The 56,820-nt window shown below is 44.2% G+C and carries 63 protein-coding genes and 3 tRNA genes (2 of these 66 cut by a window edge); 20 read left to right on the forward strand and 46 right to left on the reverse strand.

Translation table 11 applies throughout. From position 1 onward, the window contains the following. The 4 genes from L4D05_RS05115 to L4D05_RS05130 all read left to right on the forward strand — a co-directional run. Positions 1–671 carry the final stretch of a flagellar biosynthesis protein FlhA gene (locus L4D05_RS05115; RefSeq protein ID WP_428793231.1) on the forward strand. The gene continues 1,408 nt to the left of window position 1, outside the view, so the window shows 671 of its 2,079 coding nt (coding positions 1,409–2,079); its start codon lies beyond the left edge, outside the window; its stop codon occupies positions 669–671. A 192-nt stretch (positions 672–863) separates the two neighbouring features. Further along, a complete protein-coding gene (locus L4D05_RS05120) occupies positions 864–1,535 on the forward strand; it encodes a glutathione S-transferase family protein (protein WP_428793232.1) in 672 nt (223 codons plus the stop codon). Between the two features lie 6 nt (positions 1,536–1,541). Beyond that, entirely contained in the window at positions 1,542–2,108 is a 567-nt protein-coding gene (locus tag L4D05_RS05125) for a nucleotidyltransferase family protein (RefSeq protein WP_428793233.1), read from the forward strand. Positions 2,109–2,204: 96 nt separating this feature from the next. Continuing rightward, positions 2,205–2,663 (forward strand): GNAT family N-acetyltransferase, encoded by a 459-nt coding sequence (locus L4D05_RS05130; protein ID WP_428793553.1) that lies wholly within the window; start codon positions 2,205–2,207, stop codon positions 2,661–2,663. Between the two features lie 91 nt (positions 2,664–2,754). Here L4D05_RS05130 and L4D05_RS05135 read toward each other — a convergent pair whose 3' ends face one another. The 4 genes from L4D05_RS05135 to L4D05_RS05150 all read right to left on the reverse strand — a co-directional run bounded on the left by L4D05_RS05135 (position 2,755) and on the right by L4D05_RS05150 (position 5,546). Further along, positions 2,755–3,753, reverse strand: a complete 999-nt coding sequence (locus L4D05_RS05135; protein WP_428793234.1) for a succinylglutamate desuccinylase/aspartoacylase family protein — start codon at positions 3,751–3,753, stop codon at positions 2,755–2,757. A 185-nt stretch (positions 3,754–3,938) separates the two neighbouring features. Then, entirely contained in the window at positions 3,939–4,373 is a 435-nt protein-coding gene (locus tag L4D05_RS05140; protein WP_428793235.1) for a GNAT family N-acetyltransferase, read from the reverse strand. 191 nt (positions 4,374–4,564) lie between these two features. Then, positions 4,565–5,089: an OsmC family protein gene (locus L4D05_RS05145; protein WP_428793236.1), complete on the reverse strand. Its 525-nt coding sequence runs from the start codon at positions 5,087–5,089 to the stop codon at positions 4,565–4,567. 313 nt (positions 5,090–5,402) lie between these two features. After that, positions 5,403–5,546 carry a hypothetical protein gene (locus L4D05_RS05150; protein ID WP_428793237.1) on the reverse strand — a complete coding sequence of 48 codons (144 nt, stop codon included), beginning with the start codon at positions 5,544–5,546 and terminating at the stop codon, positions 5,403–5,405. A 447-nt stretch (positions 5,547–5,993) separates the two neighbouring features. Here L4D05_RS05150 and L4D05_RS05155 point away from each other — a divergent pair, with 447 nt between their 5' ends. Continuing rightward, the gene (locus L4D05_RS05155) at positions 5,994–6,866 is read left to right on the forward strand and encodes a hypothetical protein (RefSeq protein WP_428793238.1); all 873 of its coding nucleotides are present in this window, start codon (positions 5,994–5,996) and stop codon (positions 6,864–6,866) included. Positions 6,867–7,026: 160 nt separating this feature from the next. Here the strand turns inward: L4D05_RS05155 and flgA are convergent, their stop codons facing one another. The 19 genes from flgA to L4D05_RS05250 form a co-directional block, all read right to left on the reverse strand. After that, entirely contained in the window at positions 7,027–7,749 is a 723-nt protein-coding gene (gene flgA, locus L4D05_RS05160; protein ID WP_428793239.1) for a flagellar basal body P-ring formation chaperone FlgA, read from the reverse strand. Further along, positions 7,742–8,113 (reverse strand): hypothetical protein, encoded by a 372-nt coding sequence (locus tag L4D05_RS05165; RefSeq protein WP_428793240.1) that lies wholly within the window; start codon positions 8,111–8,113, stop codon positions 7,742–7,744. The genes flgA and L4D05_RS05165 overlap by 8 nt, the downstream gene beginning before the upstream one ends. A 37-nt stretch (positions 8,114–8,150) precedes the next feature. Further along, positions 8,151–8,438 (reverse strand): flagellar biosynthesis anti-sigma factor FlgM, encoded by a 288-nt coding sequence (locus L4D05_RS05170; protein WP_428793241.1) that lies wholly within the window; start codon positions 8,436–8,438, stop codon positions 8,151–8,153. A 58-nt stretch (positions 8,439–8,496) separates the two neighbouring features. After that, positions 8,497–9,504, reverse strand: a complete 1,008-nt coding sequence (locus L4D05_RS05175) for a hypothetical protein (protein ID WP_428793554.1) — start codon at positions 9,502–9,504, stop codon at positions 8,497–8,499. A gap of 12 nt (positions 9,505–9,516) precedes the next feature. Then, entirely contained in the window at positions 9,517–10,521 is a 1,005-nt protein-coding gene (locus L4D05_RS05180) for a FliG C-terminal domain-containing protein (protein ID WP_428793242.1), read from the reverse strand. Positions 10,522–10,532: 11 nt separating this feature from the next. After that, the gene (gene fliF / locus L4D05_RS05185; RefSeq protein WP_428793243.1) at positions 10,533–12,209 is read right to left on the reverse strand and encodes a flagellar basal-body MS-ring/collar protein FliF; all 1,677 of its coding nucleotides are present in this window, start codon (positions 12,207–12,209) and stop codon (positions 10,533–10,535) included. Positions 12,210–12,225: 16 nt separating this feature from the next. Continuing rightward, positions 12,226–12,612: a flagellar hook-basal body complex protein FliE gene (gene fliE / locus L4D05_RS05190; protein WP_428793244.1), complete on the reverse strand. Its 387-nt coding sequence runs from the start codon at positions 12,610–12,612 to the stop codon at positions 12,226–12,228. A 75-nt stretch (positions 12,613–12,687) separates the two neighbouring features. Then, positions 12,688–13,566 (reverse strand): OmpA family protein, encoded by an 879-nt coding sequence (locus L4D05_RS05195; protein WP_428793245.1) that lies wholly within the window; start codon positions 13,564–13,566, stop codon positions 12,688–12,690. A 28-nt stretch (positions 13,567–13,594) separates the two neighbouring features. Further along, complete coding sequence (gene flgL, locus L4D05_RS05200) at positions 13,595–14,482, reverse strand: flagellar hook-associated protein FlgL (protein WP_428793246.1); 888 nt, start codon at positions 14,480–14,482, stop codon at positions 13,595–13,597. Positions 14,483–14,488: 6 nt separating this feature from the next. After that, the gene (flgK, locus tag L4D05_RS05205; RefSeq protein WP_428750921.1) at positions 14,489–15,871 is read right to left on the reverse strand and encodes a flagellar hook-associated protein FlgK; all 1,383 of its coding nucleotides are present in this window, start codon (positions 15,869–15,871) and stop codon (positions 14,489–14,491) included. Then, positions 15,871–16,563 carry a rod-binding protein gene (locus tag L4D05_RS05210; RefSeq protein WP_428793247.1) on the reverse strand — a complete coding sequence of 231 codons (693 nt, stop codon included), beginning with the start codon at positions 16,561–16,563 and terminating at the stop codon, positions 15,871–15,873. The genes flgK and L4D05_RS05210 overlap by 1 nt, the downstream gene beginning before the upstream one ends. Next, entirely contained in the window at positions 16,563–17,744 is a 1,182-nt protein-coding gene (locus tag L4D05_RS05215) for a flagellar basal body P-ring protein FlgI (RefSeq protein ID WP_428793248.1), read from the reverse strand. The genes L4D05_RS05210 and L4D05_RS05215 overlap by 1 nt, the downstream gene beginning before the upstream one ends. Next, positions 17,744–18,406, reverse strand: coding sequence for a flagellar basal body L-ring protein FlgH (gene flgH, locus L4D05_RS05220; protein ID WP_428751169.1), 663 nt, complete (start codon positions 18,404–18,406; stop codon positions 17,744–17,746). Before flgH ends, L4D05_RS05215 begins: the two co-directional genes overlap by 1 nt. 139 nt (positions 18,407–18,545) lie before the next feature. Next, the gene (flgG, locus tag L4D05_RS05225) at positions 18,546–19,331 is read right to left on the reverse strand and encodes a flagellar basal-body rod protein FlgG (RefSeq protein WP_428793249.1); all 786 of its coding nucleotides are present in this window, start codon (positions 19,329–19,331) and stop codon (positions 18,546–18,548) included. Between the two features lie 11 nt (positions 19,332–19,342). Beyond that, on the reverse strand, positions 19,343–20,077 hold the full coding sequence (locus tag L4D05_RS05230; protein ID WP_428750925.1) for a flagellar basal body rod protein FlgF: 735 nt from the start codon (positions 20,075–20,077) through the stop codon (positions 19,343–19,345). A gap of 3 nt (positions 20,078–20,080) precedes the next feature. Further along, positions 20,081–21,313 carry a flagellar hook protein FlgE gene (gene flgE, locus L4D05_RS05235; RefSeq protein ID WP_428750926.1) on the reverse strand — a complete coding sequence of 411 codons (1,233 nt, stop codon included), beginning with the start codon at positions 21,311–21,313 and terminating at the stop codon, positions 20,081–20,083. Positions 21,314–21,497: 184 nt separating this feature from the next. Next, a complete protein-coding gene (locus tag L4D05_RS05240; protein WP_428793250.1) occupies positions 21,498–22,163 on the reverse strand; it encodes a flagellar hook capping FlgD N-terminal domain-containing protein in 666 nt (221 codons plus the stop codon). 49 nt (positions 22,164–22,212) lie between these two features. After that, the gene (gene flgC / locus L4D05_RS05245; RefSeq protein ID WP_428793251.1) at positions 22,213–22,641 is read right to left on the reverse strand and encodes a flagellar basal body rod protein FlgC; all 429 of its coding nucleotides are present in this window, start codon (positions 22,639–22,641) and stop codon (positions 22,213–22,215) included. 86 nt (positions 22,642–22,727) lie between these two features. Beyond that, a complete protein-coding gene (locus tag L4D05_RS05250) occupies positions 22,728–23,075 on the reverse strand; it encodes a flagellar basal body protein (protein WP_428750929.1) in 348 nt (115 codons plus the stop codon). A gap of 178 nt (positions 23,076–23,253) precedes the next feature. Between L4D05_RS05250 and L4D05_RS05255 the strand changes: the two genes are divergently transcribed. From L4D05_RS05255 to flhB, 6 genes are read left to right on the forward strand one after another with little or no spacing between them, the layout of a single operon-like run. Next, positions 23,254–24,021 (forward strand): FliM/FliN family flagellar motor switch protein, encoded by a 768-nt coding sequence (locus tag L4D05_RS05255; protein WP_428793252.1) that lies wholly within the window; start codon positions 23,254–23,256, stop codon positions 24,019–24,021. A gap of 46 nt (positions 24,022–24,067) precedes the next feature. Further along, the gene (locus tag L4D05_RS05260; RefSeq protein WP_428750931.1) at positions 24,068–24,418 is read left to right on the forward strand and encodes a FliM/FliN family flagellar motor switch protein; all 351 of its coding nucleotides are present in this window, start codon (positions 24,068–24,070) and stop codon (positions 24,416–24,418) included. A gap of 18 nt (positions 24,419–24,436) precedes the next feature. After that, positions 24,437–25,183 carry a flagellar type III secretion system pore protein FliP gene (gene fliP, locus L4D05_RS05265; protein WP_428750932.1) on the forward strand — a complete coding sequence of 249 codons (747 nt, stop codon included), beginning with the start codon at positions 24,437–24,439 and terminating at the stop codon, positions 25,181–25,183. Further along, positions 25,180–25,449, forward strand: a complete 270-nt coding sequence (gene fliQ, locus L4D05_RS05270; RefSeq protein ID WP_428750933.1) for a flagellar biosynthesis protein FliQ — start codon at positions 25,180–25,182, stop codon at positions 25,447–25,449. The genes fliP and fliQ overlap by 4 nt, the downstream gene beginning before the upstream one ends. A gap of 4 nt (positions 25,450–25,453) precedes the next feature. Beyond that, positions 25,454–26,233 carry a flagellar biosynthetic protein FliR gene (fliR, locus tag L4D05_RS05275; protein WP_428793253.1) on the forward strand — a complete coding sequence of 260 codons (780 nt, stop codon included), beginning with the start codon at positions 25,454–25,456 and terminating at the stop codon, positions 26,231–26,233. Beyond that, the gene (flhB, locus tag L4D05_RS05280) at positions 26,226–27,389 is read left to right on the forward strand and encodes a flagellar biosynthesis protein FlhB (protein WP_428750935.1); all 1,164 of its coding nucleotides are present in this window, start codon (positions 26,226–26,228) and stop codon (positions 27,387–27,389) included. Before fliR ends, flhB begins: the two co-directional genes overlap by 8 nt. A 23-nt stretch (positions 27,390–27,412) precedes the next feature. Here flhB and L4D05_RS05285 read toward each other — a convergent pair. The 4 genes from L4D05_RS05285 to L4D05_RS05300 all read right to left on the reverse strand — a co-directional run bounded on the left by L4D05_RS05285 (position 27,413) and on the right by L4D05_RS05300 (position 28,568). Then, positions 27,413–27,489: transfer RNA gene (locus L4D05_RS05285), tRNA-Val, on the reverse strand. A gap of 49 nt (positions 27,490–27,538) precedes the next feature. Further along, positions 27,539–27,615, reverse strand: a tRNA-Val gene (locus L4D05_RS05290). A 49-nt stretch (positions 27,616–27,664) separates the two neighbouring features. Further along, positions 27,665–27,741, reverse strand: a tRNA-Val gene (locus L4D05_RS05295). A 158-nt stretch (positions 27,742–27,899) separates the two neighbouring features. Next, a complete protein-coding gene (locus tag L4D05_RS05300) occupies positions 27,900–28,568 on the reverse strand; it encodes a DUF2726 domain-containing protein (RefSeq protein ID WP_428750936.1) in 669 nt (222 codons plus the stop codon). 153 nt (positions 28,569–28,721) lie between these two features. On the opposite strand from L4D05_RS05300, the gene L4D05_RS05305 reads away from it, so the two are divergent. Beyond that, on the forward strand, positions 28,722–29,276 hold the full coding sequence (locus L4D05_RS05305; protein WP_428793254.1) for a lipocalin family protein: 555 nt from the start codon (positions 28,722–28,724) through the stop codon (positions 29,274–29,276). On the opposite strand, the gene L4D05_RS05310 is transcribed toward L4D05_RS05305, so the two are convergent. Further along, complete coding sequence (locus L4D05_RS05310; RefSeq protein ID WP_428750938.1) at positions 29,254–30,024, reverse strand: MBL fold metallo-hydrolase; 771 nt, start codon at positions 30,022–30,024, stop codon at positions 29,254–29,256. The genes L4D05_RS05305 and L4D05_RS05310 overlap by 23 nt on opposite strands. A gap of 193 nt (positions 30,025–30,217) precedes the next feature. Here L4D05_RS05310 and L4D05_RS05315 point away from each other — a divergent pair, with 193 nt between their 5' ends. Next, positions 30,218–30,925, forward strand: a complete 708-nt coding sequence (locus L4D05_RS05315) for a glycerophosphodiester phosphodiesterase family protein (protein ID WP_428793255.1) — start codon at positions 30,218–30,220, stop codon at positions 30,923–30,925. Positions 30,926–31,073: 148 nt separating this feature from the next. On the opposite strand, the gene L4D05_RS05320 is transcribed toward L4D05_RS05315, so the two are convergent. Continuing rightward, positions 31,074–31,994, reverse strand: coding sequence for a LysR family transcriptional regulator (locus L4D05_RS05320; protein WP_428750940.1), 921 nt, complete (start codon positions 31,992–31,994; stop codon positions 31,074–31,076). A gap of 95 nt (positions 31,995–32,089) precedes the next feature. Here L4D05_RS05320 and L4D05_RS05325 point away from each other — a divergent pair, with 95 nt between their 5' ends. Beyond that, positions 32,090–33,034: a DMT family transporter gene (locus L4D05_RS05325; protein WP_428793256.1), complete on the forward strand. Its 945-nt coding sequence runs from the start codon at positions 32,090–32,092 to the stop codon at positions 33,032–33,034. 103 nt (positions 33,035–33,137) lie between these two features. Beyond that, a complete protein-coding gene (locus L4D05_RS05330; protein ID WP_428793257.1) occupies positions 33,138–34,244 on the forward strand; it encodes a M20/M25/M40 family metallo-hydrolase in 1,107 nt (368 codons plus the stop codon). Between the two features lie 112 nt (positions 34,245–34,356). On the opposite strand, the gene L4D05_RS05335 is transcribed toward L4D05_RS05330, so the two are convergent. The 3 genes from L4D05_RS05335 to L4D05_RS05345 all read right to left on the reverse strand — a co-directional run bounded on the left by L4D05_RS05335 (position 34,357) and on the right by L4D05_RS05345 (position 35,643). Next, positions 34,357–34,710, reverse strand: coding sequence for a ribosome recycling factor family protein (locus L4D05_RS05335; RefSeq protein WP_428750944.1), 354 nt, complete (start codon positions 34,708–34,710; stop codon positions 34,357–34,359). Further along, positions 34,689–35,126 (reverse strand): DUF3859 domain-containing protein, encoded by a 438-nt coding sequence (locus L4D05_RS05340; protein WP_428750946.1) that lies wholly within the window; start codon positions 35,124–35,126, stop codon positions 34,689–34,691. Before L4D05_RS05340 ends, L4D05_RS05335 begins: the two co-directional genes overlap by 22 nt. A gap of 145 nt (positions 35,127–35,271) precedes the next feature. Further along, positions 35,272–35,643: an ATP-binding protein gene (locus tag L4D05_RS05345; RefSeq protein WP_428793258.1), complete on the reverse strand. Its 372-nt coding sequence runs from the start codon at positions 35,641–35,643 to the stop codon at positions 35,272–35,274. Between the two features lie 192 nt (positions 35,644–35,835). Here L4D05_RS05345 and metA point away from each other — a divergent pair, with 192 nt between their 5' ends. After that, positions 35,836–36,777, forward strand: coding sequence for a homoserine O-succinyltransferase MetA (metA, locus tag L4D05_RS05350; protein ID WP_428750948.1), 942 nt, complete (start codon positions 35,836–35,838; stop codon positions 36,775–36,777). A 121-nt stretch (positions 36,778–36,898) separates the two neighbouring features. Here metA and L4D05_RS05355 read toward each other — a convergent pair whose 3' ends face one another. After that, entirely contained in the window at positions 36,899–38,560 is a 1,662-nt protein-coding gene (locus tag L4D05_RS05355; protein ID WP_428750949.1) for an AMP-binding protein, read from the reverse strand. A 239-nt stretch (positions 38,561–38,799) separates the two neighbouring features. On the opposite strand from L4D05_RS05355, the gene pilW reads away from it, so the two are divergent. Then, positions 38,800–39,510 (forward strand): type IV pilus biogenesis/stability protein PilW, encoded by a 711-nt coding sequence (gene pilW, locus L4D05_RS05360; RefSeq protein WP_428793259.1) that lies wholly within the window; start codon positions 38,800–38,802, stop codon positions 39,508–39,510. 3 nt (positions 39,511–39,513) lie between these two features. On the opposite strand, the gene rlmF is transcribed toward pilW, so the two are convergent. The 6 genes from rlmF to L4D05_RS05390 form a co-directional block, all read right to left on the reverse strand. After that, the gene (gene rlmF / locus L4D05_RS05365) at positions 39,514–40,542 is read right to left on the reverse strand and encodes a 23S rRNA (adenine(1618)-N(6))-methyltransferase RlmF (protein ID WP_428750951.1); all 1,029 of its coding nucleotides are present in this window, start codon (positions 40,540–40,542) and stop codon (positions 39,514–39,516) included. Continuing rightward, positions 40,520–41,035: a YgjP-like metallopeptidase domain-containing protein gene (locus L4D05_RS05370; RefSeq protein ID WP_428750952.1), complete on the reverse strand. Its 516-nt coding sequence runs from the start codon at positions 41,033–41,035 to the stop codon at positions 40,520–40,522. Before L4D05_RS05370 ends, rlmF begins: the two co-directional genes overlap by 23 nt. Before the next feature lie 232 nt (positions 41,036–41,267). Next, on the reverse strand, positions 41,268–42,437 hold the full coding sequence (nhaA, locus tag L4D05_RS05375) for a Na+/H+ antiporter NhaA (RefSeq protein ID WP_428750953.1): 1,170 nt from the start codon (positions 42,435–42,437) through the stop codon (positions 41,268–41,270). 335 nt (positions 42,438–42,772) lie between these two features. Beyond that, complete coding sequence (locus tag L4D05_RS05380; protein WP_428793260.1) at positions 42,773–43,888, reverse strand: lipocalin-like domain-containing protein; 1,116 nt, start codon at positions 43,886–43,888, stop codon at positions 42,773–42,775. Further along, on the reverse strand, positions 43,889–46,342 hold the full coding sequence (locus L4D05_RS05385; RefSeq protein ID WP_428793261.1) for an ABC transporter permease: 2,454 nt from the start codon (positions 46,340–46,342) through the stop codon (positions 43,889–43,891). Beyond that, a complete protein-coding gene (locus tag L4D05_RS05390) occupies positions 46,323–46,994 on the reverse strand; it encodes an ABC transporter ATP-binding protein (RefSeq protein WP_428750956.1) in 672 nt (223 codons plus the stop codon). Before L4D05_RS05390 ends, L4D05_RS05385 begins: the two co-directional genes overlap by 20 nt. A 265-nt stretch (positions 46,995–47,259) precedes the next feature. On the opposite strand from L4D05_RS05390, the gene L4D05_RS05395 reads away from it, so the two are divergent. Continuing rightward, complete coding sequence (locus L4D05_RS05395) at positions 47,260–48,687, forward strand: DUF2867 domain-containing protein (protein WP_428750957.1); 1,428 nt, start codon at positions 47,260–47,262, stop codon at positions 48,685–48,687. Positions 48,688–48,839: 152 nt separating this feature from the next. Here L4D05_RS05395 and L4D05_RS05400 read toward each other — a convergent pair whose 3' ends face one another. The 7 genes from L4D05_RS05400 to L4D05_RS05430 form a co-directional block, all read right to left on the reverse strand. Beyond that, a complete protein-coding gene (locus L4D05_RS05400) occupies positions 48,840–49,898 on the reverse strand; it encodes a hypothetical protein (protein ID WP_428793262.1) in 1,059 nt (352 codons plus the stop codon). 56 nt (positions 49,899–49,954) lie between these two features. Continuing rightward, positions 49,955–50,767, reverse strand: a complete 813-nt coding sequence (locus L4D05_RS05405; protein WP_428793263.1) for a PhzF family phenazine biosynthesis protein — start codon at positions 50,765–50,767, stop codon at positions 49,955–49,957. An 11-nt stretch (positions 50,768–50,778) separates the two neighbouring features. Continuing rightward, on the reverse strand, positions 50,779–51,453 hold the full coding sequence (locus tag L4D05_RS05410) for a YoaK family protein (protein WP_428793264.1): 675 nt from the start codon (positions 51,451–51,453) through the stop codon (positions 50,779–50,781). A gap of 164 nt (positions 51,454–51,617) precedes the next feature. Then, positions 51,618–52,106: a GNAT family N-acetyltransferase gene (locus tag L4D05_RS05415; RefSeq protein WP_428750961.1), complete on the reverse strand. Its 489-nt coding sequence runs from the start codon at positions 52,104–52,106 to the stop codon at positions 51,618–51,620. A 53-nt stretch (positions 52,107–52,159) separates the two neighbouring features. Continuing rightward, the gene (locus tag L4D05_RS05420; protein ID WP_428793265.1) at positions 52,160–52,705 is read right to left on the reverse strand and encodes a GNAT family N-acetyltransferase; all 546 of its coding nucleotides are present in this window, start codon (positions 52,703–52,705) and stop codon (positions 52,160–52,162) included. A 28-nt stretch (positions 52,706–52,733) separates the two neighbouring features. Beyond that, positions 52,734–53,423, reverse strand: a complete 690-nt coding sequence (locus tag L4D05_RS05425) for a response regulator (RefSeq protein WP_428750963.1) — start codon at positions 53,421–53,423, stop codon at positions 52,734–52,736. Then, positions 53,420–55,039, reverse strand: a complete 1,620-nt coding sequence (locus tag L4D05_RS05430) for an ATP-binding protein (protein WP_428793266.1) — start codon at positions 55,037–55,039, stop codon at positions 53,420–53,422. Before L4D05_RS05430 ends, L4D05_RS05425 begins: the two co-directional genes overlap by 4 nt. 528 nt (positions 55,040–55,567) lie before the next feature. On the opposite strand from L4D05_RS05430, the gene L4D05_RS05435 reads away from it, so the two are divergent. Together L4D05_RS05435 and L4D05_RS05440 are read left to right on the forward strand one after the other, a co-directional pair. Next, positions 55,568–55,804 (forward strand): cation transporter, encoded by a 237-nt coding sequence (locus tag L4D05_RS05435; RefSeq protein WP_428750965.1) that lies wholly within the window; start codon positions 55,568–55,570, stop codon positions 55,802–55,804. Between the two features lie 177 nt (positions 55,805–55,981). Beyond that, a protein-coding gene (locus L4D05_RS05440; protein WP_428793267.1) for a TolC family protein crosses the window boundary here: on the forward strand, positions 55,982–56,820 show its 5' portion. 586 nt of this gene lie beyond the right edge of the window; only the first 839 of its 1,425 coding nucleotides appear in the window; the start codon lies at positions 55,982–55,984; its stop codon lies beyond the right edge, outside the window.

Raw genomic sequence — 56,820 nt, forward strand, 5'->3', positions numbered from 1 at the left:
GCTTTCAAGTTATTGATATCTATGACGTCATTGCCACCCATGTCAGCAAGGTTTGCAGTGAACACTTAAACGATATTTTCAATTACGATGATGTTAAAGCCCTAAACCATCGGCTTGCTACTCATCATCCCGAACTGGCAGAAAACCTAGCCAGTGTCATTTCGCCCAACTTGCAAATGCAGGTCATACGTCAACTTCTTGCCCAACAAGTCCCTATCATCAATGTGCGCACCATCGCCAATACCATCATCGAAAGTATTGATACGGTAAAAGACCCTATCTTACTGTCTTCCAATATTCGAGTTGCGCTAAAGCGCACCATTGTTAACCTCATCTCTCCCAACAGCAAAACCATTAACGCCTTTATTATTGGCGCCTCCTTAGAGGGCGAACTTAAAAGTGCCATTTCTCTTTCACAACAAAACGACCCCAATATTCCGTTGGATGCCATTCCCATTGAAGCGACGATACTGCAAAAATGTCAAAACCGCATGCCAACTATTGTTCAAACGATGCAAAGCCAAAATTTACCTGCCGTACTTGTAGTGCCACCAACGACAAGACCTATGATAGCAAAGCTGGCAAAAGCCTTTGCCAAGGAGCTTATCGTGCTGAGCTATAATGAGATACCCAATGAGTACGGGCTCAATGTCCTTGGCGAAGTTGAGTAATCAAACAAGATGACAAGCCAGGTATGAGGCACCTCACTCATTCTCACTACGTATGGTGATAACATTGGTGCAGGCGGATATACTGGATTCCTGTTATTTCTGATGATGTTATTTCCGATGATGTTGCGTCTGTTCCGATAGCATCTAACGAAACACCGCCAAGGGAAGCCCCAATCGAACAAGGACTGTAAATTGTATCAACTCTATTATTACCCCAATAACGCAAGCTTAGCCCCACACTTTTTACTGCATCATATGGGCCTCGACTATCAACTTATCCTTGTTGATAAACATTCCAACTCACAAAAATCCAGCGACTACCTTGCACTAAACCCAGCAGGCAGAATTCCAACACTTATCGATGATGGCACCGTTATTTTTGAAAGCCCAGCCATCTGTATTCACCTTTGCGAACAACACCCTCAGCACGGTCTTATTCCTTTGCTCGGCAGTCATACACGTGCGCATTTTTTCCAGTGGTTAACCTATTTAAATAATACGCTGCAAGCTGAACTCATGGTTCGCTATTATCCTCATAGGCACACCAACGATGAACGCACGATTCCTAATGTCATCGCGGCTCAAGATGAGCGGATTGCAGAATCACTGTCTGTTATTGATGATCAACTGAAAGGCAATCAATACCTACTCGGTGAGCAACTTACCGCCTGTGACTTTTTTCTGTTCATGTTATCGGAATGGAGCCTACCCGCTCAAACATCGCCACTGCAATTTAAACATTTGTCCGCGTATCTCACGCGATTATCCTCACACCCAACGATCAAAGCGGTATGCGACCTGGAAGGTATTGATCTTCGCCCTTTTCAACCAACGCTTTTAACTAATAACGTCGCAGAGCGATAGTTAAGTATGGAAAGGATCACTACATTAATGCACCAAGACGCGCTCAGGTCAAAAATCTTAAGCTGTGTTGCGAGTGTTGGTTTTCAACGCTGCTACTTAGCCGCAGGGTTTGTTCGTAATTTAATTTGGGACGATTTACACAACAGAACCACCCCGACGCCACTGAACGATGTTGACGTTATTTACTTTGACCCATCAGAAATGGATTCAAGTGGTCAACAGCGCATAGAAGCCTATCTAAATAACACAATGCCTAGTATTGGCTGGCAAGTACGTAATCAAGCCTTGATGCACAGCAGAAACGGTCACCAACCCTATACTGACATCATCCATGCAATGAGTTACTGGCCAGAAAAAGAAACCGCCATTGCCGTACGCAAGAACGGCGAACAAATAGAATGCATTTCAGCGTTTGGTGCCGACACCTTGCTGGCGGGGAAGTTGACTCATAACCCCAGTGCGCCTATCGCACTATTTTGGCAACGAGTACACTCGAAAAACTGGCTAAATCAATGGCCTAAGCTAGTCACAGTTCCCAATTACTGCGACCCTGACACGCTTTTTACAAAGTGAACACCTTAATATTTGGTACACTTAACCCTCTTGCTCACTTACCGCGAACGCGCTGTATTTAATCTAAGTATTGAGGTAGAAATGAACGTCCGATTGATGAACACGTCCGATTTAAAAGCAGCAGCAGAGATACACAAACTCACTTTCGTCAGACAAAAACAATCTTATGAATGGCTGCAATGTAACTTTAATGCGTTTCCTCGTGTGCTGTGCTTTGTGGCGGAGAATAACAACAAACAAATTACTGGCTTTATTATTTGGACTCAAAAGAGTGGCTTTCGCCCGGAAGTCATCCTCGAAATAGAGCAGCTAGCGGTCTCTCCCGATCACCAAGGAAAAGGAATAGGACGTGGGCTTATTACCCAAACCCTACCTTTAGTAAAAGAAAGATTGGCGCAAAATGACTCGGTACTCAAACATATATACGTCACGACGCGCGCGGACAACTTTGCCCAAAACTTATACAAATCGACGTTAGGCGCCGAAGTCGAAGCGACCATTTCTAATCTGTACTCCGCTGATGAAGTGCTTATGGTGGCGCGTAATGTAGGTTAAGGCGGCTCCGTATTGATGAGGCTTCGATTTTCCATTCAAACGCATGTCAGTCAACGTGCCTCATCATCATAATTTATCGCCCTGCAGCGCATTACTTAATCAAACGCACCACTAACGACCCTGGCGCCCTCACCGACTCAACGTTGTGGCTAATCACCACCCCATCTGAAGGCGCGACGTAATGCGCTATCTCATCGCCGAAGCTATTATATTGTGTGGCGAGCTGCTGCCCTGTCACGACTTTATCAAGCAACGCCACTTGGCAAATAACAAATCCACCTTGCTCGGCTCGGATACTAATAATCTCTTCCCCTTCTGTACAAGGCACTATTTGCGACACCACCTCACCCGCAATCAGTTCATACGAACGTAATACGTTAAGCACACCATTGACGGCTCGTTCGACCATAGGTAAGTCCGTGTAACGTCCAATGCCCACTTCAATGGTGATAGAAGGAATATCCGCGCGATTATAAGCCGTTTCAAGAATGCCCGGATCGCCAGGGTCATTAAGAATCACATCGGGGTTAAGTAATCTTGCCATACGAATAGAGTCATCTAAGCGATAGTCCGCAAAGACATATAGCGGATAGGCTGATCCAGAAGTCTGCGAATGCAAGTCAATCGCTAAATCGGCGTTCGGTTTCAATAAGTTTTGCCATAAATTGGCAGCAAAGCGGTTCGCTTCATCACCATCAAGGTTACCAGGAAAAACCCGATTTAAGTTAGAAGACGAACTATCAGGCGCAGCGGAATGAAAGTCACGGCTATGGCGCGCAATACCAGACAAATTCACAGTGGGTACAATGGTGACCACACCAGCATGCATTTTTCCAATTAACTCTCTCGCCAATTGCTGCGCGGTCAAAATGCCATTTTGTTCATCACCATGAATACCTGCGGTAATCATAATCCGCTTACCGGGACGCTCACCTTTAAACACGCGAACAGGAAGCGTTTGTGGATGACCAATCGCATCGGTGGCAACGGCAAACCAGAACTTATGCTCTCCGGGCTCTAAACCATCCACATCTAACGCTTGAATCGTTGGATACATAGGAACAATACAATCATTGAGGGGCGTAGACATAACTTCTCCGAAGAAAGAACCAATAACGGTTGCAGATTTGAAGGTCGCTTGAGGATATATTCAAACTACCTTATTACAGCCTAAGATGACAGTCTGAAAGGGCTCAGTATAACCAAATAGCCTCGAGTCACGTTGATTAAAGTGGCTAGAATACTGAATTACTGGGTTCCCCATCATAGTTATTGCTATGTACGTCCTATTTGGTAGCGCATTTCTATTAATTGATGCTCGCCAACAACCTCTACTTCTTGGATAAATTCAAAACCAAATCCTTCATAAAAGCCCTGCAAATAGCCATGTGCATGAATTTCTATTGAGTTTACATCTTGGTTTTCGGCATAACTCATTAATGCCTGAACAACGACTGAAGCGACACCATGACCGCGATACTTCTCAATAACGGCGACCCTCGCCATAACGGATGAACCGTCGGCATTTATGCATAAGCGCGCCGTGGCTATTGCTTGTTCCTGTTCAACAACCAGAACATGAACAGAGACACCGTCTAAACCATCAAAATCCAATTCATTCGGGATTTGTTGCTCGACGGTAAAAACTTGATAGCGAATAGCCTGAGCCTTTTCTATAAGATCAGAACCCTGACCAATAGTGACTTCCATGTTTAATCTCCTCTCAAGAATCCTTCACCAAATAAACTATTCACAATGAATTGATGATTCATCTTTAAATATTCAATGTCTGATAAATAAGCAAGATGATGTCCATTCCTGATATTTTCATTGTTAGTCTTCAGCACAATAAAACTTAATGTACTTTCCCAACAGAAAAACGCCGTACTAGATGATCACCATCAAGAGATAAAAATCGTTTCTACGGGAGGAGGTGACTTAAGTGTTTGCTGTACAACGCAGCATGCCATAGCTGCAGATTGAAGTCGCTGTAGCTGTTTTGAATCAGTGCCTTCACTGACCTTCATTTTAACTTCACAAGTCATTTTTTGAAACCCTACAGGAACGAGTTTGTCCATCATCAGAGTTCCTCGAACATCCGCCGTAGCCGTCACGTTAACCTCTAATTCGACCAGTTCAATGCCCATTAAATCAGCAATCATGCGAATGGTAGAATCTTGGCAGGCAGCCAATGCCGCACATAGTATATCTCCAGGGGTTGGAGCGTCATGTTTTCCTCCGACAGCAGCATGAACCCCAACGGGCACCATAACACCGCACCCATCCATAGGTTCAACTATTGAATGGAATGGATCTGCAGCATGGTCACCTGACGTTTTGGCGTGGTCGGTGACCATAGCAATATTTGGATCTTTAACATAGCTGTCTCTAAGAGGTCTTTGCGCTTCAAAAACAATGGACTTCATGATTAAATTCCCTATGACTAGTTAAAGTTACGAACGCACAATTGAGTAGCGAAACAACACAAGTCCGAATCATAAAACTGATAATGCCACCTGTGAACTACCTGTTTGAATTGCTTGTTACCTTTTACAATAATCGACGCCGATGAATAACACCGACCTTCAGAATAAGCTTAGACAAAACCAACAATAAGAACCAACTCATTTATCTACGAGTTGAAGATCAATCTAGTAGATGATCCCTCATGACATTGACCCTACTACACTTCCACTCGACGATACTTAAATTAAAAATAAAGTCCCCTCGACTCTAGAGTTATTTAACGGTCCAAGAAAAACGCAGATAACTTAATAATCGATTAGTGAGAAAGCTACCACTGACAACCAGAGAAGTGAGTAAACCACCTACGTAACAAGATAAGACATCCAGCCAAGTTTTCTTCACTTGGTTCGTTTTCATGCTTAAATCGCCCTTCTAACCTTCATTCACTCCGTTATCTTTGGCGAATTCCAACACCAATATTAATTACTAAACCTTTATACAGTCCATCATATTACCCAGAATATTCCTTACCAAAACGAAATAGACAAGTCATGGCAGAACCAGGGAGCCAAATATAGAACCACCTCCCTTTAATTTAGTGACAATTTAATACCATTCATATGGACCCACTCTTCGCACACCACCTAATTAAGTCATATTTATTGATGGCAAACTTCATAAAAAGCACGCCCATCAAGAATACTCACCCATAATTAAAAATAATACTTTTCATAACTGCAACTTGACCTTGGATATTTTACGGAAGTGCCGTCACAACTTCGCACACAATCACCTTCCCCATAAACAAGAAAAGCATAATATATTTCAGCTAAACACCTAAATAACACATGGAGAAAGTGCGCAATGAATAAAAAGAGTCTGCTTCCAATTTTAATCGCAACAGCAATGACAGGCTGCGCAAGTGATTACGTTAACAACCAAGAACTCAATCAAGTTGAATCGGTTGCAATCGTGGTATTTAACGTACCAGAATACATAACTAGAAACACTGAAGACCCTGAAAAAATCTCCAAAGAAATGAACTCCTCATTCTCTTCGTCTGATTTACTCGCTATGGCAGGAAATCAAATCGGAGGCATTGTCAAAGATGCTACTGATTTAGCGACACAGTCACATATCATGAAACGAATCGATGGAACTGAAGCCGCTAATATATCAATTACTAAATTCGCTAATCAGCTTGGAAAACTCGAAGGCTGGACCATTTTGCCTCCATCCGAAGTCATAGCAAACTCTACCTACAAGCAAGTATCCGCTGACATACTCTCCGACCCACAAATAAAAACCAGCGTGTCTTTTGCTCGAGCGACAAAGTCCCCGCAACACTATATTCAGCTTCCTCTCCCATCAAGCTACAATACGCAACCTGACTATTATAAACAACCGTCTTTTACACAAGGTATGGCGACAATAAGTAGAGCGCTTAATGTTGATGCTGTTATTGTCATTAATGACACTGGATTTTCCACTGACCAAGAAAGCATCTTCGTCGGCGGAAACTGCTTTACGAAATCAGCCCTTCAATATGCAATGTTTAATAACAACGGGGAAGTGATTGTTGATACTCGTGCTAGTTTTGAAAAAGGAAATATCGTAGAACAAAAAGGCTGCGTCAGTGGCTCATTTCATGATGTCGATTACATTAAGGCGCTAAAAGCACATGGCAGTAAACAAGCAGAAGTAGTACATGATAAGCTGAACAAAATACGCTCATAAGAAAGCTAATATATATGATACGTTAACATCTAATATAGAGAGGGGTTGCTATACATAGCAACCCCATACCCACTTAAATAGTCTTGACTTCTTGCACGACAAGTCACTCGAATAGGCATATTAATCGTATAAACACTATTAGTGGTGGGTGCGGTATCGATTAGTAAACCTGAACTAGATTTCGTTCAAGCACGACTGCGCGTAACCGCTTTCCCGACTGGTTATTTTTTACCATAACAGCATCACCTATTAACCCACTTTCTAGCGCGGTGCCTTGCGTTTGTAAACTAAAGGTTTTGGATCGATAAACTATATTAACGGTGACCCCCTTCTCTACATCGTAGTCTAAGTAGAAGCGTGACGTGGTCAGCAGATCACCTTGACTCAGCGAACGTTTAACTTTGCTACCCACCAGTTGATTCGGTTCAAAGAAGACTTCTTGGTCTTTGGATAATGTCACGGACTGAAACGTCACATCTTCACGTGATAAGCGCTCGCCTTTCTTTATCGCGCGCGTCGTGATAGCGGCTTGCACGGTAATCCTGCTTGTTGTCGTTGCGGCGGTTGTCCATCCTTCACTAGGACAGTGAATAGACCATTTTTGAGTACCGAGCTTGATTTCACTTTTAGTCGAGACCTGTTCTACGCCAGAGCATGAGGGGAGTTTATTCAGCGCTTTTGAGAAGCGCTGCTTTACCTCAAGTTGGTATTGTTGAGGGTAGCGGTATCTCATTGTTTGTTCTATCTGGTTTTCAATAGCAATAGACAACCTATCTTGTCGAGTGAGTGGCTGTTGCTTAATATCGTTGGCAAACGCCGTACCTAAGCTAAACACCCATATAACAATGGATAACGGTAGTAACCCCCCATCAAGCCTAAACATTGATCCTTAGCTTATGTTTCGCCAGCGCTTCTTCCATGACTTGGTGCTGCAGAACCATCACGCTACCTTGACGGGCCAGTTTTTCCTTACATATCACCACGGACGCCTCTATTTTCTCGTCCATGGCGCAAATTTTCTCTTTAAGTCGCCCTTTCAGCTTGGTCTGCATAACTTTTGCATATTGCCGATCTTGGCAACCGAGTTTTTTCGCCATTGCAAATCGGGCAAGATCCACTTCCGCCAGTTGGTGTGACAATGAAATGATTTTTTGATTAAGTGACTCCAAACGCTGGTATTCCCCCTTCAAAACAGCATGTTTAACTTCATCTAAGCTGTCTGAGAGTTGTCGTGCATATCGCAGCATTCTCTGTCCATAATCGATGTAGCTGACCATTATCCTCTTATTTGCCATGATCAATTCTCACCAATACTTTTGCGAGTTCATCCATATCGAACACTAATTCCCCAGAGGCAATCTGCGCTTTAATTGACTCAACTCTGCTCGTATCAATGTCTCCTGCCCCATCAAATAACCGTTTAGCGTTATCCATTAAGTCAACTTCATGTTGGGATAAATTAATCGACTTAACGGGCGACTTTTTATCGGTTTCTGCCTTTTTGTTTTGAATAACATCAACCTGTGACTGCGGCACAATATGTTTAATGTTATCTACCTTAATTTGGCTCATCGTATAGCCCTCACTTCACCCACTCATCTAACTATAACGGCAATTTTGGCAGCCTGTTTCATATTTTCTTCAACAATTTAATGACATTATCTCGAGTAGGTCCGGTAAAGCCTCGTTGTATCGACGTAAGGGATAACTCTGGGTTGGCTTTTAAATGTTCCCTAAAACTGCCGACCTGTTGTAATTCCGGGTGAGTACAAAATGCAATCAACTGATTCGCTTTCTCTTTTTTATTTTTTAACACTTTGGATAGTGCCCGGTACATCATGTTCACTCGTTCAATCAACCGATTAACTTGCTCTATCGCCCCCTCTTCGTTGATAGGTAAACGTGTGATGTGATCAAGCAATGGAAATAGTGGCTCTACATTCACGGCTACAGGTGGGCCTTCGGCGTACCTCCCCCCTTGTCCTGAAACGTAGACTTGGCCATCCCACTGACGCCAGTGCTGATCTCGGATCCCTACCACTAACTCTTGCTGAGAATTAATTCTTAGTTGCAGATGCGCATAAGCAAACATTAATTTAAATTGCTCGACTAATACGTCTCTATCTTCTGTTCTTTCAAACGCCAAAGCGACAAGGCGATTATTAATATACAGAGACACCACTTCATCACGGAAGCGCTCGCGATTAAGATCTAAACCAGGAATCGTGAACTCAATGATCGGATGATCATTTTGAATAGGCGCAAAGGACACATCGACCACGTGCTGATCAAATAAGCGCTTTTTACTCCAAAAGATGAGCTTCTTTTTAATGGCGTCGATTTGATTGGCTTGCTGAGGGGTATACTGGGGCAATTCTGCAATTTGGCGAAGTTTTAGTAGCTCACTGGCGACGGTACGTAGCACTTCCCCCGCCATTAATAACCGACTGTACATTTTATGCGAATCAGACACCTCAGCAATGAGCTTAGGTCGCTCTTGCAGATTCATAGTCAACATTTGCTGTTTTAACAGATTGGCGGACGACGGGCGTGTTTGCAGCTTATCTGGCTTTTTGATCTTGCCTGTCGATGTCGCGGTGACTTTGTTTCTATTGTTCGGGATACCGGTCAGTTTCATCACAATACCCTCCTAGGTCAACCTTGGCTCATTAGCGAAATTGAGTTTGATAATGTCTTCGCTTTGTAGCTGCTTAACGATATCAATAATGTCTTTTCTCGCTTGTTCCACTTGGCTCACTGGTACCGCCCCAATACGAACGAGGTTTTCTTTAAGCTCTGTCGATACTCGTAATGGCATAGAATTGATGATGTATAAACGGCAATCTTTGTTTGTCCCTTTGAGCGCATACGCCCAAAGCTCTAAACTGACACGTTCATTAATGAGGTTTATGGTTTCCAAATCTTGATTAAATAAGGTGAAAAAGTCGAACATTGCCTCTTCCACTAGCTCAGCGGTCTCTTCATCTTGGTCATGTAAAAATTGAAATAAATTACTTTTATTACCTGAATAACGATTAATGAGGTTTGCGACCACTTTCGAACCTTGCAAACTGGAAGACCCTCCACTGTGATAATTGATTTTGCATCGATCAATTAAGTCTTTAAGGGTTTCCATTAATCCGGAGGTCAGAACCTGAGTTTTTGAAATTTGCAAGATAAGCTCGTGACACTGCGCTTCACTGTATTGTTCCATCACTTTTGAGCTGTACTCTAAAGGGAGATGAGCAATCAGTAATGCTTGCAGATTAATGTGCTCTTTTTGCAAGTCATTCACCAGTAAATCTGCTGGAATCCATGCTAGCTTTTCTGCATGCGAGCGTATTTCATCACCATAGATTTCGGATACTAAATCTCGAGCTAAATTACCATTCAGTGTTTTTTCTAGTACGTTAGTGATGTAGTTTCTTGTCCCGCCGAGAATCCCGGAGTGTTTACGGAAATCATCAAAAAAACCCGTCAGAGACACGAGAGCATCCTTCGCTTTGATGTCCTGCATTTTGCTCATTGCGTGGGTAATTTGTTTAATTTCTTCATGGGTAAAACCTTTTAGCACATCTGCGCCAATGTCTTCGCCCATCGTCAGCATCAACATTGCGACGCCATCTACTGACTGGTAAGTCTGTTTACCGTCCATGGTATATCCTTCTATGCTTGAATCCAGGTGCGTAATATTTCAGCCACTCGATTGGGGTCTTCTTTCGCGATTAACTTAAGGTGTTTAATTTGTACCTCTAGAGGGCTATCCGCTGATGGAAGGTTATCATCCAGCGCCTTAATTCCTGTGGCATCAATGCCTAAGGCTTCCAGTTTTGACTGCAGTGCAACTTCTGCAACTCGCTCTTCCTTGGTAATAACATCACTTTCGTAGTCTACATTTTCAGCGAGTTGATCCTCTCGCTCGGCAGATTTAGTTAAATACTGTGCCAACGGCTTTAACACCACCATGATCATGAGACCACTCAACATCACACCTAATAAATACTTGATAGGCTGCATAATATTGGTGTTTTCAAACCAAGGTATTTTCAATGCATCGGGCACGGCAGCGACCACAAAAGGGAAGTGAGTAATGTGGATGACGTCGCCACGCTCCACCTCAAAGCCAATAGCGGAGCGGACAATATTCCCAATATTAGTGAGCTCATCATCGGTCCAGGTTTGTTCACCATTGGCCATATCATTCACTACTACCGATACCGATAGTTTTTTTAATACGCCTTGTTGGTGTTGGGTATGTCTGATTTTGCCACTCACCGCATAATCTCTGGAGGTTTCACTGCGATTAACTTTGGCGTTGGGATCAGGCTGTGCCTCTCCATCAGTGACCGGCGGCGTGTTACTTAATGCGCCCGGAATACCGAGGGCCATTGAGGATTCATTCACGTCATTAAGTAAGGTTTCTTTGCGAACCACAGGATCAGCGTAGATCTCTTCCGTTTCTTCAACCTTTGAGAAATCAATATCACTGGCAATTTGAACGCGAAAATTACTCGCCCCTAGAATGGGTGTGAGCATATCGGTTGCCTGAGCCACCAAGGTGCGTTCTACGTTGCGTTTATAGTCGGTCTGCTTGCCTGTTGTAACGGTAATGTCACCCACGGTGGCATCGTTAGAAAGTAAACGACCATGCTGATCAATCACTCTGACGTGTTCCGATTTCAGCCCAATCACCGCCCCAGACACTAGGTTAATGACTGACTCTACTTGGGCAGGTTTTAAATCCATACCATTAATAATGTGCACAATGACCGATGCTCTTGGCTGCTCTGCCTCTTCACGCATGAATAGGCTTTCTTTGGGTATCGCCAGATGCACTCTGGCTAAACTCACTGCGCTCATAGTGGAAATACTGCGGGCTAACTCACCTTCTAAGGCATGACGATAGCGGGCACTTTCCATGAACTGACTCTCGCCAAGACTTTTTGAATTATCGAGAGATTCAAAACCACTAGGAAGTTGCTCCTTTAAACCTTTCGACGCTAAAACCATGCGTATTTTTGCAACATCACGCTCTGGCACCAATATCCGACCATCATCCTGACTTAGCTGGTATTTAATCGACTCTTCATCAAGCATTTGCAACACTTGGCTAGAGTCATAGTTTGCCGATTGGCTATAGAGCGGACGAAATCTTTCCGCTGACGTCCAAAGCATAATGACAATAATCGCGGCAGTAATGGTCGCAAAGATGGTAATAATAATGACATTACGTTGAGAGCTTTTCCAAAATCCAGCCACCCATCCCGAGATGTTACCAAGCTGTGCTTTTGCGGCCCCCATCTCGTTGGACAATGCAGGCTTACTATCCAGTTCTGCTGCCATTGCCGTTCCCCCTTTACTAAATTGGCATTTTTATGATGTCTTCAAAATTTGACACCATTTTATTTCGCACTTGCATGAGTGCATTAAAAGAGAGCTGAGCTTTCTGCGCTGCAACAGTGGCACCGATAAGATCATCACTTTTTCCAAGATCAACCGCGGTGACTTTTTCCGATGCATGGGATTGGTATTGATTAACGGTATCTAACACTCCTTTCAATGCCTGACCGAACTCCAGGGAACCTTGCGAAATAGGGGTAACTTCTGAAAGTGATTGTCTAGACACACCATGAACAAAAGGTGATGAAATGGGCTGATTAGACAACGGGTTGGTCGCAACTTGCTGCCGGACTTCCATTTTTCCGACTAACTGTTGCTGTAACTCCATCACACTGATTTTGTCCATAGCTCCTTCTCCTGTTACTGATGCATCGGCTTATTGTTATGCGGCCTACTTTATATTCTCTATTTGTCTTCGAGACTATTTGCGTACTAAACGAATTTCCACTCGTCGATTTTTCTCTCGCCCTTCTTGTGTTGCGTTATCATATTTGGGGTATCGATCGCCGTGCCCGCGGATCTCTAACATGGTTTTTGATACGCCATTTTCGACAAACCACTGTGCGACGTCCGAGCCATTTTGTTTCGCTACCTGCAAGTTGCTGACCGAGTCTCCTGTGTTGTCGGTATAACCGTCAATGAGCACCTTAACGATAGCTTTGTCTTTTTTTATTAATGTACTGATGTCATCTATCACGTCTTTTTGTTGCTCTGTCAGAGTCATCGCCCCCTCTTCAAACTGCAATTCAACACGTCGAGCATGCTGAAAGTTCACCGCTGGTAACTCGCGCTGGCACTGATTGAAGGCTTGCAACGCTGGTTTAAAATTGGTGGTGGGGAAATAGACATCAAAATCCATCGCATTAATGTTAAACCAGGCTCCGCGTGTCATATCTTCGAGCATATAAGCCGCACCATGAGAGGCTATTAAGGTGCTGCCTTTTACCTCCACGTCTTCAATGGTTGTCGTGGCATAAGCGGTTGCGTTTGCCCATATCGGCTTAGTGGTATTAAATGAGGTCGAAGCCGGTAGCGCTCGACCGCTTTGCCGCTCTACTCTAATCTGAAGTGGCTGAGCGGCGATCACCACAAACTGTACGTCAAACCCAGTATGTGGATCGCTTACCTGTAAAACGCAGCGATCAACATCTTGTCCATCACGCCATTGAACACTATCAAACGGAACAATATATCGCTGTGCAAATAGCTGAGCTGAAAACCCAATAAGTAACAGGGCTAGCCCTAGTGTTTGGCTAGTCACCATCAAATTATTACTGTTTATTTCACCCGCTCTGCGCATCCTTCGCCCCATGTAAGATCAAATCAAATCAAATCAAATCAAATAATGAGATACCAGCAATCTGAATAAAGGTCTTTTGTGTCGCCTCTAGGGCGATCATGCTTTGATTCAGCTCTACCGATGCTTGGGCATAATCCAATGCCTCTAATTCTGTCTTTACTGTTTCAGCAAAAAACACCATATCGATACTGGTTTCCTTTAACCTGTCCAATGAGTTGTATTGGCTGCCTATGTCAGTCAGCGTCAATAACACGCTTTGATGCAACGATTGATTACTATCAATGGCGCTTTTGATAGTGGAAATAAACGTCGCCGACGGCACTTCTAATTCCGCAATGGCATTGTCTAAATCGGTAAAGATGGCGCTACTGCCAATCACATCACTAACGGTAATATTATTCGCCACGTATTGGTCATCCCCGACTTTAGTCTCTCTATAATCACCATTCGTGTTCATAGTATAAGGAGGTACGATGTCGATGGATGGGTTTGAAATATCAGTGCCGGAAAACAAAAAGCTACCGTCGTTTGACTGATTCAACGTCGTTAACATTTCACTCTTAAGTGACTTGAGCTCAAGCACGATCCCGGCTCGGCTATGCTGGTCTAGCGTGCCGTTTATCCCTTGCAATAACAGCTCGTTGACCTGTTGAGAGAGCTCCTCCAATGTATCCACGTTGGTTTCATAACGGGTCAATTGAGATTGGACATTGTCGATATTACGCTGGTACTGCAGGTTGTCCGACATGGTCTTTTTTAGCCCTTCGAGTCGCACTGACGCGATAGGATCATCGGACAAATGATTGAGTTTTTTACCCGTAGACATTTGCTCAAACACTTTATTGAGCCTGATGTTGTTGTCCATTAGTGAACGCTGCATCACCGCATTAAACTGAGAATCTGTCACTCGCATCATAAGCTCCTAAAATGCCTGCAGCAGAGTTTGAAACATCTGATTGGCAGTACTGATGACTTTCATGTTGGCTTCATAGGCATTGAGATAAAGCATCATATTCGCGGCTTCTTCATCAGAATTAACCGCACTAAGACTGTCGCGTACCACTTGCGCATCCTCCAGGCTGATCTGTGCAGCGCTCGCTTCACTTTCTGCTTGTCGAGTAAATATTCCTATTTGTCCCAACAAACCCGAATAAGCGGTATAAGGGGTTTGTCCGACAACTGAACCATTGATTAACGTCGTTTGCGACAACTGAGATAGCGACTTCAGGGTGTCGCCATTGCCGGCGACGGAGGGATCCGATGAAAAAGCAAGATGTTGCGCCGACAGTGTTGAATCAATGGCCAACGATGCCGCTTCGCTTCCGCCTGTATAGGTAAATAGATCTCGCCCCACCGAGCCATTAAGATCAAACCCGGCATTAAGAACAGAATTAACACCACCAGCAAAGCCTAGCGCTAAGTCGTTGAGCGTGGCTTTAATCGGTTCAAATTGCGATTGCTTCAGGCGCTCCATGGCGCCAAGCTCTCCACCTAAAGAAGCGTCCACCGAGGAGGTCATAGATTGGAAAGACAGAGTCAAATCTGTGCTATATGGATCCCCATTAGATAAATCCCTTGCTAATGACCCAGAAAAACCACCTATAACCAAAGGTTGACCATTAGGGGTGGAGACTTCAACGCCACCTGACTCCATATAAATAACTTGAATATCAACCGACGTTGCCAATTCATTTAAGTGCTTATCCATGGCATCTTGCAAACCCGCAACGTTTTTTCCAAGTAAGGCATCTTCTTGCAGTTTTTGGTTTAGCTTCGCAATGCTCTCTAACTGGCTGTTTACATCCATTATCACGGCGCTATAGCGTTCAGACTGTGCGGCTTCTTGCTGATTTAGCTGTGAATAGATGGAATTAAATTGCTGCGTCAAAGCGTCTGCGTTAGTCAACACCTGCTGACGAAACGCCAAGCTTTCCGGAGCGACACTAGCTTCATCAATAGCAGCAAAAAATTGGTTCAATCCTTGAGTTAAGCTAAGTCCATCTGCCCCTAACAGGTTTTCTAAACTCGATAATCCACTGTAGTAGGTCTGAGTGTACTGGGCAGACTCGGTTGCTTCTCTTAATCGATTAGTGGTGGACTGTTCAGCGATTCGTAGAATGCCATTCACTTCTACTCCCGCCCCCAAGTTCATTCCGTTGACGAAATTACCAGAGGACGTGGCATCAAAATTGACAATCTGACGACTGTAGCCAGGCGTGTTCACATTGGCTGTATTTTGCGCAGTGGTATTAAGGGCAACACGATTTGCCAACACACCACTCAAACCTATATTCACCAATCCCATTATTCTTGCTCCTTAGCGAGTGTCTGTCCTTGTACGCTCATAAATTGCGATATCTTTTGTTTTGAGTCGGGCACCTGTAAGTCTAAATTTGGTACCTGAGCCGACAACTGTTGATAAATCATTTCAGCTAAACCAAATGAAGATTGTCGACTGATTTGCTGTGCCAGTTGGGCGTCTCGCATTTCTTGAAACATACCTGCAGATTTGATTGAAAGAGGGTTGTCATCGTCACTAAGTACTTCACTTGCAGCGCGCATTCTTTTAAGCATTTGCTGTAAGAACAAGGCTTCAAATTGTTGCGCAGCGGCTATCAGCCCTTGCTGTGTATTGTCATGCTTTAACTGAGCGAGAGAGACGTTATCAAGATAAAGATGTGAATGTGTCGATGCGCGTGGTAACGGCGATTGATTGTGCAATGATTGATTGTGCAATGATTGGTTACTAAATGGTGCTGCACGTTGCGCACTGCTTTGAAAATCCACTTGGCTAGCTAATCCGATGGGGTTTTCTTTGACGACCGCTGACGTGACGATATTCTGCTTAGCTATCTTCTGCGCGACACTAGATTTTAACAACGGCACGCCCTCAAGCTTTTGCTGATCTGAGTTCGTGTCAGAAGCTGTTTTAGCGACGACAAAACGCTCTACTATCGAGTACTTTGCTATGCTTGTCAGCGCCGTTGAATCAATCATTAGATCACCACCAAGTCCCCATTTATCGCGCCAACTTCGTCTAGCGCTTGTAATATTTGCATGAGTGCTTCTGGAGACGCGCCGATATTGTTAATGGCATCAACGATTTCTTGTAAATTCGTTCCCCTTGGCCACACCATCGTCGTCGCATCTTCTTCATCTATAGTAATTTGGCTATTTTGAACCACGGCGGTTTCCCCTGCGGTATTGAACGCCCCTCCGGGCTGAGACACTGACTCTGACTCCAATATCGTCACAGTAATGCCACCTTGGCTTACCGCCGCCTCAGATACCGTGACGTTCTGACTAATGACGACCGTACCCGTTCGTGAATTAAAGACGACCTTAGGTAACTTTCGTCCTTCATCCACTTCAAGTGCCTGAATCATGGCCACAAACATCACTCTGTCTTCGCTATCTTGTGGCGCAGACACTTCCACTTGCCCTTTATTTATGGCTTTAGCTACCTGACCTCCGAAGGTTTGGTTAATCACCTTGGATATATTCAGCGCCGTTTCATAATTGGGTTGTTTTAATTGCAAACGAATCGTGGGATCGCTATCAAAGCCTGAGGTAATTTCTCTTTCAAGCGTCGCGCCATTTGGAATTCGCCCCACTGTTGGTGTGTTTCGGGTGACACTTGTGCCATTTTCTCCAGTGGCATTAAAGCCTCCCACCACCAAGCTACCCTGTGCGACGGCATAGACCTCGCCATCAATACCGCGCAATGGCGTAAGTAATAATGTGCCACCTCGAAGGCTCTTAGCATCTCCTAACGATGACGCGGTCACCGTCAACGTTTGACCGGCTCCCATATGAGGCTCAACAGAAGCGGTAACACTCACTGCTGCCACATTTTTCAATTTAGGGTTGGTCGCATCATCGAGCTGGACGCCAAACTGCTTGATCATATTCACCACCGATTGCTGAGTGAATTTGACTTGAGACTTATCCCCCGACCCATCAAGTCCAACCACTAACCCATAGCCAATTAACTGGTTTTGTCTATCGCCATACACCACTGATATCTCAGCGATAGGTCGAGCTCCATAAGCCGTTAGCGGCAACAGGCACAGCACCAGAGCCACCAAGCCAAGACCATTGGTTAAACAAACACGGGTGAGTAGGCGGGCATCAATGCTCTTACCAAAGCACAAATGACGTGTACATATGGCTTCCATTAAAACGGCATCCAAGGTGAAGTAAAAAATTGAGTGAGCCAGCCTGCGGTATTACTGTCAGCAAACGTCCCTCGACCTGCATAGGTAATGCGCGCATCAGCTATTCGTTGCGAAGATAGGGTGTTATTGGCTTGAATATCATCGACACGAACGTTCCCAGTAAGACGAATATACTCGTCGCCTTGGTTTAATTTCAGCCACTTCTCTCCCCGTACTCTAAGTACACCGTTTGGTAACACATCGTAGACGGTTACGGTAATAGAGCCCGTTAGCCTGTTACCCTGTGACGTTGCAGCCGCGCCATCAAAATCGCGACTGGCATCTAACGCCACCGTCCCTTCGTCGTAGACGGTTGTTCCTAGTGTTGGAGCCGTGACAGTAACATTTGAGTCCTTGCCAAATTGTGTAGAAGCACTTTTGTCTGATTCGGTCTTTTCATCTAAAACTACTGTCAATATGTCACCGACTCGATAAGCTCGACGGTCTTGAAATAGCGTCATGGCAGTTGTACCAGTATAAAGACTGCCTTTGCTCACTCGCGTCACGTTATAGTCAAGCTTAGGTGGTGCATACGCTTCGTCATTAGGTGAAGGCGGAATAAAGTCATCCGATCGCCCAGCACAGCCACTTAGGCCTAGTACCATCAGAGCCAAAATAGCCATCAACAATGTCGTGCCGCCCTTTCTTTTCAAAGCGACGCATTGCTCTGCCTCCAAGTGGGCAAGAACACTACTTACATTGACAACTTGCGTCTGTCTCATCGTAATCATCCCTAATCGTACCTTCACCTTGTTGAGCTATTTACGATTGCTGCGCGATGTATTGCAGCATTTCATCGGCGGCACTGACCATTTTCGCGCTCATTTCATACGCTCTCTGCGTCGCTATCATATCCACCATCTCCTCAACAACTTGAACATTAGAACCTTCAAGTGCCCCTTGTTTAAGTTGTCCTGATCCTTCGGTCCCAGCGACTAGTTCTACCGCTTCACCCGAGCCTTCTGTTTCTAAAAATAAATTGCCTCCTTGCGCTGAAAGACCAGCGGGGTTCATAAATTTCACGATGGTAATTTGCCCTAAAGCCTCTTGATTAACTTGCCCCGGAATCGTTGCCGTTGCGACGCCATCTGCGGTAATACTGACTAATGTGGCTTCTGGTGGAATAATGACTTCAGGGATCAGTGGATAGCCTTGCGTATTGACCAATTGACCGTCTGAATTAGCGTGAAATTGCCCATTTCGGGTGTAAAGTAACTCTCCATCCGAGTTTTCAATTTGGAAAAAACCATCACCCAAAATGGCAAGGTCAAACTGCTGATTTGTATTTTGAATGCTACCTTGCGTGAAAACCTTTTCTGTTCCAACAACACGTACCCCGTTACCTAATTGCACCCCGGTTGGATGTTCATTGAGTTCACTGGTTTCCGTTCCTGCTTGTTTATCGACGCTATAAAATAGGTCTTCAAATACAACTCGGTCTCGCTTAAAACCAACCGTATTGATATTCGCTAAGTTGTTAGAAATAGCAGTCATTTTTGCATCTTGAGCCGCCATCCCTGTTTTAGATATCCATAATGCGCTGTGCATATCGACCTTCCTTAAGCCTTAAGTAACTGATTGCCTATTTGAGCAATTTCATCCGCTGATGCCATGACTTCTATTTGCATTTCATACTGCCTGGTTAGCGACATGATACTGACCAGTTCCTCCAAACTTGATACGTTGCTCGCTTCCAAATAACCGGAGCGCACAAGAACGGTAAAGTCTTCACCCAGCTCTTCACCATTTTTGGCAACAAAGTGACCACTAGCATGCATCGTCATATCGGCCGTATCTGGCTTCACCATTTTTAATGAACCCACTTCCAATGACGCCTCTCCGCCAATAGGCGTGACAGATACCAACCCATTTGCGCTCACACTGACAAACTCAAAATCAGGAAAGATCATCGGTCCATCAGTAGACATCACCCGTCGTTCACCAAGGTATAATTGCCCTGCACCATCCAAACGAAAGTTACCCGCTCGTGTATACAGCTCATTAGGCTCACCTTCTAGCCCTTGCAGAGCAAAGAATCCCTCTCCATTAATCGCGACATCCAGTGGTCGCTCAGTGCGAATGTCTTCGCCCTGAGCAAAATTATTAATGGCTGAATTACTGCGAGATGTGACTGAAGTTAAAAAGCCCGACCCCTCCAACTTCATTGGGGTCGAATGCTCCATCAAGGCTTTAAAACCAATGGTGTCGGCATGGGACAAATTGTTGGCTCGGACATGCTGAGCCAACATGGTTCGTTCGGCCCCTTTGGCGGCACTAAATAAAATGGGGTTCATAATCTACACCACATTAAAAAGTGCTTGGGTGAGCTGATCAGACGTTGATATCGATTTAGTGTTAGCTTGATAGTTACGCTGCGCTGTCATTAACGCCACTAACTCTGAAGTAAGGTCAACATTTGAGCCCTCTAGCGCCCCTGACGTTAAGTCACCGAACACACCACTACCTGCGGTTCCCAATACCGGAGTCCCAGAACTAAAGCTTTGTAGCCAAGCAGTATCACTGGTCTTAATGAGATTTTGAGGAGACGCAAAGTTGGCAAGCACCACTTGGCCCTGCAACTGAGATTGCCCGTTGGTGTAAGTTGCAAAAATACGACCGTCGTTTTCCATTCGCACACTGGCATAATCACCCGAGGTGTAACCATTGGGGCTATTCTTGGATACGACGAAATCACTGCCATATTGCGTGACCGATGACAAATCCACATTAACCGTCACGCTGTTGGCACCATTCGCTGGGTTGAATGTAATCGGATACACTGTGGTGCCGGTGGCATCGATGGTACCATCGGCGTTAAACGAAAACGTTGCATTATCGGTTGCCGTTGGAGCCCCTGCAGCTACTAAGTTATCAGTACCATCAATGGCTTGGCCATCAACTAATACGTGCACCTGCCAGTCATTGGCAGCCGTTTTCACAAAGTACTGGCTCATGGTGTGAGGATTACCTAAGGAGTCATAAACGGGCGTCGTATAAGAATGGTTGTAAGTCGACGAATCGCTATAGTCAAATGCCAATACTGGCGCAGCCTCCCTAGCATCTAGATTAGCAACAAACTCAACGCTATCCGATTCCTTAGCTTGTAAGGACGCGGTACTAATTTGAACCGTGCCAACTGAGCCAAGCAATAAATTATTGTTGGCGTCAACGGAGTAACCTTGTAATGAGCCACCGTTATTGGCGGTAATCATGCCATCGGCATTCATATTGAATATACCAGAGCGCGTATACAAGGTTTGTCCTTTGCTGTCTTCCAGAACAAAGAAACCGTTACCTGACAGTGCCATATCTAACGAGCGTCCGGTACCAGTCACCGTGCCACTTTTTTCAAAGTTCTGCGACACGCCGACCACTTCTACGCCGCCCGCTTCACTCCCACTATAAACAGAAGCAAATTCTGTTCGTGATTCTTTAAACCCCGTGGTTGATACGTTGGCAATATTATTGGATATACTATTTAGCTCTGAGTTCGAGGCATTTAGCCCACTCAATGCAATACTAAAACTCATTGTGCCTTCCTCTTCATCTTAAAAGAGGCTATCTCCAACTAGACATCATCTATGTGGAGAACGACAGCCATCACCTTACTTACAAAAATTGGTCAAAGACCAAACCTAAAAATGTACTAATTTACTCAGTCACCGAACGGGCGGTCTACTAAATGACTCATTACTGAATAACTAACCTACCGTCTTACTGTGCAAAGGCCGCCACGTCATAAAAAGCGACTTGCCCGACTCCCGTCACATCTATCTGACTCGTTCCCCCTACCAATGGTGTGGTAACTTCTTGAACCTTTCCTTGTTGGTAAATGGCGGGTTGATATTCCTGTCCCTGATCCAATTGCACTCGCATCTGATACACACCATTTAACCCCAGTTCACTGGCATCAAAGGCATAGTCAACCCGACCGGCTGGGTTGGCGCCTAATGGCAACGCTTTAACATTGCCTACAGCATCAATCAGCTGAATCGTTACATTGTTCGAGGAAAGGGTGAGATCCAAATACCCCTGATGGCGGCTGCTCGATGAAGCAATAAGTTGGTCACTTTTAACCGTCACCGTTTTGTCCACTAAAGCAGCGGTGCTCAGCACCTGCAAATTATCTAGCATCGTCGTATTCGCTTGCATCAGCTGCACCAAATTCTCAGAGCTTTCCACTTGAGAAAACTGTGCCAGTTGCGCCACATATTCCGTCCCGTCTGTGGGATTGAGTGGATCTTGGTTTTCGATCTGAGCCACCATCAAGGTTATAAATTCATTCTTCAGCGCCCCTGCGCTATTCGGGTTACTTTGTGGTGGCGATGTTGATGCCGACTCGATAGAGGTTGCCTGCGACGCGCCATTAATGGTTGTCATCTGCCATTCCTTGGTTATTTTTAGGGTCTCAAGTTAAGGTCTCAAGCGACTAGTTACGCCACAAGCCCATTAACGATTGTTGCATTGACTTCACATTCCCTAGCACTTCAACGCTCGCTTCAAAAGATCGCGTAGCAGAAATCATGTCAGCCATCTCATTCACTACGTTGATTCCAGAGTAATAGACGTAGCCTTCTGGATTGGATAATGGATTATTTGGTTCATAGCGCCCTTCCATCATGGAGGACACTTCTACCACATCGGCTATTTTAATGGGCACAACACCATGACGATGAGACTCTTGCGCATCGAACTGGTTGTAAATCGCTGAAAATATGGGTTTTAGAGGTTTATAGACCTTGGCAGGATCGCCAGAGACCGAATCTGCATTAGCTAGATTACTTGAGATGGTATTAAGCCTAACGGTCTGTGCGCTCATTGCCGAGCCAGCCGTTTCATAGATCCCTAGAAAAGACATGGTTTCCCTACCTTAGTCGTTCAACATAATCGTCGCTTTTACTGAGCACTTCGAGAACCAATCGCCGCCTGTACATGAGTCGATTGCTATTGCCCTTTAATCGCTGACTTCAAGCCATTAATCTTTGATTGCAAAAATGCCAAGCTTTGGTGATAGTCCATCACATTTTTTGCAAACCGCGCTTGTTCTGTTTCCAACTCAACGGTATTCCCATCTCTGGTCCGTTGAACCGGTATTCGATATTGCATGCTGCTATCCGTAGCCCATGCTTTCGTCGATCCAATTCCACTTAAAACGGCGTTAAACGTAAGATCCATTGCTTTGTAGTTTGGGGTATCTACATTGGCGATGTTTGAACTTAACACCGCTGCTCGGTCCAATCGAAACTGCACCATTTCAGGATGCACACCCAATGCTTTGTCTAAGTGAATCATATCCTAGCCTTCTTGAGCCAACTGCACACAATATGCACATTGACCCTTATCGTTATTAGCACTAATCCTCAATTCCTAATCAAACCACGTTGAAATGAGGTTGCTATAACCTATAGTTAGGAATAATCGACGTGTCAAACTTGAGACCACGTCAAAAAACAAACAAAACAGGCTTGACATGAAGAAAATACCACTTACCGAATTTGGTAACCCGAATTTAAAAATGCGCAAGTTTCTGCTTAAACATACGAGTCATTTTTCTAATGAACTCGTGGATGTTTTTAAATTTAATTTCTCTGGGAAACACGTACGTACGCACTTTTCCTCTGCCTCTTCCGCCCCTAAAAACGATATTCAAACCGTCTTACACATCGAAGAATTTGGCCATATTTTTTTCTTTACTGCTCCCGAAACTATCGACCTATTGCTTCATCAACACCTAAATAATCACGCTCCTCAAAACACTCAAAAAAATAAAAAGGTGTCACCCGTTCTCACTCAAACTCATCATCGATTGTTCCAAAAACTTGCCATGGCAATTACTAACATTCTTACCGCCGATGCTGGGCATTATGCGGTGGAGCATACTGACCATCACCCTTCTGATATTGGTGTCACTCTGACCTTTAATTTTGACGGATATGAGGCGGTCATTACCATCATGATTGATAGTAAATACGTCAAAAAACTTCGTTCTCTACTTAACAACGACGAAAGCTTCGATAGTGAGGAAATATTAAATACATTACGTTATCAACCCGTGGAGTTAGGGTGCGTACTTATGCAGGGTCAATGCTCAATGCATGAGGTATCGCACCTCAAACCTGGTCATTTTATTCCGCTAACGCTGTGCAAAACCTTACAGGTTAAGGTAAATGGGCAGCCTACTTTTATTGGGAAAATACAAGCTGTTGATTCTGAATTGGGAGTAATCATTGATGGCTAACAGTAACACGCACGAGGCTAATAATAACACGCACGAGGGTAATACTATGTCTACTGATGATTTAGACCTGCATGATGAACTTCCCGATTTAGGCGACTTAGATCTTGATGATCTCGAAGACAATGAACCAGATACTTCGTCTTATCAAAGTATTAATAACGTCACACTGCTTAAGAGCATTCCTGTCGATATTACTGTTGAAGTCGCGAGGAAAACGTTGATTCTCGATGAGCTACTTACCCTAAAGTCTGGTGATGTCATTATGCTAGAGAAGCACGAAGGCGAGCCTGTCGATATAAAAATTAACGGCACGGCATTTGGTACCGGAGAAATTGTCGCCAAAAACGGCCAGTACGGTGTCAGGCTGCTTAGTATCACGAAAAAACCAACTCAGTAGAAACAGGTAGCCTCAAGGATGACGATACTCATATATTTTGTCGCGGGCGCATCGTTCGTCCTAATGCCGAATGTTGTACAAGCAGAGGCGCTGACTATTCTTACCGAATCTCAAACTTCCGAAGGTAATGAATACAGCGTCAAGTTGCAGATCTTAATCCTAATGACGATGTTAAGCTTTGTTCCTGCATTCGTCATCATGTGCACCAGTTTTACCCGTATCGTCATCGTTCTTGCAATACTTCGACAAGCATTAGGCTTACAGCAAACGCCTCCCAATCAAGTGCTGGTCGGAATTGCCCTTATTTTTACCTTACTGATCATGCGGCCTGTCTGGACCTCTATCTACGATAAAGCTTACCTCCCTTACGCTCAGGACGAAATCACGCTAGAACAGTCTATTGCGATTGCAGAGGTCCCATTACGTCGGTATATGTTGGATCAAACTCAGCGTAAGGCATTGGAGCAAGTGACGAAAATTGCTGGCGAGTCATCGCTCGCCACTGACGAGGAGATCCCGTTTCTCATTTTGCTGCCCGCCTATTTGCTTAGTGAACTCAAAGTCGCCTTTCAGATCGGCTTTATGCTGTTTTTGCCATTTTTAGTCATAGACTTAGTCGTGGCTTCTGTACTGATGTCCATGGGGATGATGATGCTATCACCGCTCATTGTCTCACTCCCTTTTAAACTGCTGATTTTTGTAGTGGTGGATGGCTGGGGGCTATTGATGGGTAGCCTAGCAAGCAGCTTTTGGATCAGCACATGAGCCCAGAGCAAGCCGTCACACTCGTTAGTCAGGCGATATGGGTCATCATCTTGATTGTCTCTGTGCTGATTTTGCCAAGTTTAATTGTTGGTTTAGTTGTTGCTATTTTCCAAGCGGTGACACAAGTCAACGAGCAAACGTTAAGTTTTCTACCACGATTGTTGGTGACCTTACTCTCCATCATTCTGGCTGGACACTGGCTCATTCAAGAAATCAGTGACCTTTTCATATTCGTATTTAACGCTATTCCAAGTGAAATTGGCTAATACTATGACAGTGACGTTTACCGACATAACTCAGTGGCTCGGTATATTATGGTGGCCGTTTGTTCGGTTAACAGGGCTGTTTATTATCGCGCCATTTTTTGGTGATAAAGTCATTCCGGTACGAGTCAAAATCCTATTTGCCTTTGTCTTTTCCTTATTACTGGCCCCGCTTATTGATCACGTACCGGCATTTAATCCATTCTCAATCGACACCATTATCTTCACCCTATACCAACTCGTCTTCGGCTTTTTAATTGGGTTCGCTGTGATGATATTTTTCACTATCTTTTCTGTGGCAGGACAAGCCATTTCAATGCAAATGGGGCTCGCGATGGCAGTGATGAATGACCCGGCCAATGGCGTGAGCATAGCGATTATTGGTCGAATTATGTTTATTACCGCCATGTTGCTTTTTCTATCTTTAGACGCGCATCTTGTCGTGCTGTACGTCTTTAAACAAAGTTTCCACTTTTGGCCATTGGACTCTATTTTTCCATTCAACAGCATAGAATACGTCCTTCAAATGGTGTCATGGATGTTCGCCACTGGGTTGCTTGTTGCCGTTCCTGCGATTGTCGTGATGCTACTCAGTAATATTACCTTTGGTCTAATGAACAAAGCAGCACCGGCACTCAACGTTTTTGCTTTGGGGTTCCCAATGACAATGTTACTTGGGCTCTTTGCACTGATGGCTTCGTTAACAGGGATTAGTGACCATTACTTCGATCTGGTCATAGAGCTCAACGATCATTTGCTTTATATACTAAGGCTACCCAATGGCTGACAATCAAGACTCTGGCGATAAAAGTGAACAGCCCAGTCATCATAAACTCAGCAAGGCCCGTAATGAAGGGCAAATACCACGTGCTAAGGAGTTCGTATCATCCGTCACACTGATCTGTGTCGTGGGTTACTATATTGCGAGTATAGAGACCATAAAACAGACGTTTGTCGAGCTATTCTTAGCATGCTTCCAGTTTGGTTTTAATGATATCCGCCAACCCATCTCTGCCATTGAGCTACTCGGAAGCGCTATATTTGGCATGATTATGCTCTTTTTCCCCTTGTTAATTTATCAAGTTATCGCTGCGGTAATTGGCTCTACATTGCTTGGTGGATGGGTTTTTAGCCCTAGCTTATTGATACCGAAGTTTGAAAAAATCAGTCCAATTAAAGGGCTAAAACGCATATTTTCTACCCAATCCCTCGTTGAACTGGCAAAAAACATCGTCAAGGTCACGCTATTCTTTACCCTATTGTACTGGGTCATTTCTCACTACATTTCTGTTATTACCAACTTGATTGGATCGCACTTTGATACGGTTGTGCTTACCATCTCTGCCATCACAATAGAGTACTTAGGCTATCTACTTTTTCTCGTGTTGCTATTTGGCTTGTTAGATTTCCCCTACCAACGCCATGAGTTTACCAAGCAAATGAAAATGACCAAGCAGGAAGTGAAGGATGAGCATAAGGAGCAAGAAGGAAGACCTGAAGTCAAAGCGCGTATTCGACAAATTCAAATACAAAACGCGAAAAGAAACGCCAATGAAAGAGTGCCTAAGGCTAACGTCATCTTAGTCAACCCCACGCATTATGCCGTCGCGATAATCTATGACCTATCGCAGGCAGAAGCACCCTTCGTCGTTGCAAAAGGTAGAGATGATGTTGCTATTTATATCAAGGAGTTAGCCACGAGACATCATGTAGAAGTGATACAAAGTGCTGAACTGACGCGCGCAATTTATCGCACCACACAAATAGACCAAATGGTACCGAACCAATTATTTGTCGCCGTCGCGCACATCCTGACTTATGTCAACCAACTCAAGCAATGGCGGCAAGGGAAAAGAAGCAAGCCAGAACGACTACCCGCTTTTTATGTCCCGAAAGAATGGTCAGAGTTCAACGACTCTTCAGATACAAAAAAGCCCACATAAAGTGGGCTTTTTTGTATTAAATTTGGTGCCCGCTACTGGACTCGAACCAGTGACACCTTGCATGTCATGCAAGTACTCTAACCAACTGAGCTAAGCGGGCATATTTTATTTTCAGTTAACAGCTCACCTAAAAGATAAACTTTAGGATATGGTGCCCGCTACTGGACTCGAACCAGTGACACCTTGCATGTCATGCAAGTACTCTAACCAACTGAGCTAAGCGGGCATATTTTATATTCTGTTAACGGCTTACCTAAAAGGTAAACTTAAGGATTTGGTGCCCGCTACTGGACTCGAACCAGTGACACCTTGCATGTCATGCAAGTACTCTAACCAACTGAGCTAAGCGGGCGTTATTCCTTAGAACGAGGAAGATATTAACGAGAGACATTGGGCTGTGCAAGCACATTTTTGTATTTTTGATGTTGTTTGGCGCTTATATCACCAGTTCGCTTTGTTTTTGTGCTTTTGTCCCTGAAAATTCAACTATTTCCGCTTTCTTAACAGTGCCTACTGGCGCTCCGGCTCGTCTTCAAACACGACATTGTAATTTTCCGTGTACTGGCATAATGGTTGGCGACTACAGGTAAAGAATCGACGCCCTTTGAAATTGCCTTGCGTGGCGGTTTTGATGTTCATAGGGCTGCCACAACGCTTACAAAACCGAACTTCTTTCTCTGGCTCGATAAGATCTATATGCGCGCCAATAAGGCGACGTAGTTTACTCACCTGGTAGCTCATCTTAACACTTGCACCAATCAACGGCAGTTCTGCCGATTTGCAGACCTGCATGATCAATTTTTGACGTTCTATTTTTCCTTGGTGTAACTTTTGGCCATCATCATATTCGATGACAACTCGTGGTTGCAGTGTCCGCGGATCACAAATAACAAAGTCGAAATAGCTTTTTGCTATCACATTGTTGGCAATGTACCACTGCTTTTTATTGGTAGTTTGGGTCGGAGTAACCACATTGGAAAGATTAACCTTAGTGAGTATTAATCCATGCTCGCCTACTGCTTCTCTTAAGGCATTATAAAACGCTGTTTGAGGCGCCGATAAAATTGGCCCCTTCGCTTTATAACGATAGGTTTTGGTATCTTCTTGTTTAACAAAAAATTTAAGCGCAATGAAAAACAAGCCGACAAGCATTGCGAGAACGAGAAATATTTCAAACATGAATTGTGATTACCTTTGTAGCCAACGATGACTTTAAGACCATTAACGAGAGTATGCGTAATGCGAGTTTTATGCAATATTTGTCGAGTTTACTGATCGATATTACACATAACCACTTATAATAAAAGAAGTATTCAAAAGTAGGAAACGAAGATGGGTCTTAATTATCGTAAGCTAGCCGTACTTGGAATCATTACTCTATTAACCGCTTGTACTGGCGTACCTAGTACTGTACAACCTGTCGGCCAGTTCGACCTTAATCAGTACCTTGGACAGTGGTATGAAGTTGCCCGCCTGGATCACAGCTTTGAACGCGGCCTAGACAATGTGTCGGCATTTTATTCCAGCAACGAAGATGGGACAGTGAAAGTGGTCAATCGTGGTTGGGACAACGAGGAAAACGAATGGTCTGAGGCTGAAGGAAAAGCTAAGTTTGTCAGCACACCCGATATCGCCCATCTTAAGGTGTCTTTTTTTGGTCCTTTCTACGGCAGTTATGTCGTTTATTATCTTGAGGATGACTACTCAGTAGCGCTAGTAAGCGGCTACAACTTGGATTACTTCTGGCTATTATCCCGTAGCCCGACCCTACCTCAGGGTGCGCTAGAACGCTATATTCAAATAGCCGATAGCGCAGGGTTCGATACCGACTCACTTATTTTCCCAAACCAAGATAAAGCTCAGCTTACGACCAAGAAAGCCGATTAGACAACCCTTCAAGTAACTTTTTGGTTTTGATTTTAACCACTCGCCAGTGAGTCACTGGCGTTCTAGGCGCCGTATCCAGCAAGTGCTCCATTGCCTTTTGGTCAAAGGTTACGGGGCTACGATGCGCCAATAGCACTTGCTTGGCGTTCAATTGATACACTTTTTTTATCGACGTTCGGTATTGGTTAGGATGAAAAACTGGAAACGGCGCCACTAAATTCTGCTTAACTTGCACCATAAGATCCGCCACATAGATAACGGCTTGTCCGGCGTGGTAAATTGAGATATCCCGGTCAGTATGGCCGGGCGTTGCAATGACCTGCCAATCTGGAAAATTAGGGAGTCTATCGCCGTCCACAACACCGAACTGTGGAGAAAGTGATTTTTTATACCATAAATTCTTTTTTGGTTTTCCCATACGGCTGGCCATCCACCACGCTAATGAAAGATCCGCAAGGTGCATAAAAAAGCCATCAATACCTCGATACCATTGATGCACTTCCTTCGAAGAGACAATATCACAGCCGCAAAGCGTTCGAAGACGATTCGCCGCTCCTGCATGATCTGGGTGCATGTGAGTCACCACCACAACCTTTAAATCGGTCAGCGGTCGAGTTAGCTTTTGAGTGATAAACTGACAGATAGTACTCACATCAGCTCGACTCGCACCATCAAGTAGTAATAATTTATCTGGATATTCAACTAAGTAGATCTGTTGTATATATCCCTTTATGTTATGTATTTTCATCAACACTTCAACTGGTCTAATCTCTTGAGTTACGATATCTTTTTATTTACAACTTCGCAACATCGCTTTGTTGAATTTGCTTGTAAGCATCATGCGAAAGTGACAACTTTCAATTGTCGCTCAGCGTGTTAAACCATAAAATACGACCGACGAAATGAACAACTGATCTATCACGTGTGAACAGGATTACACTATGAGCTTAATTGTCGCTGGACACCGTGGCGTGGCGGGAACCCACCCAGAAAATACCTTAGTTAGCATCAAAGAAGCCAAAAGACTTGGTTTTAATTGGATCGAAGTGGATGTGCAGCCCAGCCAAGACAACGTTCTCGTGATCTGTCATGATCATACTGTTGATCGCTGCAGTAACGGACATGGCCGTGTTGACGAACTATCGTTAACACAATTGCAGCAACTAGATTTTGGGGCATGGAAAGGCGTAGAGTATCAGTCTGAAGCCATCTTAACGTTGGAGGCTTTGCTACAGTACTGCGATGAAAACCAGCTTTGCGTCAACTTGGAGGTAAAAATAGACACTCATGACGCGAAACACGTTGTGTCGTTATTAGAACGCGCAATCGCCGATAGCCCCATCAGCCGTGAACAACTGCTCATCTCTAGCTTTAGTGCTATCATCATGCGTGAACTCTACGCCGCCAATTTGGGGATTAAGCTGGGTGTGTTGGGCAATAGGCTCAATAAGAAGTTATTACAGCTGATAGACGATATTGAAGCATTTAGCTGCCATCTAAACTACCGCTGGCTGAATCAAAGACATATACGTACTCTGAGAGATAAACAAATATCCATTTGGTGTTACACCGTCAACAATCCAAAATCCTTCAAACTGCGCAATTGCGTTGATGGTATTTTTAGCGATTTTCCTCAACGGTTTACTTAAATAAATCTTTTACATGATTAGCTGGCTACACCAACGACAATAGAGCGCTTTCATCACGATATGCGCTCCATAAACTATCGGCGTAGGATACTACCGGCGTAAGATACTATCCACGTAAGATACTATCCGCGTAAGATGCTATAACTCGCTACGTCGACTGCTCTGCCATAGCATCAACAATATAATCAATAAATGCTCGCCGGCGTGCAGGCATATATTTAGATTGTGGGAACTGCATAACCACGAGCCCCTGATAACGTGAACTAATGTTCCAATCAGGAAGCACCGGAAGTACCTCTCCTTTCAATAAAGCATCCCGCACAACAAACTCAGGGAATACCCCTACCCCAAAGTCCTGTTTTACTGCGGTAAGTCGCATTTCCGAATGGTTAACACTAAACCGGCCATCGACTTGTACTTTCACTACATCATCAGCGCGAGTAAAAACCCACTGATTGTCATTAGGCGCTTCGTTCAAGAATAAACATTGATGCTGCAGTAACTGGTTTGGCTCAAATGGGACGCCGTTCAACTGCAAATAAGCCTTACTAGCACATAACACCGTTTGAATATTCCCCAAGTTTTTGGCGACTAGGTTTTCACGAGGCGAATGCGTCAGCTCAAAGACAATATCTAAATTGTGACCGAACGGATCGATAAACTCATCACTGACAAAAAGTCTTAATTTTACCTTGGGGTACTGCCTCAAGAACGACAGCAATAGTGGCTCTAAAATATGACGACTAAAAGCTTTGGGGGCTGCAACCCTTAGTTCACCAGTGATTTCTTGGTCACCTTGGCTAGTTATCACTGAAATATCGGTTGCTGCATCCATGATTTTCTTACCGAATTCATAGACAGCCTTACCTGCATCTGTCGTGACCTGTTTTCGTGTTGTTCTTTCAAGTAAATCGGTGGCTAATGCCGACTCAAGTCGACTGACCTGACGACTCACCCCAGATGGCGTCACACCAAGACGCTGTGAGGCAGCCGTAAAGCTTCCTGCTTCAACAACGACTACAAACGCGGCAATGTCGGGTAAAAGGCCCATCAATTTATTTGTGTCCACCGGTCATCAATCCTTTGCTTACTGAAGATATTATTACTTCGTTATTCATAAGTTAGCATACGCACAGTAATATTTAACGGAAGAATATCAGACAAATGCAGATTAGCCGACACTATGCACATGGATTACCATCAAGCATTGCCATTTTGGGCCTGTTGCTCGTTTCTATCATGTGGGGAACCAGCTATGGGGTATCAAAAAAATTACTCACTCTAATGCCACTCGAACAGCTTCTATTTGCACGCTTTGCCATTAGCAGCTTGGTACTCGCATTATTTCTTATTAAAAAAAATGCCGCAGTTGATTTTTTCAACTCGCCACGCCGCTATCTAACCGTCGGCGTTACTACTGGCTTAATTCTTACTGGTATTTTTATTACGGAAACTTGGGCTGTGATGTTAACTCAAGCGAGTGAAGTCGCGGTACTTATTAGCCTTTGTGTGCTCTTCACCCCATTTGTAGAGCGTCTTTGGCTCAAAACTGTGCTTCCTGTGTCTCTCTATTTATACTGTTTTTTAGGTGTCATCGGCATCGCCTTAGCCTCAAACACGGACTGGGGTGGCATCGTCCTCAACGACAGTGTCATACTGATACTGACCGCCGCGGTCTTGCGATCCATCATGGTGGTGGTTTGCCGCAAAGCATTGAGTAATGAACCACTAAGTTTGGAATTGGTGACTTTCATCCAGCTCACCGTCGTCACTATTTCCACGCTAGGGCTCATTATCGTCAATTTTGATTCTGTGCAAACGATGCAGATGCTCTCTTTATTTGGTGTAGAAGAATCACTTTATCTTTTATACCTTGCGCTGGCCTGTACGTTGTTAGCCTTTTTTTTACAGAATTACTCCGTGAGATTTCTAAGTGCAAGCCATGCTTCATTACTCATGGCAACCGAACCATTGTTTGGGCTACTATTTGCGGTATTGTTTTTAAATGAAGTGTTAACGTTGTTACAGTGGGGAGGCAGCATATTGATTGTTTCTACTACAATGGCCGCTTGTTACCAATTTTCTAAGCAAAAAACCTCTCAAAACTAAGCAATAAATCTGAAATGCGGCGGTTTTTTTGATTTATCTCAGGTCTAGCACGTAAACATAGGGTGTAAAGTAATCTTCCCTGTTCTAAACCTGAAAGAATCCTATGACCCATGTAAATACGGACCGTTTGGTCAACCATTTCTTTGAATTAGTGAAAATCGACAGTGAATCTGGCAACGAAAAAGCCATCGCAGAAGCGGTAGCGGAGCAACTAGGTGAGCTTGGCTTTACCGTTAGCAAACTACCCGTGCCCGAGCAGTACACCAACGGTTTTAACGTCTACGGTCGACTTGAAGGCACCCTTGAAGGCAGCATTGTTTTTAGCGCCCATATGGATACCGTCTCTCCTGGTATCGGCATTGAGCCAATCATCGAAGATGGCATTATTCGCTCGAAAGGTAACACGATTCTTGGTGGTGACGACAAATCTGGTATTGCTGCAGTAATGGAAGCGGTACGATGCCTAAAAGAGCAAACCCTTGAACATAAGACGATTGAAGTTGCTTTCACCGTACATGAAGAAGGTGGCTTGTTCGGTTCAGAGCACTTTGACATGTCATTTATCCAATCTGACAAAGCCATTGTTCTTGATACCGGCGGCGCAATTGGTAGCATTGTAACTGGCGCACCAGGGCAACAGAAAATCATTGCAAAAATCACCGGTCGCCCCGCTCACGCCGGTCTTGCTCCTGAAGAAGGCATTAGCGCAGCGAGTGTTGCTGCCGATGCTATCATGAACATGAAGCTACTGCGCATTGATGAAGAAACCACGGCAAATATCGGTATGATCAATGGCGGTCAAGCAACAAACATCGTAATGCCTGAACTCACTGTTATCGCCGAAGCACGTTCTTTGAACGGTGACAAACTGGCTGCACAAGTTGAGCACATGGTTGCAACGTTCGAAGCTTCTGCGGAAAAGTTTGGCGCGACGGTTGAGATCGAATCAACACGCGCTTACAACGCGTTCGTTATCGCAGAAGATGACGCACACGTACTGCAAGTAAAAGCAGCCTTTGCCAAGAATGGCATTGAAGCGACAACCAAACACACAGGTGGCGGTAGCGACGCAAATAACTTCAATAAAAAAGGCTTAACCACCGTTAACCTTTCAACGGGTATGGCGAAAGTACACACCACTGAAGAATACATTGCGATTGATGACATGGTAAAAATCACTGACTTCGTGATTGCTTACGTTACAGCGTAGAGTACGTATTTTAATGCCACTCCTTGAATTTGGAGTGGCTTTTTTATGCCTTAAATCCAAATCACAAAGAAGAATACGCTCAGAATTATTTACAGGGTCGAATTGTTCGTTTCTACAAGCCTTCAAACTCATCAATGGCTTTTCGCGCTTCCACCAAGCTACAGCCAGATTCATGCATCAGTTCAGCAACGGTTATATCTGGGTTTTGCTCCAACACCTGCTGAATAGGTGATTTATACTCTGCCAACACTTTGTCAACCGCCACTGCAATCCACCCCACATCAGATTCAAGAGCGAAGCGGGTCAATGATTGAGGGAGACCACTTAACATCCAATTACGAGAGCGTCGGATACGCTTCAACTGACACTTCAGATCACTCGCGAGCTGGATTAAACGTTGCTTATCATCGACTCTATGCACAAAGCTGTTCAGCCGAATGGTCACTAGAAGCCGCGATTTTTCCAAAACTGCCCCTCGTCTCTTGCCATTACTTTAAATTTTTTCTCCGCTACCACTTTACCTTGTAACGACATTTCCATCTTCCATTCACCCAAATTGCTTTCTAGCCCTTCGGTTGGATGAAGCAACTGAATCGTATCGCCTAAGTAAAAGTCCCAATCATTACTATTGATGTGTTCTTCCCCATCAAAAGGTTCTAATACTTGCCCTTTTTTTCCGACAATTCCTGGGTGAAAAATGCAAAATTGAACTCGTTCACCTTTGGCTTTTTTTATATTCACAGTAAAACCAAATTCCACGTGTTCATCGGCGGTAACGTTTGTTGTAAATTCCTGAATTTTAGGTAACGTTTTCGCATTAGAGTCCCACGTAGAGTAAATACCATATGAGGTCATTTCAACAATTGCTGAGCGTTTTGCCATCTGTTTTCCCTATTTAATTCTGTTGTAAATCAATAATGCACTCGCCGTCGATGTTGATTTACATTGAGAATATGTAACTAATGAGCCACTTTAGTTCATTAGCCACTATAGCTAATAAGCCATTGAAAATACTAAAACGTAGGTTTCAATCTTGCCAACGTCGCCGCATCTTATCAATCACCACCTGCTCCACGCCATGAATATTGGCATAGCGTCCGCGGCAAACCCTAATTTCTATTTCCGCACCGTATCGTTTTGCCATCTGTTGGTAGGCTTTCATTTCCCAGCGGCGAATAAAGGTATTGGCGACAACAACGTCATTACCACGTGATAGTTGTTCTTCCGCTTGAGATTGACACCAACGATGAGCGTCTTCAATGCGGGTCGCATCATATTGATACACCCCACTGTCATTGACAAAGAACATATCCGCTTCAACATGGAAGGCTGATAGGGTCTGCGCCAAGGTTGATTTACCCGATCCCGGTAAACCCCGAATTAATATCAATTTCGTCACAATAATCCAATGATTGCACGCTGCCGTTATATTCGGTCATTATACAGAATTACTTTCGTAATCAGCGGGAAATCTCGCGTAAGCCAGTGCTGTCATCGATTTGGCACCAATTAACGGTCGACAAGGCTACGTGTTTCAGTTAACTTTAGATGTATAGACGTCCAAAACACCAATTAGCTTAGGGAGTAAGCTGTGCCAATTAAGATTCCTGACCAACTGCCCGCATCCGATGTACTTCGTGAAGAAAACATCTTTATCATGCCGGAAACTCGTGCATCTTCTCAGGAGATCCGCCCGCTTAAAGTGCTTATCCTCAACCTCATGCCTAAAAAAATTGAAACGGAAACTCAATTTTTAAGACTACTCTCAAACAGTCCTCTTCAGGTGGATATAGAGCTACTGCGCATCGACGACCGCCCAAGTAAAAACACGCCAACAGAACACCTAGACAATTTCTATCGCCAATTTGAGATGGTTAAAAGTCGTAATTTCGATGGTTTAATCATCACAGGCGCACCTCTTGGCTTAGTTCAGTTTGAAGATGTCATGTACTGGGATCACCTACAAACTATTATGAATTGGGCAAACAAGCATGTGACCTCAACGCTTTATGTGTGTTGGGCAGCTCAAGCAGGACTAAAGCTGCTTTATAATTTGCCAAAACGGACACGCAAAGAGAAACTATCTGGTGTCTATCACCATTCTGTCCACCAGCCCTATCACCCTGTGCTACGTGGATTTGATGACTCGTTTCTTGCGCCACATTCACGTTATGCCGACTTCTCCGTTGAGTACCTAGAAGAACACACCGACCTCGACATTCTCGCCACATCTGATGTCGCAGGTGTGTATCTTGCAGCGACAAAAGATAAACGAAACGTATTTGTCACTGGTCACCCGGAATACGACGCGCTAACGCTTCATAATGAGTATGTACGCGACCTTGGTGAGGGAATGGAGCCTGCGATTCCGGTTAACTATTACCCCAACAATAACCCAGATAACAAGCCTTGTGCCAGCTGGCGAAGCCATGGGCACTTGCTGTTTGCAAACTGGTTGAACTACTGTGTTTATCAACAAACACCATACGATTTAGATCACTTCAGCGCAGACAACTTTACGGTGACAGACTAACAGTCTTAAATGGAACTAAGGTTAACATCAAACCGATAACGACCAACGTAAAGCACCATATAAAAAATCCCTAAAGATATTCATCGTTAGGGATTTCCAATTCTACAAACTAGCGACCGACTTATCTCAGCTCTCGCCTTAAAATTTTACCAACGTTTGTTTTTGGCAGCGAATCTCGATATTCGATGACTTTCGGGATTTTGTAGCCCGTTAGGTGCTGACGGCAATGCTTCTTGATCTCTTCAACCGTGACTTGTCCGTTAGTCACGACCACTAGCTTGACCCTTTCGCCCGCTACATCGTCTGGCACACCAATGGCAGCAGCTTCGACAATTTTCGAATGCAACGTCGCCACTTCTTCAATTTCGGTCGGAAAAACATTAAAGCCAGACACTAAAATCATATCTTTCTTACGGTCTTCAATAAAGAATACCCCGCGGTCATCCATTCTTCCGATATCACCAGAATACAGCCAACCATCGTCCGTTAGCACCGCTCGAGTCTCTGCTTCTTGCTTCCAGTATCCTTTCATCACTTGATCGCCACGGATCTGAATTTCCCCGACCTCATTGATGCCTAGCTCATTGCCTTGTTCATCCACAATGCGTAATTCTGTACTCGGTAATGGGACGCCAACAGCAGGAACAAAACACTGCTGAGTATGAATACCACCCGCCACTACTGGGGAGCATTCCGTTAAACCATACCCTTCGATAATTGGCATGCCTGTTATTTTTTGCCACTCGTCAGCAACATGCTTTTGTGTTGCCATCCCCCCAGCTATAGTAAATTCAGCGTGAGAGAAGTCTAACTGTTTAAATTTGGCGTGATTGTTAAGCGCAGCAAACAGTGTGTTTAAGCCAAAGACCATAGTAAACGGGTATTTACTGAGATCATTAACGAAAGAGTCCAGATCTCTTGGGTTGGTTATTAATAGGTTTGTCCCCCCCATATACATCATCAACATCATACTCACCGAATTGGCAAAGATGTGATAAAGAGGCAAAGGCGTGACGGCGTGCTCTTGCTCTTGAGCCGTACGCGGACCAAAATGACCAAACACTTGTAATACGTTGGCGATGATGTTTCGATGTGTCAGCATCGCCCCTTTCGCTAATCCGGTTGTTCCGCCGGTATACTGTAAATACGCTAAATCATCACTCGTTATGTTAGGTGGATTAAAGTCTAACTTCTTACCTTCGGTTAGCACGCGACGTAGAGAAATCGCACTAGGTAAGTGATATTTAGGCACCATTTTTTTCACGTACTTCACGACAAAATTCACTAATGTACGCTTGTGAGGCGCCAACGCATCACCAATACTGGTTAGAATTACGTGTTTTATACTGGTTTTCGCGACGACTTTTTGCAAGTTTTCACCAAAATTGGTGACAGCAACAATAATGGTCGCTCCTGAATCTCTAAGCTGATGTTCCAACTCTCTTGGCGTATAGAGGGGGTTGACGTTAACAACCACTAAACCTGCTTTTAATGCGCCCAAGATGGTAATCGGATACTGCAATAAGTTAGGCATCATTAAGGCAATTCTATCACCTTTCTTTGCACCCAGAGTCGACTGCAGATATGCAGCAAATGCATCACTCTTTTCATTTAGCTCTCTGTAGGTCAGAGAGTGGCCCATATTTATGAAGGCTGTTTTATCGGCAAACTCAGTAAATGAGCGTTCAAACAGCTCATTGATGTTTTGAAAACGGTCTATGTTAACGTTCTCTGGCACATCATCTGGGTAGGTGTTTAACCATGGTTTTTTTTCAAAAGTCATTCTTGCGCCACCACTTAATTTCTTCGCCAATACTGTAGCGAAGTTCATACGCCAGATATAGATTAGAGTCGTTATTCTAACCTCGTTCGCTTACTTTATGAGCAACTTGCTTTTACAACGTCCGTTATTTCTGAGCGTTCACTCGCACTGGTGCACTCAACCACACCAGATAAGAATCTAAGTGCTTATCATAAATGGCATCGGCTCATAACATTGAGTAGTCAAAAAAGGTAAATAGCATGGTGAAGTGGCAGACACTTGCTTTAATCGTAATACCATTATTAGGCGGTTGTGTTACGGTTGATGAAAGTGCCAATAATGTGCAAAAAGATCCTGTTACTGTCGCAGAATCTCGTATTGAGCTAGGTCTCGGTTACATGAAACAAGGGGATTACGCCCGAGCAAAACAAAACTTTGAAAAGGCAATGAAGCATGCTCCAAAATACTATCGCACAAGCTTAACTATGGCTTACTACTATGAAACCGTCGGTGATGTCAAAGCAGCACGAAACGCCTATGAGCAAGCAACGAGCACTTACCCCAACAATGGGACTGTTTTGAATAACTACGGGACATTTTTGTGTAAGCAGGGAGACTATGACAAAGCCGAGCACTATTTTAACCAGGCGATTGAACAACCTTTTTATTATCAAGTCGCATCAAGTTATGAAAATGCCGGATTATGCGCACTGAAGGCGAACCACTTAAAGAAAGCCGAAGCATATTTTGTTAAATCACTTGATCATCAACCTCTACGCCCAAACGCTACAATACAGCTCGCCGCTATAGAGGTTAGAAACCATCAATTGAAAGAAGCTCGACTGCGTTTATTGGCATTTAACCAACGCTACGGTTATCAAAAGGCAAGTTTGAGGGTGTTAATCGACCTTGAATCGAAAGCAGGCAATAGAGCAATGGTCGAGAAGTACCAATCATTGCTCTATCAGTAACACTTACTTCAATGTTTTAGCAAACTGACTTCGCTGCTGTGTTGACATAAAGCTCCATACCACAAAGCGGCTTTTTTTCTGACCCTGCGCCATTTCTTGTATGACAATTTCTGTCGCGCCTAATTGCTCCAGTTTTTTGGTCAGTGGTCTTATATTGTCTTTTTTGGAAAGTAAGGTACTAAACCAAATCACTTGCTTGGAAAAACGCTCACTCTCTTGTGCCATTTTGGCGACAAATGCGGCTTCGCCACCCGGACACCATAACTCAGCTTTTTGTCCACCAAAGTTAAGGGCTGATGTATCAACTGATACTGCATTGCTGCCCCTTTGCTGGCGGTTCTGCCCAAGGTTCTTAACTTTACGCTCCGAGCCTTGCTTTGCCTCTTCTAATGATTTATGAAACGGTGGATTACAAGTAGTGACAACAAAGAAGTCTCCAGGGTGAATCACCCCTTCAAAAATTGTATTTGGGTTCGTTTGCTGACGAATCTCGATTTTTTTTGCCAACGACGGATTATTATCAACAATGCGTCTTGCTGCTTCAATGGCACTAGCGTCTATCTCTGAACCAACCCAGTTCCAGTAATACTGCGATGCACCAATAATAGGGTAAATACAGTTAGCTCCTACCCCTACATCAAGCGCTCGTACTTTAATTTTTGCACCGGGCTTTGCTAAATCTCGATTTAGATGCTCACTCAACCAATGGATATAATCGGCGCGCCCTGGAATCGGTGGGCATAAAAACCCTTCAGGTATATCCCAAAACTCCACGCCATATTCTGACATAAGGAGCGCTTTATTGAGTAATTTCACCGCTAAAGGATCGGAAAACGATATCGTATCTTCGCCATTAGGGTTTTTCGTCATCACTGCTTTCAATGCAGGGACCGCTTTCACCAAAGCAACGAAATCATATCGCCCATGATGTCGGTTATTTTTATGCAACCCCGCAGCTGCTCGCTTCTCAATGACAGAGGTCGTTTGTGGATCTTTAATCGTGTTGTTATTAACGTTTTTTGGCGTTTTCATTCATCAACTCTTTGTAAATCATAAAAAGGCGGGCATCAAACTCAAGTTGATGATAGTTGGGTTCCATGTGACAACATAGTTGATAAAACCCTTTATCGTGTTCTTTTTCTCTAACGTGAGCCAGTTCGTGAACCACTAACATTCTCAGTAAAGGTTCAGGGGCATCTTTAAATATACTCGCAATACGTATTTCATTTTTAGCTTTCAGCTTTCCACCATGCACACGAGAAACATAGGTATGTAAGCCAAGTGCATTGTTGATCAGGTGAATTTTGCTGTCCCACACCACTTTAGTGATCGGCGCTGTTTTTTTCATGAAGCGTTGTTTAATTTGCATAGTGAACTCAAACAAGGCCTTTTCGCTTTTTATTTGGTGCGATTCAGGATAGCGCTGCTCAAACCACGCAGTAAAACGACCAGACTCCACTAAACCTGAGACTTGTTCAATTAAGTTGCCTGGGTAACCCGTTATATACTTCAGTGATTGGTGCATCTGACCCCCTTTTAAAGAAGCGCCATTTTAACGATGCAATGGTTCTAAGGAAAGCGATTAGAGAAATATCTTACCTTTATCCCCCGCTAAGGACGAAAGATAACAACATTGGATAAAGCTCGACCTGTATTGCTCCATCACAGGCAACGCAAGCTACTTCCACACCGATTTTTTGAGACAAAAAAAACCCAACCGAAGTTGGGCTTAATTACATCAAGTTAGTCCTGAGGATTTAATATTGCTCTTTGGGCTCAGGTGCTGCTTCCTTTGGTAACGAGGCATTAAGCAAACCGTAACCAAGAATTGCCGCTGTAGTCGACCCCATTAAAATACCGAGTCTTGCGTAGGTATCAAATTCAGGGCTAACGCCAACAAACGCAAGTGAAGCGATGAAAATCGACATGGTGAAACCGATACCACATAACACACTAACCGCAAATACCTGCTTGAAGTTAACCCCTTCAGGGAGCTTAGCCACGCCAAACTTCACTGCCGCCCAACTAAAGGTAAAGATACCCAAAGGTTTACCAATTAATAGACCCGCTGCAATACCCAAAGGTAGCATTGATGTTAAACCTTCCATCGATACGCCTTGCAGTGAGATGCCAGCATTCGCGAAAGCAAATATTGGTAAAATACCAAAAGCCACATAAGGGTGGAGTGTATGCTCCATATGTTTCAGCGGAGAGTGTTCTCCCGGTTTACCTTGAAGCGGTATGGCGAAGCCAAGAACAACACCAGCCAACGTCGCGTGGACACCAGAAGCCAATACGCTAACCCACAATACCAAACCAACTGCGAGGTAAATAGGTAGTTTTGTTACTTGTTTCGAGTTCAGCGCAAACAATAGAGCCGTCATCGCAAAACCAATCGTTAGGGCAAGCGTGGACAAGTCACTGCTATAAAATAGCGCAATAATAACGATAACACCTAGGTCATCAATAATTGCTAGCGCCAACAAGAATACTTTAAGTGCAACCGGTACGCGTTTCCCAAGTAACGCCATAATACCAAGAGCAAAAGCGATATCTGTTGCTGCTGGAATCGCCCAGCCACTCATTGCTTCAGGATCGCCTGAGTTAAAGAGAACGTAAATAAGTGCAGGTGCAACCATACCGCCTACTGCCGCAATCGCTGGGAAAATCGCAGTCTCACGAGACTTCAGCGCACCCTCTAGCAATTCTCGCTTCACTTCTAGACCAATCAACATGAAGAATACGGCCATCAAGCCGTCGTTAATCCAGTGAGAAATAGATAAACCAAACACATAGGTATGAAGTGCGCCTTGGTAAAGCTCATTGAGAGGAGAGTTAGCAACAACCATCGCAATCGCAGCTGCAATCACCAAGATAATACCACCTGCTGATTCCATCTTAAAAAAGTCACGAATGACGTCGTTCATAGATAAACCCTTTATAGTTATTCGTTTTGTTTGAATAGTTAGATTCTATATCTAGTTAATTTACAGAAAAAATCGATTGTACGGAGGTTACTTGTAGGAATAACCGAATATTAACAGGAAACTATTCGAGATATCCATAAAATAATACTCCAACTATAGAATAGTATAGTGCAGAAAGATGCTAACGATAATAAACAGCCGCGTTGCTTGTGCGGCTGTCAATATCATCTTGATTTAGAAAATGCTGCAAAAAAGTTGCAAGAGAGAAAATGTTGCTGAGTAACAACATTTATAAAGGTGATTAGAAACGAAATACTGAGACAGAAGGCCCTCTTCTAATAGCCACTTAGTTGAATATAGCCAGAAACAATATGAGAACCTCTAGTACGGACTGGACCTTGCCATTGAGGAACAACAAAGTTAACCCAATTCACCTGTTTTCCAGCCTTGATGACAAGATTAATATCATGACTTGGTATACTGATCTTCCAATTTAAAGGTACACGAGCACCACCATTCAACTCGGTGAACTTAAGCGCTATTAACGTAATCTCATCACTATCAATTGTAGTAACGTGTCCATCATCATCTATCACGCTTGCACTGACATAAGGCATATTGTCTTTATATCGGTATTGGCTGACCATAAGAACACGTTTCGCGGACAGTTTTACGATAAAATTGTCTTCACCAACGTAATTTCCACCAACAAGTTCACTGCCCCACTCTTTTGACAGCCAAGCACTACCCGTTACCTTCAAGCTCTTGCCATTGGGTAGCGAAATTTGTCCTGAAGTTTTAATAAACGGCGCTTCAATCACGTAAGATGCGCGCGGTAAAAGATCATGCTTGGAATGATAACCATCATTACCAATAACCGCATACTGCCCATTACGTTCAAACTGTAAGTTAACGTTGAACTTTTCTGTTGAAATCTTTAAATTGCCAGGCATTGGGTCGTTCGATAAAGACCGCCAAGACCAGTCATCAATCCACACCCTAAATGGTCGACTCACTCCCCCTGCTTGCCCTATACCACCACGAGCAATACGCTGATCAGTAAACATACCCAGATGGCTGGTCAACACAACGTTAGAGATATAGATTTGCGGGTCTTCCCAACCTGTTTTGACTCGATCATCGCTGGCGTAGCGGAAAAAACGCCACCTCATCCAATACGTTTGTCCGTGCTCATCGGTCAACTTCGTCACAAGTTGCCACCATTCATGCTGAAACTCGGGGTGAAAGCGAAAATCTTTAGGTAATGTCACAACACGATCAGGCAATACTGGTTCAAAGACTTTCTTGCCCGGCGAGCCAAATATCGTATTGATATGGGTTGTTTTTGAGCGAGTGATGCGCTGTTCATCCTCTTTAAGGATCGCAACAAATGACACCGCGACTACCACCACCAAGCAACATGAAAAAATGAGTTTCTGCAGTCGATTCATTTACAACGCATCTCTTAATGAGTGGATCGGTGAGTTCCTAATGAGTCTTAGCACCGGAATCGCGCCAGCGATCACTAGTGCCAGCATGCTCCACAAGCATGACGTTAAATACTGCCACGGTACAATTTGCAACTGCAAAGACCAACCAAAGGACTGTTTGATAACAATATCGACAATTAATTGCGCTAAGGCGACGCCCAGCGGCATCGCTATGGCAGCTGAAATCAGTCCAAACACCAGCAATTGCAAGCCTCCCATTAACACAAGCTCTCTTCCCGAAATACCAAAACAGCGTAATAACGACGTGTGCCGCTGCCGAGAAACTTCCCCTGCTATGGTAGAGAAGAAAATACCAAATACCGCTATCACCAATGTGATATTACCTAACGTATCTGCAATCGAAAAAGTACGATCAAAGGTTTGCATTGCTTCTTTGTGAATGGTCGTATTGTCATATATACGCTCAGAGTTCAACCTAAAGGTGCTCTGTAGTCGTCGCTGCACCAAAAGTGATTGTTCTTTATCATTGAGCACCGCGCCAAGGGCAACATCACCCGATCCCGAGAAATGAGCGAGCCAACGATTTTGTGACATAAGCACTTGATGATATGGGTTGCCATAGTCGTAATACACACCGATGACTTGCCAATTGCGACCTAACGGCTTACCTAAATTCAGGTAATCACCCGGTCTTAACCCTTGTTTAAGTGCCATCGACTCACTAATCATCACGCCTCGTGAGTGATGTAAATGATACCAGTAGTTTGGAATAGCAATTTTAACCGTCAGAGATTCCAACTCGCCAACAGAGTCTCCAGTACTCACTACTTGCATCATGCCATATTTACTAGGCATTTCTTCTTCCCAACGCCACCATACGCGGTCAACTTCTGGTTGACTCTCTAACCAGTGGCTCATACGACTCGCATTATTACTCGTTGGGTAAACATAGATATCCGCAGCTAAACGTTGCGTTAGCCACCGATCGGTGGTGTCACGGAAACTACCGACCATCGTTTCGACGCCCATATTGGCAGCGAGAGCCAGCATAAAGGCCATATTCGCAACACCACGGTAACTCATGCTGGCAGCCGCATCAGCAAAGAACCACCTTACCTTGACCCATTTCAAAGAAAATGACAGTCCCGTAAACACTTTCCAGATAATAAATGGCGTGATGAGTGCGACGCTGAGTAGCATCAATACAATAATAGCGTAGCCAGAGCTTTGAGATTTAGGTGCTTGATATATCGCAATCGCTGCTACACAAAAACCACACGCAACAAAGGCTTGCCATGTGAACTCAGCACCGGTAAAGCGCATTAAAGATAAGCGAGACGAAAGCCGAATTGGCTGCGATTTAAGCAAGCGAACTAAAGGCCAACCACAAGATATAACGGCACCAGCAAACGCCAACAAAAAGCTATAAATGCTCCATTGCCAACTCCACTCAATCGTTAACCCGATATTCGCATCATATAAATCACTTAGGCTTTGAGATACAGCTGGAATAAGTTGGTTGGCAAGCACCAAACCAAACACATTGCCACCTAACCAGCTTAAGAACACTAAACCTGCCAGCTCAAGACAAAGCGCCTGAGCTAATTGCCACCCAGATACACCTAACTGACGTAGGCTACCTACTAATGGCTGACGTTGCGCTAAAGACAACGACATCGCTTGGTAAAATATGAATAAACCCACAACAAAAGAGAGCATACTCATTGCGGTCAAATTGGTGTGGAAGGCTTTAGTTAATGCCTCTAGTTGCGATTGAGAGCTCCGAGAAAGCGTCATCCCATTGGGAATGCGCTTACGCAAGGCTTCGAGTTTTTCTGCCGACATTTCGCCACAAGCGATAACCGATAATCCCGAAGACTTTTTGAGACCTCTAAGGAGAGACATATCTGCCAGAATACGAGTTCCACGGATACCACTTTTCTTATCGATTTTAATAGGCCCTAGCAATACTCCCCCCTCTAAAGGGATAATATCACCAGCGACCCAGCCTTTAAGCTTGGCTAAGTCGGCACTCACGATCACCGTCGACGGCACTTTAATCAAGTCTTGCGATGCGATATCACTAATTGTGACCGAATTTTTTAATTGCAGTAACGCTATCGGATCAACACCAACAAGATTGAGCTCCAGTCCATCTTCTGACGTGACTTTGTGCATATCAAATGGCACACACTGCTTAAAACCCTCACGACGTAATTGAATATAAAAACCTTGAGGTATTTTCGTGTCAGCGTGTTTTGGCCTAATTCGATAGGGAACAGGATTGGCGAACAGTTTCTCACCGCTCGCATAGGCTTGCTTAGCATGGTGATTAATCGCCGTTACACCTACAAGAAGTGATACTCCGAGCGTTAACCCTAACCAAACTAATAATATTTGCAGTGGATGACGGCGATAATGCCCAAGTAGCGCCTTAACTACGGGCAACAACATGCAACTGCCCCCCTTGAAGGCGTATACACCCATCCATATGACTGGCCACTTTTTCACTGTGGGTGACGACCAACAAAGTACACTGTAATTGCTTGGTTAACGACGTCAAAAGTCGCATAACCGCTTCTGCGTTTCGTTCATCGAGACTACCCGTTGGCTCATCCGCAAGGAGAATTTTAGGCTCCATATAAAGCGCACGAGCAATCGCCGCTCGTTGTTGTTGACCACCAGAAACTTCTTCTGGATAACGCCCTAACAGCGCCATGAGGTCTAACGCAGATAAAATCTGACGCCATAATCCTCGGTCTTCCGGTAGGCCTTTAATCTGACGACAGAATCGGATGTTGTCTGCAACATTCAGTGTCGGAAGTAAATTGAATTGCTGGAATATGTGACCAATGTTATTTCGACGGTAAGCGGTGCGCATGCTTTCGCTAGAATCATGCATAGCGAAGTCTGGATACCAAATTTCACCCGAATCCACACGATCAATACCAGCAAGCAAATTCAGAAGTGTACTCTTGCCAGAACCACTCTCACCCATCAATGCTAATTGCTCACCTTGCGACAATGTTAACTCTGCACCTTGCAGTACAGGGTGAAATTCCCCACCGTCGATATAGCCTTTACTTAGGTCAGACAATTTAAGCATTAATACACTTCAATCACATACAAAATTGGAGTGTGAATCTACACTAAAAAGGCTTTTGTAGGAAGCCAATTTAGGCCGTTAAAGTCGAACTGTTCGCTTTTAACGACAAGATAAGAATGATATATCGTTTTTTATAAATTTCATATTATGAATAGTTTTCATAGGGCCTTTGAATAAAAGCTCTTTTAAGCAAACAAATAGCGCAGTAAAACACAAGAAACGTGTTAGATTTTATAGAGATAATATTGATTCAATGGAGTGATGAATGAAACGCATTTTGGTTCTTGGGGCTTCTGGTTACGTCGGATCACAATTAATTCCCAAGCTTCTTGAGCAAGGACACGAAGTCACCGCAGCGGCGCGTCAAATTGATTACCTCAAAGCGCGAGTCATGCCTCACTCTCAATTGAAATTTGAATACCTCGATTTATCCAATCGAGAAGCTACGCTCGCACTCATACCACATTTCGACATCGTCTTTTTCCTTGTCCATGGCATGGCTCATGGTCACGACTTTCTCGACTACGAGCTGACTCTTGCCCGCCATGTCAAAGAGGCACTCGATATCAGTGACGTTCAGCATGTTATTTACTTAAGTGCCATTCAACCACAAACCGGCAACTCCGAACATTTAGCAGCAAGAAAGGCGACTGGGGACTTACTTAGAACCAGCAAGGTTCCAGTGACTGAATTGAGAGCAGGCGTTATTATCGGACCGGGATCAGCCGCGTATGAAATTATGCGTGATTTTGTCTATAATCTGCCCGTCCTCATTGCCCCTAAATGGGTCGAATCCAAAGCTAACCCCATCGCTTTAGAGAATCTTAACTATTATCTCTTACAATTGATTGATGACGAAATACCGTCTAATGTCATCTATGAGGTCGGTGGACCGGACATTTTATCCTACCATCAACAATTTCAAATTATATGTGATAGTGTTGATAAGCCTCTCCGCCTTTGGGCAACCAGCCTACTCACCCCAAAACTTGCTTCGTATTGGCTAGGCGTTGTTACCTCAGTACCTTCAAATATAGGACGAGCATTACTCGCCGGATTAGAACACGATTTCATTGCAGATTCGGCTTCAATCCAAGAACGTTACCCTCAATCATTAATTTCTTATGCTGATGCTGTACAGTCCAGTGTTGAGCAAGAGGGTGACTTTGTCCTGAGCAATGTTTGGGGGTTCGACCCAAGCGCACTCACCCGCTGGCAAGCTGGATATGGTTACTACCCTAAAAAGACCGGTGCAACGTTAACCACCAGCAAATCCACTCAGGCACTATGGGATGTGGTTAAGAAAATCGGTAGCCCGGATGAAGGCTACTTTTTTGCCAATTTACTGTGGCGAACAAGGGAGTGGTTGGATATTTTCTTCGGCGGTGGCCGCCCTATTCGACGCACGCCAACAGGCCCACAGCTTCAGGTGGGTGATTTCATTGATTCATGGAAAGTCATTCGATGTGAGGAGCCTGGTTTTCTTTCTCTGCTATTTGGCATGAAGGGACCTGGTCTCGGCAGACTTGAATTCACGATTACCGACCTAGGTGACAAGCGGGAAATAAATATCACCGCATGGTGGCACCCCCAAGGGTTCCGCGGACTACTGTATTGGTTTGCTATGATGCCTGCGCATCTATTTATCTTCAAAGGTATGGTTCGCGCGGTGTGTAATAAAGCAAAAGACTGAACCACAAGTAGTATTAGACTCAATAGAATCAAAGCGTGTTCAGCCTAATGGACTGAATACGCTTTTGTCTTTTCAGCAACGAAGAGGTTTCATCTACGCCGTTTACTGTGCACGTAAGTGAGTAACGCTTCATTGCTGCGACAAAAAATGACTCAAGTGCTCTTTTTATCACCATTTGGTGTTTCACTTGTTAGGCCAATACGGTAGATTTTTTCCGCTCGCGTCCCAAAGAACCAAAAGCTTATCGCTAGAACGGCAAAGAACACGGCTTTGTGTGTCCCTTCCCAAAAATACTCGATAAAACGAGTGTAGAGATTGATAAAGATAAAAATCAAACCAAACCCTCTCGTCAGTTCATCATCATACTTTATGCCGTGATAGACAGATGCAATAGACGCAACAAGTAGTAGCAGCGACCAATGAACCAAAGAGAATTGAGTGACCTCACTCCATACCGACCAATCGGCATGGTTTCCAAATACGGACATCAGCCACATAGAGACAAAGAATACCGACATCCCTACCGCTCGTGTCGTAATGACAAAGTCTTCCTTTGATTTCCAACGACGCAACACCCATGAGCTAGAAGTGATGAGTAGTACACCAAACAACACAAAACGTAGTGGGAAATTTAATCCAATAAAGTAGCCTAACTCGCTAGCCTGATGAGTTTCAAACCCAAACCAACAACCTAACGACAGTAACGCACATAACCAAACGATAAGCGATGGAATCCAAAGTCCTAATAAGCCATAAACAAGCGAAGCGACGAGTATTAACTTGGTGACGCTGTCTGTTTGAATCACCTGCCCCAGAAAATAAATCGACACTGCAGTACTGATTATTCCCAGTACAAATAGTGCTTCATTGCTAAACACTTTATCCGGAGAAAGCTTCTTACGGCGAAGGCCGAATGTGTAAAATAGTGCTGAAATCAACGCGAAAAAGCCACTTTTCGCAATATCAGGGGCCGTGAAGATCTCCTCAAAGAGCTTAATTAGCCATTCATCGAGCAGCACAGATAGCACTGATAACACAATACAAACAATCGCTATCCAGAATGAGTATTTGGCGATCAACGACCAGTCTATTTTTACGATTTGATAGCTATCCTTCAGCTTATCCGAATCCTCTGGGGTAATAACGCCCTGCTCCAGCCATTGATCAATCGCGCCTTCTACAACACGACTTTCTCTTTTCGATAATTTCATTCTATCGCTCTTGTCTTGTCTCTGTTCTCTAACTGAGTATGGATTAATGTGAGGCTTTAAATGTACAGCTCAGACTTGGAAAACAAAACAGCATCACCAGAAACGAGCACTCTTTCGCCAGAGAGCTCTGCGTACAATATGCCGCTTCGTTGCGATGCTTGAAAAGCTACCATTGACGTTTTCCCAAGTTGCTCGCCCCAATAAGGTATCAATCCCGCATGTATCGAGCCTGTCACTGGATCTTCGTCGCCACCACTCGCTGGCCAAAAATAACGAGACACAAAATCGCGCTGCGGATGTGCCGACGGCGCCGTGACGACAATATCATAGGGCGCCAGCTGCGCTAACACTGAGCTATCCGCTTCGATGTCAATGACATCCTCTTCGGATTCATAAACGGCAAAATACGCTTGCTCATTGCGTAAAACGCGAGTGGGAGCATGTGACAGCCCTTCAAGCAATGCTGGGGGGATGTCTGTGATGGGGGTAGGATTCTGATTGGGAAAGCTCATTTCAATTCGACCTGTCTTCAATAGCCTAACGGTAAGATCACCTACCTCATTAGTTGAAAACCGGATGGTATCCGCAGCCGAAATACCCTGTTCCATCGCTAAGTGATTATAGAGTATATAAGCCGATGCCAGTGTCGCATGACCACAAAAATCAATCTCCGTCAGTGGCGAAAACCACCGAATATAATAGTGATTGGCGGCAATCGGTGTTAGATACGCAGTTTCTGACAAATTATTCTCTATCGCGACGTTTTGCATCCACTGATCACTTGGAAACTCGTCTACCAGCATGATGGCAGCACTGTTACCTTTAAACATCTCAGACGTAAACGCGTCCACAATCCATTGTGTTTTCACTTGTTCATTCCTTAATTTGAGCGAGAAGTATAAGCAATTCGCTTTCTATATACGCGATAACCTAACGCCAAAATAATGCATAATACCGCTGGAGGCAACAGCGCATAAAACGCCAACTGATTGAATAATAAAGCACCAACTAACCCACCACAGATAAAGCCTACTAATATGGTCACGAACAATTTAGCTTTGCGCTTATCAAACGCTTCGCCTCTTAGTGTTGAGCCTATCATGATCCCCAAATCAGTGACGATACCCGTCACGTGTGTCGTTCTAACCACGGCACCACTAAACGTCGTAGCAAGCGCATTTTGTAAACCACATGCGGCCGAAGCAAAGTAACTACCCGTTGGCGAGCCTGCCACTAAAAAGTAAGTCGCAGATAACAACAACGCACTTTCAATGCATAACAACCACTCATATTGACGCCCTAATTTCAAAGACACATTCGATATGAACCATCCAGAAATGGCCGAACCTAATAGGAAGCTCATAACAATACCAATCAAATGAGCGGAGCTCGCCCAATCATTAAATAATTGCGTTCCTAGTAATGTGGCCGTTCCTGATAAATGAGAAATAGCCTGATGCTGAAAGCCCAATAAGCCGACCGCATTCACCGTCCCTGCGAGCAATGATAAAATAAACGCTCCAGATTCAATCCAGCGCGGAAGTTTTGAAATCACACCAATTGCCTTATTTATTGCGTGTTAATCATGATTCGTTATTAGATAGGGACACCGACATAGTTGGGTACCGCTCCAATGTGCCACCTCGCTGCTCCGTGATAACTCGTAACGGCTAACACGGCCGTGCAACAGTGCAACAGCAGCGAGCATCATAGTCCTATTTATCCACGCTTCTTTGATTTAAAGCACATTATATGTTGAGGTCCTGCCTCGCCGCCAAGGTAAAGTTGTTCGGTATCCATAAACCCGGCCTTCACATACAGCGATCTTGCTAAGGCATTCTTACAATTCACCGTGAGATACAAATCTGAATGGTCTTTCCCTAACCACACCATGTACTGGTCTTGTATTTGTCGAATGGCACGTTTAGCAATGCCTTGCCCTTGATATTGCTGGTCAATCAGAAACGACCTAAGGCCAACTGACCCTTGCGGACAGAATAAATACCGATTGGCATAAGCACGGTCGAGTAGAAAAAAGCCCACGGGTTTTCCAGCTTGGCAGATCACCCATTGTGTTTCTTCACTCTTTTGACAGCTTTGGTCAATAATTTCATCAATGTCGCCGATGTAAGGGCGCTGCTCATCCTGTACAGACAACATTAAAACATCTTCAAGATTTTGTTCATTTAACGGTTCAATGGTTAACATACTTATTCATCACTCTTTTCCAACACGTTGAAGCAAAACCATTACTCCATGATTTAATTTTGGGTAAGGGACATTAGCCACAGATCCCAATACCGCCCCTCAATAAACCTGACATTTTTGACTACTTCGGTTCGCTCAAAGCCTAATTGCTGGTAACACTGAATAGCGGAGTGATTATGGGAAAATACTGACAGTGTAATGTCTGATATAGGATGGTTTACTTTAGCTACAGCTATCACTAGACGCAGCATCTCTGATGCTAGCCCTTGCCCCCGATAATCTGGTTGGATAAAGACTCGACAGATACGCTGTACATCTTTGGACGCTTGAAAAAGCTCCACAAAGCCGACAAAACAACCGTCCCGTTGACATAAAAAAGGGCGACTCAAGCGATTTGAGAAATATTTATTGAGCTGGGTAGGCGTCAAAGGGAAAGTAAATTGAAACCCGCCCCATTGATAATTGAGCCTTTCCGAGTCAATCCATTCAATTAACATCGCATAGTGATCGGCAGTAAAAGGGACTAACCGCATAGAATTCATGCTGTTGATCGCGTTATTACTCACGCTACTACTGGTCTCTTCCAATGGCTTTACCACATCAACCTCTTGCGCATTTACGAACCTTTTACTCACGGACTAGACGACGATAGCACCGCTCAGGTCGCCCAACAGAGCCATAATTAACATCGGCTTCTAACTCTCCGGTACTAATTAAAAATTCAAGATAGCGCCGTGCTGTTGTTCGGCTTGCTCCTATATTTTCCCCCGCTTCATCGGCGGTATATAAGCTGTGTTCAGTGAACAACATACGAATTTTTTCCAATGTAACACCATCAATACCTTTAGGAAGGTGCTTATCTGCCTTTGCTTCTCCGCTATGGCTCTGCATCATTTCATCAACGAGTGACTGATCAAGCCCGTCCACGTGATGAAGTTGTTTTGTTCGCTTCTGATATTTTTTTAACGCGGCTTCTAAACGAGGATACATAACGGGTTTGAGTAAGTAATCAATCACGCCACCGCGCATTGCTTGCTGTAAGGTTTCCACATCTCTCGCCGCAGTAATTAGAATAACATCACAGGCTTGGTTCACTGTCCTTAATCTGCCGAGAATATCAATACCCGTACCATCGGGTAGATAAACATCTAGCAGAACCAGTTCTGGTTCTAACAGCTCCAGCTGCATTTCGGCTTCCGAGCGTGATGTGGCAATCCCGACCACCTCAAATCCCCCCATTTTTTCTAGGTAGCGACGATGTAACTCCGCGATTTTCAGATCATCTTCTATGATCATTACACGTGTCATTGTACTCATGCCATTCCATCCTTTGGTACGTATACAGTGACTCGAGTCCCCATATCATTATTTGCTATCAGTTCAAGCTGTCCTTGATAGCGCTCCGTTAATTGCTTAACCAAAAATAAACCAACGCCGCGATTACTGGCCGATTTACTCGACACCCCTCGTTGTGTTAGCAACGATACGTCAATGTCACTAGGCAAACCACAGCCTCTATCCACCACTTCGAGAATAATTTCATTGCCATAATCACTCACAGAGACTTCAATTGTCGAACGAAGTACCCGTTCGTTTGGCTGCTGCTTGATCGCTGACAGCGTCGCTTCGAAAGCGTTATCAATTAAATTACCTAAAATGGTCACAATATCATCCGCATTTAACTCCACAGGTAGCGGCTCTAAACGCGAATCAGGATCCACGACTAACGTTAAACCCAGTTCACGTGCGCGCTCCGTCTTTCCCAACAACATCCCCGCAATTAGCGGGTCGCGCATGGTCTCCCGCAAAAATTCAATCAGCGACTGATAGTGCGCGGTTTCCAAGCCGATCAGTTGTTGAACTGCATCCAACTCACCCATTTGTAGCATGCCATTAATCGTATTGAGCTTATTACGGTGCTCATGAGTTTGAGCGCGCAACATTTCTGCATAGGCTTGGGTTTGAGACAGCTGCGCCGTTAACTCACTAATTTCATCCCGCAGGCGAAAACTGGATACCGCTCCAACCACCTTACCATCGACAATGATTGGACTTCGATTCGCTACGATACGTTGATGATTCAAATACAACTCAATATCGTGATCCACTTCTTGGCTATTAATTAAACTATGTAAGTCCGAATTTGGCAGCACATCAACTAAGGGTTGATTGATAGTGTCTTGCTTGTTTAACTTTAAAATCTCGCAAGCACTGGTATTAATAGATCGTAAAACACCGTTAGAGTCAATACTGATGACCCCTTCTTTAATGGTACTCATGGTTACGTCAAGCTCACCATACAAGCGACCAATCTCTTCAGGCTCAAAGCCCAAAATCGCTTTTTGAAATCGCCGAGAGATATAATTCGATATCACGCCATTGACGACGAGTACCAACACCGCCATTCCTAACAAAAAGGCCAAATACGGCTCGATTCTATCTTGTAACCTATCGATTAAGTATCCAACGGAAACCACACCGATAATTTGACCATGGCTATCGAAAATGGCCGCTTTTCCCCGTACTGACTTTCCTAATGAACCTTCAGCAAATGAAACATAAGCCTGCCCATCGACCAGTGCTTTATCATTGTCTCCGCCTTTCATTGGCTTACCAATGCGCTCGTCAATAGGGTGGACGAGCCTGATACCTTGATGGTCACCAATTACGATAAAAGCTGCGCCAATCATCTCAGTCAGACCACGGAATCTCGCTTGCATTTTCGCCGTAGACTGTTCTTCAATCATGTTGATCACCGATGATGATTGCGCTAAAAACGTAGCTACCCCCTTCGCTTTAAATCCCATTTCCTGCTCTTGCGACTGCTTAATGTAACTAAAGCCAGCCAATGACAATACGACCAACTGAAGCAAGCCCGACAACGTCATAATAATGAGCAAGCGATGACGAAAGCTGAATTGATTCCATTTCATTGTCACTCTCCTTTGCTATTCTCACTGTAACAGCCGCGTAACATGAATACACTTAACTCATCTTTGTTATGTGACTCCCCTTTCGGCAAATCACAATGCAAGGATTATTTATGATTCCGTCAAATAAACAAATAGTTACAAACTACTGCTGCCAAAAACCTTATTGCATATTATTCATAAAGAACACTGACTAAGATCACAGCCCTTTTAGGTTAATTTTAGAACTAATTAGCCCACATTTTGTATAGTAACTAGGCAGCCGTTAAACAAGACGCGACGAAAGTGAATAGTTAAGGTAGAAAAGAGAACAAATACGAGGCCAGAATAACAATACGTAATACATGGCCTAACAAAACCCTACCGGTCTTGTCACTTCATCGATAGGCCCAGATGCACGTTCACCGACCATTGTGATAGTTACTATGGCTTATCAAATGACGAAAGCGGCTCGTCATACTGTAAAAAATAACCTCTAAAAAAATAAAAAAATGAGGGCGTATAAGGACTCACGTTAGGAGGAACAAGGCTATGAAACGTGACTGTTTTGGAATTTGCCTCAATAGGGCTGTGCTGTCAAAAAATCGATCGTCAACGTTTACTCATGTTAGGGCTTACCAAAAACAAGATTGCCAACAACAAAGTATCGAGCACGAGCTGCTCGTCTCATTTGCTTCTCCGCAAATGTCGGGAAGTGAAGTGTTGAAGGCAATGCTTCAAGCAAAGGACTTAGTGTGGCGAGCAGGCTACGTATGCCCTTCCCCATAATAAAAGACACCCAAATTGAAGAGGCTCATTGCGAGTCTCTTTGTATTTGCGCGATGCCAAAAAAAACAATCACTTAACTTCGCTGTTTATCCAAAAGCAACTACATTTATATTGTTGCACTGAACAATATTAGAGTTTAAACTCTAAATATTTTATTAACATCGGCTTGGAGCAAACATGAAGATTAAGTCCCTACCTCTGGTTGTGGGCGCATTGCTAAGCACCCTGTCTATCAATGCATGGAGCGCTGAGGTCTCTTTTGACGAGGCTTGGCAACTGCTTCAACAAAACAACAACTCACTCGCCGCGCAGCGAGCCAATGTAGAGCGTTATGGGCACTTAAAAAGCGCCACGAACAACCTTAACCTACCTAGCGTCACCATTGGCGCGAATTACACCCGTCTAGACAAAGACGTGACGGTATCAGGAGACCAGCTTGCAGAAAGCCTCAACGGTGTCCCGCCAGGTCTTGGCCAAATAGCAGGCAGTCTTGGTGGACTCAATCTTGGAGGTATTACTTCCACGATCGAGCACCAAGATATCTTCAGCTCTTCCATCCGCGCAATCTGGCCAATCTTTACTGGTGGGCGGATCACCGCGGCGCAAACGGCGGCAGAAGGCCGTCAAGAAGAGGCGGAAAGTCAGTTTGCGATGGAGGTGCAAGCGCGATACGAAGATCTGAGTAAATACTACTTCAGCGTGATTTTAGCTAAGGAAGTGGTTGAAACGCGCCTCGCTGCCGAACAAGGGCTGACGAAACATCGCGATTACGCCATTAAACTCGAACAGCAAGGCCAAATTGCTAGAGTAGAACGCTTACAAGCGGAGGCCTCACTCGATAAAGCCACCATCGAGAGAAAGAAGGCGCAACATAGCCTGAATATCGCCCAAGCAGCACTGACACAAATCTTAGGCCAAGTCGAAAAGGTTGAGCCGCGAGACGAACTCTTTATTAACCGCAACTTACCCCCTCTCGATGCGTTTGTTGACCAGACGTTAGACACCTATCCGGGCTT

It is taken from the genome of Vibrio nomapromontoriensis (assembly GCF_050337205.1).
In the GTDB taxonomy this organism is placed as follows: domain Bacteria; phylum Pseudomonadota; class Gammaproteobacteria; order Enterobacterales; family Vibrionaceae; genus Vibrio; species Vibrio nomapromontoriensis.

Excerpts from the sequence above, each read along its gene's own strand:
- L4D05_RS05125 (WP_428793233.1), top strand. The coding sequence starts at position 1,542 with ATGGAAAGGATCACTACATTAATGCACCAAGACGCGCTCAGGTCAAAA.
- L4D05_RS05130 (WP_428793553.1), top strand. The coding sequence starts at position 2,205 with ATGAACACGTCCGATTTAAAAGCAGCAGCAGAGATACACAAACTCACT.
- L4D05_RS05135 (WP_428793234.1), bottom strand. The coding sequence starts at position 3,753 with ATGTCTACGCCCCTCAATGATTGTATTGTTCCTATGTATCCAACGATT.
- L4D05_RS05140 (WP_428793235.1), bottom strand. The coding sequence starts at position 4,373 with ATGGAAGTCACTATTGGTCAGGGTTCTGATCTTATAGAAAAGGCTCAG.
- L4D05_RS05145 (WP_428793236.1), bottom strand. The coding sequence starts at position 5,089 with ATGAAGTCCATTGTTTTTGAAGCGCAAAGACCTCTTAGAGACAGCTAT.
- L4D05_RS05150 (WP_428793237.1), bottom strand. The coding sequence starts at position 5,546 with ATGAAAACGAACCAAGTGAAGAAAACTTGGCTGGATGTCTTATCTTGT.
- L4D05_RS05155 (WP_428793238.1), top strand. The coding sequence starts at position 5,994 with ATGAATAAAAAGAGTCTGCTTCCAATTTTAATCGCAACAGCAATGACA.
- flgA (WP_428793239.1), bottom strand. The coding sequence starts at position 7,749 with ATGTTTAGGCTTGATGGGGGGTTACTACCGTTATCCATTGTTATATGG.
- L4D05_RS05165 (WP_428793240.1), bottom strand. The coding sequence starts at position 8,113 with ATGCTGCGATATGCACGACAACTCTCAGACAGCTTAGATGAAGTTAAA.
- L4D05_RS05170 (WP_428793241.1), bottom strand. The coding sequence starts at position 8,438 with ATGAGCCAAATTAAGGTAGATAACATTAAACATATTGTGCCGCAGTCA.
- L4D05_RS05175 (WP_428793554.1), bottom strand. The coding sequence starts at position 9,504 with ATGAAACTGACCGGTATCCCGAACAATAGAAACAAAGTCACCGCGACA.
- L4D05_RS05180 (WP_428793242.1), bottom strand. The coding sequence starts at position 10,521 with ATGGACGGTAAACAGACTTACCAGTCAGTAGATGGCGTCGCAATGTTG.
- fliF (WP_428793243.1), bottom strand. The coding sequence starts at position 12,209 with ATGGCAGCAGAACTGGATAGTAAGCCTGCATTGTCCAACGAGATGGGG.
- fliE (WP_428793244.1), bottom strand. The coding sequence starts at position 12,612 with ATGGACAAAATCAGTGTGATGGAGTTACAGCAACAGTTAGTCGGAAAA.
- L4D05_RS05195 (WP_428793245.1), bottom strand. The coding sequence starts at position 13,566 with ATGCGCAGAGCGGGTGAAATAAACAGTAATAATTTGATGGTGACTAGC.
- flgL (WP_428793246.1), bottom strand. The coding sequence starts at position 14,482 with ATGATGCGAGTGACAGATTCTCAGTTTAATGCGGTGATGCAGCGTTCA.
- flgK (WP_428750921.1), bottom strand. The coding sequence starts at position 15,871 with ATGGGATTGGTGAATATAGGTTTGAGTGGTGTGTTGGCAAATCGTGTT.
- L4D05_RS05210 (WP_428793247.1), bottom strand. The coding sequence starts at position 16,563 with ATGATTGATTCAACGGCGCTGACAAGCATAGCAAAGTACTCGATAGTA.
- L4D05_RS05215 (WP_428793248.1), bottom strand. The coding sequence starts at position 17,744 with ATGGAAGCCATATGTACACGTCATTTGTGCTTTGGTAAGAGCATTGAT.
- flgH (WP_428751169.1), bottom strand. The coding sequence starts at position 18,406 with ATGGCTATTTTGGCTCTGATGGTACTAGGCCTAAGTGGCTGTGCTGGG.
- flgG (WP_428793249.1), bottom strand. The coding sequence starts at position 19,331 with ATGCACAGCGCATTATGGATATCTAAAACAGGGATGGCGGCTCAAGAT.
- L4D05_RS05230 (WP_428750925.1), bottom strand. The coding sequence starts at position 20,077 with ATGAACCCCATTTTATTTAGTGCCGCCAAAGGGGCCGAACGAACCATG.
- flgE (WP_428750926.1), bottom strand. The coding sequence starts at position 21,313 with ATGAGTTTTAGTATTGCATTGAGTGGGCTAAATGCCTCGAACTCAGAG.
- L4D05_RS05240 (WP_428793250.1), bottom strand. The coding sequence starts at position 22,163 with ATGACAACCATTAATGGCGCGTCGCAGGCAACCTCTATCGAGTCGGCA.
- flgC (WP_428793251.1), bottom strand. The coding sequence starts at position 22,641 with ATGTCTTTTCTAGGGATCTATGAAACGGCTGGCTCGGCAATGAGCGCA.
- L4D05_RS05250 (WP_428750929.1), bottom strand. The coding sequence starts at position 23,075 with ATGATTCACTTAGACAAAGCATTGGGTGTGCATCCTGAAATGGTGCAG.
- L4D05_RS05255 (WP_428793252.1), top strand. The coding sequence starts at position 23,254 with ATGAAGAAAATACCACTTACCGAATTTGGTAACCCGAATTTAAAAATG.
- L4D05_RS05260 (WP_428750931.1), top strand. The coding sequence starts at position 24,068 with ATGTCTACTGATGATTTAGACCTGCATGATGAACTTCCCGATTTAGGC.
- fliP (WP_428750932.1), top strand. The coding sequence starts at position 24,437 with ATGACGATACTCATATATTTTGTCGCGGGCGCATCGTTCGTCCTAATG.
- fliQ (WP_428750933.1), top strand. The coding sequence starts at position 25,180 with ATGAGCCCAGAGCAAGCCGTCACACTCGTTAGTCAGGCGATATGGGTC.
- fliR (WP_428793253.1), top strand. The coding sequence starts at position 25,454 with ATGACAGTGACGTTTACCGACATAACTCAGTGGCTCGGTATATTATGG.
- flhB (WP_428750935.1), top strand. The coding sequence starts at position 26,226 with ATGGCTGACAATCAAGACTCTGGCGATAAAAGTGAACAGCCCAGTCAT.
- L4D05_RS05300 (WP_428750936.1), bottom strand. The coding sequence starts at position 28,568 with ATGTTTGAAATATTTCTCGTTCTCGCAATGCTTGTCGGCTTGTTTTTC.
- L4D05_RS05305 (WP_428793254.1), top strand. The coding sequence starts at position 28,722 with ATGGGTCTTAATTATCGTAAGCTAGCCGTACTTGGAATCATTACTCTA.
- L4D05_RS05310 (WP_428750938.1), bottom strand. The coding sequence starts at position 30,024 with ATGAAAATACATAACATAAAGGGATATATACAACAGATCTACTTAGTT.
- L4D05_RS05315 (WP_428793255.1), top strand. The coding sequence starts at position 30,218 with ATGAGCTTAATTGTCGCTGGACACCGTGGCGTGGCGGGAACCCACCCA.
- L4D05_RS05325 (WP_428793256.1), top strand. The coding sequence starts at position 32,090 with ATGCAGATTAGCCGACACTATGCACATGGATTACCATCAAGCATTGCC.
- L4D05_RS05330 (WP_428793257.1), top strand. The coding sequence starts at position 33,138 with ATGACCCATGTAAATACGGACCGTTTGGTCAACCATTTCTTTGAATTA.
- L4D05_RS05340 (WP_428750946.1), bottom strand. The coding sequence starts at position 35,126 with ATGGCAAAACGCTCAGCAATTGTTGAAATGACCTCATATGGTATTTAC.
- L4D05_RS05355 (WP_428750949.1), bottom strand. The coding sequence starts at position 38,560 with ATGACTTTTGAAAAAAAACCATGGTTAAACACCTACCCAGATGATGTG.
- pilW (WP_428793259.1), top strand. The coding sequence starts at position 38,800 with ATGGTGAAGTGGCAGACACTTGCTTTAATCGTAATACCATTATTAGGC.
- rlmF (WP_428750951.1), bottom strand. The coding sequence starts at position 40,542 with ATGAAAACGCCAAAAAACGTTAATAACAACACGATTAAAGATCCACAA.
- L4D05_RS05370 (WP_428750952.1), bottom strand. The coding sequence starts at position 41,035 with ATGCACCAATCACTGAAGTATATAACGGGTTACCCAGGCAACTTAATT.
- nhaA (WP_428750953.1), bottom strand. The coding sequence starts at position 42,437 with ATGAACGACGTCATTCGTGACTTTTTTAAGATGGAATCAGCAGGTGGT.
- L4D05_RS05380 (WP_428793260.1), bottom strand. The coding sequence starts at position 43,888 with ATGAATCGACTGCAGAAACTCATTTTTTCATGTTGCTTGGTGGTGGTA.
- L4D05_RS05385 (WP_428793261.1), bottom strand. The coding sequence starts at position 46,342 with ATGTTGTTGCCCGTAGTTAAGGCGCTACTTGGGCATTATCGCCGTCAT.
- L4D05_RS05390 (WP_428750956.1), bottom strand. The coding sequence starts at position 46,994 with ATGCTTAAATTGTCTGACCTAAGTAAAGGCTATATCGACGGTGGGGAA.
- L4D05_RS05395 (WP_428750957.1), top strand. The coding sequence starts at position 47,260 with ATGAAACGCATTTTGGTTCTTGGGGCTTCTGGTTACGTCGGATCACAA.
- L4D05_RS05400 (WP_428793262.1), bottom strand. The coding sequence starts at position 49,898 with ATGAAATTATCGAAAAGAGAAAGTCGTGTTGTAGAAGGCGCGATTGAT.
- L4D05_RS05415 (WP_428750961.1), bottom strand. The coding sequence starts at position 52,106 with ATGTTAACCATTGAACCGTTAAATGAACAAAATCTTGAAGATGTTTTA.
- L4D05_RS05425 (WP_428750963.1), bottom strand. The coding sequence starts at position 53,423 with ATGAGTACAATGACACGTGTAATGATCATAGAAGATGATCTGAAAATC.
- L4D05_RS05430 (WP_428793266.1), bottom strand. The coding sequence starts at position 55,039 with ATGAAATGGAATCAATTCAGCTTTCGTCATCGCTTGCTCATTATTATG.
- L4D05_RS05435 (WP_428750965.1), top strand. The coding sequence starts at position 55,568 with ATGAAACGTGACTGTTTTGGAATTTGCCTCAATAGGGCTGTGCTGTCA.